The 57671-nt window shown below is 39.4% G+C and carries 38 protein-coding genes, 4 tRNA genes and 6 rRNA genes (2 of these 48 cut by a window edge); 21 read left to right on the forward strand and 27 right to left on the reverse strand.

Annotated features, from left to right (window positions below):
- Nucleotides 1-707 carry the 5' portion of an adenosylhomocysteinase gene (ahcY, locus tag MUB18_RS02385; RefSeq protein WP_045754071.1) on the reverse strand. Its footprint begins 610 nt before the window's first position, so only the first 707 of its 1317 coding nucleotides appear in the window; its start codon is at nt 705-707; its stop codon lies beyond the left edge, outside the window.
- Between the two features lie 171 nt (nt 708-878).
- Between ahcY and MUB18_RS02390 the strand changes: the two genes are divergently transcribed.
- Entirely contained in the window at nt 879-1289 is a 411-nt protein-coding gene (locus MUB18_RS02390) for a BrxA/BrxB family bacilliredoxin (protein WP_045754070.1), read from the forward strand.
- Nucleotides 1290-1424: 135 nt separating this feature from the next.
- On the opposite strand, the gene MUB18_RS02395 is transcribed toward MUB18_RS02390, so the two are convergent.
- The 7 genes from MUB18_RS02395 to lipA form a co-directional block, all read right to left on the reverse strand.
- Nucleotides 1425-2051 carry a hypothetical protein gene (locus MUB18_RS02395; RefSeq protein ID WP_248754868.1) on the reverse strand — a complete coding sequence of 209 codons (627 nt, stop codon included), beginning with the start codon at nt 2049-2051 and terminating at the stop codon, nt 1425-1427.
- A 168-nt stretch (nt 2052-2219) separates the two neighbouring features.
- The gene (locus tag MUB18_RS02400; protein ID WP_094771721.1) at nt 2220-2468 is read right to left on the reverse strand and encodes a hypothetical protein; all 249 of its coding nucleotides are present in this window, start codon (nt 2466-2468) and stop codon (nt 2220-2222) included.
- A gap of 236 nt (nt 2469-2704) precedes the next feature.
- Entirely contained in the window at nt 2705-3886 is a 1182-nt protein-coding gene (locus MUB18_RS02405) for an ABC transporter permease (RefSeq protein ID WP_248754869.1), read from the reverse strand.
- A 5-nt stretch (nt 3887-3891) separates the two neighbouring features.
- Nucleotides 3892-4863 (reverse strand): HlyD family secretion protein, encoded by a 972-nt coding sequence (locus MUB18_RS02410; RefSeq protein WP_248754870.1) that lies wholly within the window; start codon nt 4861-4863, stop codon nt 3892-3894.
- A gap of 2 nt (nt 4864-4865) precedes the next feature.
- Nucleotides 4866-6257: a TolC family protein gene (locus tag MUB18_RS02415; RefSeq protein WP_248754871.1), complete on the reverse strand. Its 1392-nt coding sequence runs from the start codon at nt 6255-6257 to the stop codon at nt 4866-4868.
- 100 nt (nt 6258-6357) lie between these two features.
- Complete coding sequence (locus MUB18_RS02420; RefSeq protein ID WP_045754065.1) at nt 6358-6921, reverse strand: Crp/Fnr family transcriptional regulator; 564 nt, start codon at nt 6919-6921, stop codon at nt 6358-6360.
- 91 nt (nt 6922-7012) lie between these two features.
- Complete coding sequence (gene lipA / locus MUB18_RS02425; protein ID WP_045754064.1) at nt 7013-7894, reverse strand: lipoyl synthase; 882 nt, start codon at nt 7892-7894, stop codon at nt 7013-7015.
- Between the two features lie 149 nt (nt 7895-8043).
- Between lipA and MUB18_RS02430 the strand changes: the two genes are divergently transcribed.
- Entirely contained in the window at nt 8044-10305 is a 2262-nt protein-coding gene (locus MUB18_RS02430; protein ID WP_248754872.1) for a family 20 glycosylhydrolase, read from the forward strand.
- A gap of 226 nt (nt 10306-10531) precedes the next feature.
- On the forward strand, nt 10532-13348 hold the full coding sequence (gene carB, locus MUB18_RS02435) for a carbamoyl-phosphate synthase large subunit (protein ID WP_045754063.1): 2817 nt from the start codon (nt 10532-10534) through the stop codon (nt 13346-13348).
- Nucleotides 13349-13424: 76 nt separating this feature from the next.
- On the opposite strand, the gene MUB18_RS02440 is transcribed toward carB, so the two are convergent.
- The 12 genes from MUB18_RS02440 to MUB18_RS02495 form a co-directional block, all read right to left on the reverse strand.
- Nucleotides 13425-14393 (reverse strand): formylglycine-generating enzyme family protein, encoded by a 969-nt coding sequence (locus tag MUB18_RS02440; RefSeq protein ID WP_248754873.1) that lies wholly within the window; start codon nt 14391-14393, stop codon nt 13425-13427.
- A gap of 245 nt (nt 14394-14638) precedes the next feature.
- Nucleotides 14639-16048 (reverse strand): Gfo/Idh/MocA family protein, encoded by a 1410-nt coding sequence (locus tag MUB18_RS02445; RefSeq protein WP_248754874.1) that lies wholly within the window; start codon nt 16046-16048, stop codon nt 14639-14641.
- A gap of 1043 nt (nt 16049-17091) precedes the next feature.
- Nucleotides 17092-17203, reverse strand: a 5S ribosomal RNA gene (gene rrf, locus MUB18_RS02450).
- A gap of 110 nt (nt 17204-17313) precedes the next feature.
- A 23S ribosomal RNA gene (locus MUB18_RS02455) occupies nt 17314-20202 on the reverse strand.
- Nucleotides 20203-20427: 225 nt separating this feature from the next.
- Nucleotides 20428-20501, reverse strand: a tRNA-Ala gene (locus tag MUB18_RS02460).
- A gap of 10 nt (nt 20502-20511) precedes the next feature.
- A tRNA-Ile gene (locus MUB18_RS02465) sits at nt 20512-20588 on the reverse strand.
- 130 nt (nt 20589-20718) lie between these two features.
- A 16S ribosomal RNA gene (locus MUB18_RS02470) occupies nt 20719-22248 on the reverse strand.
- Between the two features lie 1827 nt (nt 22249-24075).
- A 5S ribosomal RNA gene (gene rrf / locus MUB18_RS02475) occupies nt 24076-24187 on the reverse strand.
- Nucleotides 24188-24297: 110 nt separating this feature from the next.
- Nucleotides 24298-27186 (reverse strand): 23S ribosomal RNA (locus MUB18_RS02480).
- A 225-nt stretch (nt 27187-27411) separates the two neighbouring features.
- Nucleotides 27412-27485 (reverse strand) — tRNA-Ala (locus MUB18_RS02485).
- A 10-nt stretch (nt 27486-27495) separates the two neighbouring features.
- A tRNA-Ile gene (locus tag MUB18_RS02490) sits at nt 27496-27572 on the reverse strand.
- Nucleotides 27573-27702: 130 nt separating this feature from the next.
- Nucleotides 27703-29232: ribosomal RNA gene (locus tag MUB18_RS02495) — 16S ribosomal RNA — on the reverse strand.
- Together the 16S, 23S and 5S rRNA genes with 4 tRNA genes alongside form the textbook arrangement of a ribosomal RNA operon.
- Nucleotides 29233-30525: 1293 nt before the next feature.
- Here MUB18_RS02495 and MUB18_RS02500 point away from each other — a divergent pair.
- From MUB18_RS02500 to MUB18_RS02510, 3 genes are read left to right on the forward strand one after another with little or no spacing between them, the layout of a single operon-like run.
- Nucleotides 30526-31704, forward strand: a complete 1179-nt coding sequence (locus tag MUB18_RS02500; protein ID WP_248754875.1) for a glycosyltransferase family 4 protein — start codon at nt 30526-30528, stop codon at nt 31702-31704.
- On the forward strand, nt 31701-32684 hold the full coding sequence (locus MUB18_RS02505) for a lysylphosphatidylglycerol synthase transmembrane domain-containing protein (protein ID WP_248754876.1): 984 nt from the start codon (nt 31701-31703) through the stop codon (nt 32682-32684). Before MUB18_RS02500 ends, MUB18_RS02505 begins: the two co-directional genes overlap by 4 nt.
- 1 nt (nt 32685) lies before the next feature.
- Complete coding sequence (locus tag MUB18_RS02510) at nt 32686-33852, forward strand: glycosyltransferase family 4 protein (protein WP_248754877.1); 1167 nt, start codon at nt 32686-32688, stop codon at nt 33850-33852.
- A 79-nt stretch (nt 33853-33931) separates the two neighbouring features.
- On the opposite strand, the gene MUB18_RS02515 is transcribed toward MUB18_RS02510, so the two are convergent.
- On the reverse strand, nt 33932-35095 hold the full coding sequence (locus tag MUB18_RS02515; protein ID WP_248754878.1) for an acyl-CoA dehydrogenase family protein: 1164 nt from the start codon (nt 35093-35095) through the stop codon (nt 33932-33934).
- 87 nt (nt 35096-35182) lie between these two features.
- Here MUB18_RS02515 and MUB18_RS02520 point away from each other — a divergent pair, with 87 nt between their 5' ends.
- The 3 genes from MUB18_RS02520 to MUB18_RS02530 all read left to right on the forward strand — a co-directional run bounded on the left by MUB18_RS02520 (nt 35183) and on the right by MUB18_RS02530 (nt 38358).
- Nucleotides 35183-36712: an aldehyde dehydrogenase family protein gene (locus tag MUB18_RS02520; RefSeq protein ID WP_248754879.1), complete on the forward strand. Its 1530-nt coding sequence runs from the start codon at nt 35183-35185 to the stop codon at nt 36710-36712.
- Between the two features lie 25 nt (nt 36713-36737).
- Complete coding sequence (gene lat, locus MUB18_RS02525; protein WP_248754880.1) at nt 36738-38024, forward strand: L-lysine 6-transaminase; 1287 nt, start codon at nt 36738-36740, stop codon at nt 38022-38024.
- Between the two features lie 73 nt (nt 38025-38097).
- Entirely contained in the window at nt 38098-38358 is a 261-nt protein-coding gene (locus tag MUB18_RS02530; RefSeq protein WP_108159091.1) for a hypothetical protein, read from the forward strand.
- 20 nt (nt 38359-38378) lie between these two features.
- On the opposite strand, the gene MUB18_RS02535 is transcribed toward MUB18_RS02530, so the two are convergent.
- The 3 genes from MUB18_RS02535 to MUB18_RS02545 form a co-directional block, all read right to left on the reverse strand.
- Nucleotides 38379-39368, reverse strand: a complete 990-nt coding sequence (locus tag MUB18_RS02535) for a hypothetical protein (protein ID WP_248754881.1) — start codon at nt 39366-39368, stop codon at nt 38379-38381.
- A 90-nt stretch (nt 39369-39458) separates the two neighbouring features.
- Nucleotides 39459-41570: a type IA DNA topoisomerase gene (locus MUB18_RS02540; RefSeq protein WP_248754882.1), complete on the reverse strand. Its 2112-nt coding sequence runs from the start codon at nt 41568-41570 to the stop codon at nt 39459-39461.
- 83 nt (nt 41571-41653) lie between these two features.
- Complete coding sequence (locus MUB18_RS02545) at nt 41654-43018, reverse strand: deoxyguanosinetriphosphate triphosphohydrolase (RefSeq protein WP_045754927.1); 1365 nt, start codon at nt 43016-43018, stop codon at nt 41654-41656.
- A gap of 135 nt (nt 43019-43153) precedes the next feature.
- On the opposite strand from MUB18_RS02545, the gene MUB18_RS02550 reads away from it, so the two are divergent.
- Nucleotides 43154-44212, forward strand: a complete 1059-nt coding sequence (locus MUB18_RS02550) for an aldose epimerase family protein (RefSeq protein ID WP_248754883.1) — start codon at nt 43154-43156, stop codon at nt 44210-44212.
- 63 nt (nt 44213-44275) lie between these two features.
- On the opposite strand, the gene argH is transcribed toward MUB18_RS02550, so the two are convergent.
- On the reverse strand, nt 44276-45610 hold the full coding sequence (gene argH / locus MUB18_RS02555) for an argininosuccinate lyase (protein ID WP_248754884.1): 1335 nt from the start codon (nt 45608-45610) through the stop codon (nt 44276-44278).
- A 510-nt stretch (nt 45611-46120) separates the two neighbouring features.
- Between argH and rbfA the strand changes: the two genes are divergently transcribed.
- Genes rbfA through MUB18_RS02575 form a run of 4 tightly spaced genes read left to right on the forward strand, consistent with a single transcriptional unit; the run spans nt 46121 to nt 48903 of the window.
- On the forward strand, nt 46121-46492 hold the full coding sequence (gene rbfA / locus MUB18_RS02560) for a 30S ribosome-binding factor RbfA (protein WP_045754929.1): 372 nt from the start codon (nt 46121-46123) through the stop codon (nt 46490-46492).
- 30 nt (nt 46493-46522) lie between these two features.
- Nucleotides 46523-47179, forward strand: a complete 657-nt coding sequence (gene aat / locus MUB18_RS02565) for a leucyl/phenylalanyl-tRNA--protein transferase (RefSeq protein ID WP_248754885.1) — start codon at nt 46523-46525, stop codon at nt 47177-47179.
- The gene (locus MUB18_RS02570) at nt 47163-48254 is read left to right on the forward strand and encodes an aminotransferase class V-fold PLP-dependent enzyme (RefSeq protein WP_248754886.1); all 1092 of its coding nucleotides are present in this window, start codon (nt 47163-47165) and stop codon (nt 48252-48254) included. The genes aat and MUB18_RS02570 overlap by 17 nt, the downstream gene beginning before the upstream one ends.
- A gap of 1 nt (nt 48255) precedes the next feature.
- The gene (locus MUB18_RS02575) at nt 48256-48903 is read left to right on the forward strand and encodes a hypothetical protein (protein WP_248754887.1); all 648 of its coding nucleotides are present in this window, start codon (nt 48256-48258) and stop codon (nt 48901-48903) included.
- A gap of 27 nt (nt 48904-48930) precedes the next feature.
- Here the strand turns inward: MUB18_RS02575 and MUB18_RS02580 are convergent, their stop codons facing one another.
- Nucleotides 48931-49329 (reverse strand): hypothetical protein, encoded by a 399-nt coding sequence (locus tag MUB18_RS02580; protein WP_045755671.1) that lies wholly within the window; start codon nt 49327-49329, stop codon nt 48931-48933.
- Nucleotides 49330-49779: 450 nt separating this feature from the next.
- Here MUB18_RS02580 and hemA point away from each other — a divergent pair, with 450 nt between their 5' ends.
- The 7 genes from hemA to MUB18_RS02615 all read left to right on the forward strand — a co-directional run bounded on the left by hemA (nt 49780) and on the right by MUB18_RS02615 (nt 57570).
- Nucleotides 49780-51021: a glutamyl-tRNA reductase gene (gene hemA / locus MUB18_RS02585; RefSeq protein ID WP_045754933.1), complete on the forward strand. Its 1242-nt coding sequence runs from the start codon at nt 49780-49782 to the stop codon at nt 51019-51021.
- A gap of 131 nt (nt 51022-51152) precedes the next feature.
- Nucleotides 51153-52745 (forward strand): hydroxymethylbilane synthase, encoded by a 1593-nt coding sequence (hemC, locus tag MUB18_RS02590; protein WP_248754888.1) that lies wholly within the window; start codon nt 51153-51155, stop codon nt 52743-52745.
- A 51-nt stretch (nt 52746-52796) separates the two neighbouring features.
- Complete coding sequence (gene hemB, locus MUB18_RS02595; RefSeq protein ID WP_248754889.1) at nt 52797-53768, forward strand: porphobilinogen synthase; 972 nt, start codon at nt 52797-52799, stop codon at nt 53766-53768.
- Between the two features lie 176 nt (nt 53769-53944).
- The gene (gene hemL / locus MUB18_RS02600; protein ID WP_248754890.1) at nt 53945-55276 is read left to right on the forward strand and encodes a glutamate-1-semialdehyde 2,1-aminomutase; all 1332 of its coding nucleotides are present in this window, start codon (nt 53945-53947) and stop codon (nt 55274-55276) included.
- A gap of 60 nt (nt 55277-55336) precedes the next feature.
- Entirely contained in the window at nt 55337-56158 is an 822-nt protein-coding gene (locus tag MUB18_RS02605; protein ID WP_045754937.1) for a hypothetical protein, read from the forward strand.
- An 872-nt stretch (nt 56159-57030) separates the two neighbouring features.
- Entirely contained in the window at nt 57031-57243 is a 213-nt protein-coding gene (locus MUB18_RS02610) for a hypothetical protein (RefSeq protein ID WP_248754891.1), read from the forward strand.
- A gap of 12 nt (nt 57244-57255) precedes the next feature.
- On the forward strand, nt 57256-57570 hold the full coding sequence (locus MUB18_RS02615; RefSeq protein ID WP_248754892.1) for a hypothetical protein: 315 nt from the start codon (nt 57256-57258) through the stop codon (nt 57568-57570).
- A gap of 64 nt (nt 57571-57634) precedes the next feature.
- Here the strand turns inward: MUB18_RS02615 and MUB18_RS02620 are convergent, their stop codons facing one another.
- On the reverse strand, nt 57635-57671 hold the final stretch of the coding sequence (locus MUB18_RS02620) for a discoidin domain-containing protein (RefSeq protein WP_248754893.1). 1352 nt of this gene lie beyond the right edge of the window; the window shows 37 of its 1389 coding nt (coding positions 1353-1389); its start codon lies off the right edge, out of view; the stop codon is at nt 57635-57637.

Genomic DNA, 57671 nt, shown 5'->3' on the forward strand with positions numbered 1-57671 from the left:
TCAGCAGAACCTTTACCTACATCACCAAAACCAGCCACTACAGCTACTTTACCTGCTAACATCAAATCGGTCGCACGGCGGATCGCATCAACTAATGACTCGCGGCAACCATATTTATTATCAAATTTAGATTTCGTAACCGAATCATTGACATTGATCGCAGGTAAATGAAGTGTACCATTTTTCATACGCTCGTATAAACGGTGAACACCTGTTGTTGTTTCTTCCGATAAACCTTTGATTTCAGCAATCAATTCCGGGTATTTATCAAACACCATATTTGTCAAATCACCACCATCATCTAAGATCATGTTTAAGGGTTGACGATCTTCACCGAAGAATAACGTTTGCTCGATGCACCAGTTAAATTCCTCTTCATTCATACCTTTCCAAGCATAAACAGGAATACCTGCAGCGGCAATAGCAGCAGCAGCATGATCTTGAGTAGAAAAGATATTACAAGATGACCAAGTTACATCAGCACCCAATTCAACCAAAGTTTCTATAAGCACCGCAGTTTGGATAGTCATGTGAAGACAACCAGCAATACGCGCACCTTTTAATGGTTTTGCTGCACCAAACTCAGCACGAAGGCTCATTAAGCCAGGCATTTCAGCTTCCGCTAATTCTATTTCTTTACGACCCCATTCAGCAAGGCTGATATCCTTAACTTTGTATGGTACGTATGTACTTGCTACTGATGACATATATTCTTCTTTTTAAGTTTTAAATTTATTAGCAAAAATACCAATCAATACCTTTAAATCAAAACGTTGAATTTGAAAGCTTTCAAATTCTGACATTGTTTTGAGACTAATGTCTTGACTTAGCTCCTAACAACCCTTATATTTGTAGTATTAAATTTAAAAAAGAAGATTATGTATCCAGAATATTTAGTAGAACCAATGCGTAAGGAGCTTACAGATGTAGGTTTCGAAGAGTTAAAATCTGCAGAGCAAGTTGATGCAGCTATCGCTACTGAAGGTACAGTATTTGTCGTTGTAAACTCAGTATGTGGTTGTGCAGCAGCAAATGCCCGTCCTGCAGCTAAAGCGGCAGTAAAAAATGAAAAACGTCCTACTAAATTTGTAACGGTATTTGCAGGTATGGAAAAAGACGCCGTTGATAAAGCTAGAAACTATATGTTGCCTTATCCTCCATCTTCTCCTGCAATGGCTCTGTTCAAAGATGGTAAATTAGTTCATATGATAGAAAGACATATGATTGAGGGTCGCTCTGCACAAATGATTGCTGACAATTTAGTTGCAGCATTTGACGAGTACTGCTAATCATTTATTTTGATTTTTGAAAAAGAAAAAGGCTGTTCGAGTTATTCGAATAGCCTTTTTTGATGTGTTAAAAATCAACTTTTTCAGCTGTCAAAGAGACAAACACCTGGATCTGTCTCCTATAAAAAAACAATATTAATCTCTTGGTATATATGTTTTATTACCATTGCTATTGATATAATATTTGCCACCTTCTGGACCGATATATACAGCATGTCCATTATATTTCTCTGATGATAGCTTATCCGTACCCGATTTTTTAGTTGCTGAAACGCTATTTTTCATTTTAATAGTAGAAACCGAAGCATTACTTTTTGCTTTCTCTACAGCTTTATTAGCCTCTGCTTTTGAAATTTCATTTTCTTTTTTTACAGTTTGCTTTGTTAACTCCCTTGTTTTAGCGGCATCAGACTTGGCTTTTTCCGCTGACTTCACAGCTTTGTCAGCTTCTGTTTTTGCAGCAGCACTTTCTTTTTTAGCCGATTGTTTTGCTGTCACTTTTGTTTTAGCGGCATCAGATTTGGCTCTTTCTGCTGACTTCACAGCTTTGTCAGCCTCTGTTTTTGCAGCAGCACTTTCTTTTCTAGCAGATTGTTTTGCTGTTTCCTTGGTCACGGTTGTATTATCCTTAACCGTCTTCTCTGCTTTTTTAACTGCCTTATGATGTGGAGGTGTTTCTTGTGCACTGCTTGTTGCAATTCCAAACATAGAAACCAATGCAGCTACTGCTGCCCATTTTTTAAAATAATTTAAGGTATTCATAACCCAATATTTTTAAGTGTAAAACTAGTTACATAAATTCAAAACAAATGCCAATAACAACTAGACTTCAAGCAATTAACACACATTTAACACAACAGATAAATGATAAAAAAGGTTTGACATGTATCCATGCCAAACCTGCTCTTCTTTGTATCGTTTTACTTAAACCTATTTACCCGGAGGTTTAGGTTTAGGCATCATTTTGTTCATTTTTCTATCCATTACTTTTTTTTCCGAAGTAGAATCTTTTGCCACTTCTGGATTTTGTTTTACAGGAATGGCTGGAGCCATCTTTTGCTCTGTTTTTTTGACCATCTTTTCTGGCTGCTTTTGCTGAGCTGAGACGAATGTCAGACTGAACACTGTGAGTATAGCAACCCAAGTGGCTACCAATACCGAAAATTTCATTGTTTTCATAATCAAGATATTTAGTGTCGTTTGGTATGAAGTGCTCAAACCAAGTGCCACAAAGCATACTTTAAAACAATTAACAAACTTATTTACAATACATTAAGAGTCAATAAAATTAATTATTGACTCTTAATAATTTAATGTGCTAACGCTTCAATAGGACACCCATAAAATGAAACTTGGATAAAACTGTATACGCAAACACGCATACTAAAAGGACATTATCCATCTATTCCTACCCATTAGATATCACTTGTAGCAGGTGCTCTCCCCTCTTTCTTTGTTTTTTTCACTTTCAGATATAATAAAACAAATGAAAGAATAAAGCAAATCACAGTCGTCCATGCAAGTGCAGCAATAGATGACCGCACATTTTCCACTGTACCTTGTTCAATGACCAGAACCCTAAATATTTCCAAATAATGTGTCAGAGGTATCAATTTTGAAATATGGACGACCCAATCCGGCATTTGACTTAAAGGCCAAGTAAAACCGCTCAAGATAAAACTTGGTGTAGCGATCACCATCAGGATCTCAGTCGCTTTAAGCTGGCTAGGGATTATGATGCTGACCAATATGCCAATAAAGCTGACAGCAAGTAGAAATAGTATGGTCCCAAAGAGAAAAGGTGCCATAGGTATATGCAATGGCATCCGGTAAAAAATTGAAAAACCATAATAGAGGATATATATCCCAATAGACATCAATAAGAAAGGGGCTATCTTAACCAATATCAATAAGAGTACATTCGACGATTTTGAGACTAAATCTTTAAATGTTCCCTTTTCAAATTCAGAAGCAAAACTTAATGCTAAGGCAAGCATCATGACTTGTTGTAGTACAGTCAAAAGAACACCAGGTAGCATAAAATACAAATAATTGCCACTTTTAATATTCTGCCGTATGATAGTCGTTTTAAAAGGTTCATATTGCTGAGTTGCGACATATTCAGGAACACCTTTTTTCTGTTGCGCTTTTATTTGAATTCCTGCCTTTAGCGTTGCAGCGCAAACATTTGCAGCCATACTTGCATAGTTGGATGTCAAGGTATTGGCAGCATTGACAAAAAATGTTAATTCTGTGCTTCTATTATAGTTCACATCCGAATCAAAATTTTTAGGAATTTGAACCACTACCGTAGCTTCATGTTTCAGTGCCTCTTGTTTTGCATTAAACGCATCAGGCAAAATAGCAGCTACATAAATGACTTCACTTTCATTAAACATCGTGATCAGTTGTTTACTCAGCGGGCTTCGGTCTTGATCCACCACGATTATAGGCAAATGGGTTACTTTACCCTTTTGATAGACAGCACCAATTAAAACACCGTATAAAATAGGCGCTCCCACGAAAAGCATGAGCAACACTTTATTTTGGAAAAAGAGTTGAAATTCTCGCTTTAATAAGGATAGGAATGTACGCATAATACTTATTTTGTAGTATCGAGGTGAAGGATAAACGTCGCTTTTGTCAACAATTGCTGCGCATCATCTTTTTGAACCGGTTTCAATTTCACTTCAAATAATGATTCTTGCTGTTCAAAATCAGGATACGCAGTCGCAATATTAGCATATGAACTCAAAGCTTTAATCGAAACCACCTCTGCCGCTATTTTTTTATCCTTGAGATAAGGAAAAGATAGCGTCTGTTTACTGCCAACAGTCAGATTATGCAATTGTTTTTCAGGAATTGTTACCCTAAAGAATGTACCATCAATGAGATATCCCGAAACTAAACTATACCCTGCCAAAGCAAGTTCACCAATTTTCAAATTGATTGTTTCTACAGTCATATTTTGAGGTGCGATGATAAAACGCTCTTTAGTGGCAACATCGACCTCAGAAACAGCACCAATAGCGCGCTCCTTTTGTCCCAAAGCCATCTTCTGCTGTTCTATACGCGCACCGTTTTCCGCATCGGCCAACTCCGCTTGTACTGCTAAGTATTGATTCTTTGCCCCTTGAAATTTCATGTAAACTTCATCATACTGTTGCTGTGCCACCAAAGAATCTTTAATGAGGTTTTGCATTCTTGTCAATGATTTCTCTGCAAATTGATATTGCTCTCGCAGTCCATCCCGTTTAGCACGCAATTGCTTCAACTGGTTATCAGTTGCTCCTTTTACAGCCATATTATATTGCGCCTCAGCAGACTCAAGCGCACCCTTTGCTTGAATGGACTTAGCCTCCACTTCTGGAAATTCGAGAATCATCAAGGTGTCGCCAGCTTGTACAACATCTCCTTCACTCACCAATATTTGATGTACTTTTCCCGGAATCTTAGTTGTGACAGCAATTTGATCCCGCTCAATCTTTCCTTCAAAAGAATTTTTGAGAGGTGCATCATGACTACACCCCTGTATAAATGCTGCGATGACTAGGATATATATAAATTTTCTCATAATTATTTGACTAGTGATTGATAAAGACTTCCTTGTGATTTTAATAATTCTAAAACAGCGATACGCTGAACCAACAGTTGATTGTAAAAACTAAGCGATTGCTTATATAATTCGTTTTCCGCACTTAATCTTTCTGTCACATCGATTAAGCCAGCCTCAAATTGCTTTGATGCTAGAACAAGATTATTATTGGCAATTTTAATCTGCTGCTCATGGACAGCCATCTTTTTCATGGACAACTGATAATCCGAATTTGTTTTACGCTGTAAAAGCAATAGCTTATCTTTCGTATCATTCCATTTGTTCTGGTTCATAACCAGATCAAGGTTTGCTTTTTTGATATTATTGCGATGTTGATTACCATCAAATACATCCCATTTAACCCCTACACCTACAGCAAAACCTGGAGCCAGTTGAAAATGATTGGCACTCAGATTTACATCTCCCATAAGCGGTACATCTTTGAATTTAAATTTGGTATCAAATGCATTGAAGTAAAAAGCACTACCAAATGCAAAGATTTGGGGCAATCGTGCACCCTTTTCTTTTTTCAACACATATTCATAAGCGCGCTGAGAACTTGCCAAAGCTTGCATCTCTTTCCGGTTCTCCACAGCTGGCTGTACAGGATCTACTACAACCAACTCAAGCGGATAACTAACGAGCTTAAGACTATCGACTGGCATCTTGGTCAGTTCTTCTAATTTAAAATATAAAAGCTCACGGTTATTTTGGGATTCTGCTTTTTTACTTTCTAACTCCAACATCGCCAGTTTGATTTTATCACGATCATAGGGTATAGCTAAACCATTTTCAATTGCTTTTATAACCTTGAGATGTTCTTTATTCAATCTTCTTTCCGAATCAGCAATCAACGCATCCACTTCTTTTAATAACATGATCTGATCAAATGTCTGAACCACCTCCTGTGCCAATCCTTCATAACCTGCCTCTGTCATCAATTGCTGTGCTTTATATTTTTCATCTAAAGCTTTTTTGCCATTAGTGATCTGTAATCCGCTAAAAATTACTTGGGTAGCATTTACCCCTGCAAATCCTATCTGAGATGAGGCATTGAATTTCTGAGCACCTTCAAAAAGATTCAGACCGAGCAATGGTAAAGTTTTCGTTGGGAGATCCAATTCACCAGTGCCATGGAGATAACCATACATGCCCATAGCAGTCACATGGGGCAATAATTTTCCGCTAACAGTATTCTGATCTAAAAGCGTCTTCTGATTTTCTAAATAACTATTTTTAATATCGCTATTATTCTGAATTGCCTTTTGTATAGGTTCTTTCAACTGCGGACTTATACCTTGCTGCGCATAGGAAATCCCTTGATGAAAGAATGGCAATAACAATATTAAGCATGAAATTTTTTTAACTAACATATTCATAACTCTTTTAAAGGGTCGATTAGTATCACTATTAACAATACAAAGGTGCGTATGTTTTACGGTTTAATTTTTAAGATATCTTAAAAAGGAAAAATTATACCAATTGCCCTCTAATAACCGATAGCGTTTGTTGAGATATACCTAGATAAGAGGCAATATGGCCTAAAGAAGCATTTTGAAAAAGCTCAGGATTTTCTGTCAACAGCAGTTGATAACGCTCCAGTGCAGTCTGAAATTGCGTATTGTAAAATCGGTTAGAATAGCTGATCACTGAACCCAATAACACTTTTTGTATGATCTGACTTACAATAATATTTGTTTTTGACAACTCATATATCGTTTGAAAAGGTATAAGCGAAATTTTACAGTTGGTGAGTGCCTGAAAACCGAAGATAGATGGTTTTTGATAAAAAACACTTTCTATACCGGTACTAAATGTATTCGATCCAAAAAAAGAATGGGTGATATCTCTGTTATTTTTGAAATAGAATATACGACTAAAACCCGATTCTATAAAATAGATATACCTCAAATAGCTACCCGGTTCAAAGATTATATCTCCCTTATGAAATTCTTTGGTTTCAATAATTTGGGAAAACAATAACGTTAAGTCATCATCAATCGAATATAGGCTTTTGAAATGTTCCAATGCAGTCATATCTTTAAATATGCCAATTAAAAATCATTATTTCATAAAAAAGCCCTAAATATTCACATATTTAGGGCTTTTATAACGTATATATACACCACTATTGCATATCAAACAAATGTTTCTCTGCGTGGTATGAAGATCTTACTAGGGGACCTGACTCCACATATTTGAATCCCATTTTTAAACCAATTTCTTTGTATACATCAAATTGAGCTGGTGTTATCCACTCCACTACCGGATGATGCGCTTTGGTAGGTTGGAGGTACTGACCAATGGTTAAAATATCAACACCTACATTAAATAAGTCCTGCATAGTTTCGATAACATCTGCTTCAGTTTCTCCAAAACCAAGCATAATACCTGATTTTGTACGCAGACCTGCTTCAGAAATACGGCGGAGACATTCTAATGAGCGATCATATTTTGCCTGTATACGTACTTCACGAGTTAAACGTCTAACCGTTTCAATATTATGAGAGACAACCTCTGGACGAACAGCAAGTACACGATCAAGATTTTCCCATTGTCCCTTGAAATCAGGGATTAAAGTTTCTAATGTCGTTGTAGGACTTTCTTGGCGAATAGCGTTAATGGTTTCTGCCCAGATGATAGAACCACCATCCTTCAGGTCATCACGATCAACAGATGTAATGACGCAATGCTTCACTTGCATCAATTTTACAGAATTGGCAACACGCGCAGGTTCATCCAATTCAACTGCTTTAGGACGACCCGTCGCTACAGCACAAAATGAACAAGAACGCGTACAGATATTTCCTAAAATCATAAATGTAGCGGTTCCCGCACCCCAACATTCACCCATATTCGGGCAATTACCACTCTCACAAATCGTATGTAGCTTATGCTCATCTACAAGGCCTCTTACATGTCTGTATTCTTTACCAACTGGCAATTTTACACGCAACCAATCTGGCTTACGCTGTGTTTGTGTTGCAGGAATAACTGGAAGTTCAATCATAAGGCAAAGTTAATGATTATAAATGTAATTTTTAATTGCCAATTTGTTTGAATACTATCATAATATCCGTTTCTAGTTGTACGCATTAGTATTAAACATATTGTTTTTTTTATGATATTTGTGAAACATCACATTTAATCCCAATGCATATGCGATTTAGCCATTCAATAACTTTGGTACTATTAGCGGGGTTGTTGCCTCTGAATATATTTGCACAACAAAATTTCGACTTAATCCCTAAACCGGCAAGTCTGACCTTAGCGGTAGGAACCTATCACATACCGACTCATCCCAAAATCTTTGTTTCACAAGATTTTGTAAGTGCGAGTCAATTATTAGCCGAACACCCTGCAATTGCATCCTTAACCACTGAAATTGTAAAAAAGATCAAGAAAGCACCTAAGGAAGGTATTCGTATCTTAAAAGCTGAAGACTCCGATAAATTGGACAAATCAGCATATCGTATCGCCATCAGCGAAAAAGGAATCGTCGTACTGGCGCATGAAGTTGCTCCAGTTATCAATGCAATCTACACATTAGTCCAATTGGGTTATTTACAAGACGATCCAACACAAATTGCTGCACTAGATATAGAAGACAAGCCTACTTTTTCTTATCGCGGACTTCATTTAGACCCATCTCGACACTTTATTCCTTTCAATATCATGAAGAAATTTGTGGACATTATGGCGATCTACAAATTCAATAATTTACACTGGCACCTCACCGATGGTGCAGGATGGAGATTAGAAATCAAACAATATCCAGAACTGACCAAGAAAGCAGCGTGGCGTACACATGTCAAATGGAAAGATTGGTGGAATAATGGCCGTCAATATGTTGATGCAGGAACGCCAAATGCCAGCGGTGGATTTTACACACAAGAACAAGCGCGCGAGTTAGTAGAATATGCTGCTAAAAAAGGAATAAATATTATTCCGGAAATCGAGATGCCTGGACATTCAGAAGAAGTGTTGGCAATTTATCCCGAATTATCGTGTTCGGGCAAACCCTATACCCAATCAGAATTTTGTATAGGCAATGAAAAAACTTTTGAATTTTTAAAAAATGTACTGGATGAAGTCATTGCAATATTCCCTTCCCCTTATATTCACATTGGTGGCGATGAGGCCGATAAAAAACATTGGAAAACTTGTCCTAAATGTCAAGCATTAAAAACAAAAGAAGGCTTAAAATCTGAAGAAGAATTACAAAGTTATCTCATTAAACAAATTGATGAATATGTTCAATCCAAAGGTCGCAAGATCATTGGTTGGGACGAGATTTTAGAAGGCGGTTTGACAAAAGGTGCGACGGTCATGAGCTGGAGAGGTGAATCTGGCGGAATCAACTCAGCCAATGCAGGTCATGATGTGATCATGACTCCAGGATCTCACCTTTATTTTGACTCCTACCAGACAGATCCGAGAACACAACCCGAGACCATAGGTGGATATCTTCCGATCAGCAAAGTCTACGAATATAACCCGATCCCAAGTGGTATTCAAGAAGATAAAATAAAACATGTATTAGGAGCTCAAGGTAACTTATGGGCAGAATATATGCCTAACTATTTTCAACTCGAATACATGGCTTTTCCCAGAGCATTAGCTTTATCGGAAGTGGTATGGACAAAATCGGATCTTAAAAATTGGCCAAATTTTCATAAGCGACTGCAATCGCACTACAAAATCTTACAGCACTTTGATATCAACTACTATCGACCATCCTACAATGTTAAAGGAACTGTCGTATTTGACGAAAAGAAGGGATCTAATAACGTTACCTTAAGTACCGAGCAATTGCATGCCAGCAATATCCGCTACACGATAGATGGATCAAAACCGACCTACCAGGCGACTCCTTATAACAACTCGTTTGATCTATCTGTACCAGCAATTATAAAAGCGGCTTATTTCTTGGACTCTACTCAAGTCGGACCGATCGAAACGATTCAATTGGATGTGCATAAAGCGATCGGAAAAACGGTTACCTACAATAACACATGGAGTGATGGTTATCCTGCACAACAGGAATTGACGTTAACAAATGGAATCAAAGGCGGACTGACATACCAAGATGGTCAATGGCAGGGATTTTTGAAAGATCTCGATGTAGTTGTTGATTTTGAGCGCCGTGAAGAAATCAGTAGTGTGGCGATGAACTTCATGCAAATTACCGGTCCAGGAGTATATATGCCGGGAGAATTTAAAGTATTATTATCCGAAAATGGTCGTACATTTAGAGAAGTAGGTATCGTTCAAAATGATGTCTCAGACCAAGATCCGACATTAACATTTAAACGGTTTGAACTTAAATTGGCAAAGCCGCAGCATGCACGTTATGTTCGTGTTGTAGCGACAAATCCTAAAAAAGGATTTCTGTTTGCAGATGAACTGATTGTGTATTAAATACAGCATCAAAATGATGGAGAAGCGCGATTTCAAAACAAGTTGCTTCTCCATTTTTTGTTTCCCTATTTTGTTTAAATGATTTATCTGAAAATAAATTCCAAAAAATCAAATAAAATAATGTAATTTTGCACTCCGACAAAGCGGTCGGAATATACCCTTCTCGAAGCGCATTTTTGATTGTCTTTGTTCATACTTTGAAATTTTATTTTTTGAACTAGATATAATGCCAAGAAACACCTCCATTAAATCGGTTTTAATCATTGGATCAGGTCCAATTGTAATTGGTCAAGCCTGTGAATTTGATTATTCGGGATCTCAAGCAGCCCTTTCTTTAAAAGAAGAAGGCATTGAAGTTTCCATCATCAACTCAAACCCTGCAACGATCATGACTGATAAAGTCATTGCAGACCACGTTTATTTACTTCCTTTAACTGTAGAAAGTATTGAAGAAATTCTTAAAGAACAGCAGATTGACGCCGTACTCCCTACTATGGGTGGCCAAACAGCGTTAAACTTATGTATCGAAGCTTCAAACATCGGACTATGGGAAAAATACGATGTTAAAGTTATCGGTGTTGATGTTGCTGCAATTGAAAAAACAGAAAACCGTGAAGAGTTCCGTCAATTAATGATTGATATCGGTGTAGGTGTAGCACCTTCCAAAATCGCAAACTCTTTCTTAGAAGGTAAAGAAGCAGCACAAGAAATTGGTTTTCCATTAGTTATTCGTCCTTCTTACACATTAGCAGGTACTGGAGGTGGATTTGTACACTCGAAAGATGAGTTCGACGCTGCTTTAAGTAGAGGTTTAAGCGCTTCTCCTACACACGAGGTGTTAGTAGAGAAAGCAGTTTTAGGCTGGAAAGAATTCGAATTAGAGTTGCTACGTGATACAAATGATAATGTAATCATCATATGTACGATTGAAAACTTTGATCCAATGGGAATCCATACAGGTGACTCGATCACAGTTGCACCAGGTATGACTTTATCTGACAAATGCTACCAAAGCATGCGTAATCAAGCCATCTTAATGATGCGCTCGATTGGTAATTTCGCGGGAGGTTGTAACGTTCAGTTCTCCGTTAACCCAGAGAATGAAGATATCATCGCTATCGAAATCAACCCACGTGTATCGCGCTCTTCAGCTTTGGCATCTAAAGCAACGGGGTACCCAATTGCTAAAATCGCTGCAAAATTAGCAATCGGCTACAATTTGGATGAGTTACAGAACCAAATTACCAAAACAACTTCAGCTTATTTCGAACCTACTTTAGATTATGTAATCGTCAAAGTACCTCGTTTTAACTTTGATAAATTCAAAGGAGCAAACAAAGAATTAGGCTTACAAATGAAAGCAGTAGGTGAAGTAATGGCAATTGGCCGTACGTTCATCGAGGCATTACAAAAAGCATGTCAATCATTAGAGACAAACCGTGCTGGTTTAGGAGCTGATGGTCGTCAACTACGCAATTTAGAAGAGATCATGGATAGCCTTGAGCATCCAAGTGGTGATCGTCTTTTCCATATCAAAGATGCTTTCGAATTAGGTGTTCCTTTGGAATCTATCCGTAAAGCAACACGTATCGATAAATGGTACTTACTTCAAATTCAAGAATTAGTAGCATTAGAAACTGAACTTCGCCGTTACCAGTTGAATAATATTCCTAAAGACTTCTTTATGACCTTGAAACAAAAAGGTTATTCTGATATTCAAATCTCTTGGTTATTAGGCAACGTTACTGAAGATGAGGTTTATGATCGCCGTAAGGAACTAGGTATTAGCCGCGTGTATAAAATGGTTGATACATGTGCTGCAGAATTCCCTGCACAAACACCATACTACTACTCTACTTTTGAAGAGGAAAACGAATCCGTAGCTTCTGACAAGAAAAAAATCGTCGTATTAGGTTCAGGTCCTAACCGTATCGGTCAAGGTATTGAATTTGATTATTCTTGTGTACACGGTTTATTAGCAGCTAAAGAAGCTGGTTTCGAAGCCATCATGGTTAACTGTAACCCAGAGACTGTTTCCACAGATTTCAACATGGCTGATAAATTATACTTTGAGCCTGTATTCTGGGAGCATGTTCGCGAAATCATTGAATTAGAGAAACCAGTAGGTGTTATCGTTCAGTTAGGTGGTCAGACAGCTCTTAAAATGGCTGATCAGCTAGAAGCTCTTGGTGTTAAGATCATCGGAACAGATTTCCAAAACATGGATTTAGCTGAAGATCGCGGTCGCTTCTCTGATTTATTAAAATCATTAGATATTCCTTATCCAAGATACGGTGTTGCTGAATCTGCAGAAGAAGCAATCCAAGTTGCAAATGAAGTTGGATATCCAGTTCTTGTTCGTCCGTCTTACGTATTAGGTGGTCAAGGCATGAGCATCGTGATCAACGATGATGACTTAGAGAAAGCAGTAGTGAACTTACTGAAAAACCTTCCTGGAAACCGTGTCTTAATTGACCATTTCTTGGATCGTGCTGAAGAAGCAGAATCTGATTCCATCTGTGATGGTGAAGATGTACACATCATAGGTATGATGGAGCATATCGAGCCTGCAGGTATTCACTCGGGTGACTCTTATGCTGTATTACCTCCGTTCAGCTTAACACAAGCTGTACAAGATAAAATGGCGGAGTATTCGGTTAAACTAGCAAAAGCATTAAATGTAAGTGGTTTACTGAATATACAATTTGCTGTAAAAGGTGAAAATGTATATGTCATCGAAGCAAATCCACGTGCATCACGTACGGTTCCATTTATCGCTAAAGCATATGACGTGCCTTATATCAACATCGCAACAAAAATTATGTTAGGTGTAAACAAATTAAAAGATTTCAAAATCGAGCGCAAGTTGCAAGGCTGGGCAATCAAAGAACCAGTATTCTCGTTCTCTAAATTCCCTGAAGTTGATAAACAATTAGGTCCAGAAATGAAATCTACAGGTGAAGCTATCCGTTTCATCAAAGATTTAAATGATCCTTACTTTAGAGATTTAGTGGCTAAAAAATCGATGTTCTTATCGAAATAAGCTTAAAACTCTGATCCAATAAAAAAGCCTTCTTTCTTTTAAGAAGGCTTTTTTATTGGATCAAATTGTTCGAGATCTAAATATCTTTCACACATCTAAATCCGACATTATTCGTCGGACTATTCACTTCTCCCTTGCCCCTGCTTCCTGCTTTATAACGTTCACAATATTGATCATTACACAAAAATGAACCACCACGCTGTACACGTTTAACAGCCCCTGGCTCATCTGGATCGTAAGCATCAGCTGGCCCCTTAGGATTAGCGGAAGAACTTTTAGCATAATAATCAGGACGATAATAATCCGCACACCATTCCCAGACATTCCCCTCCATATCATAAAGACCGATTGAATTTGCTGGAAAAGCTTTAACTGGTGAAGTACCGACATAACCATCCAACCTCGTATTTAGAACAGGAAATTGGCCTTGAAAGATATTCGCGAGATAGCGGTCATTATCCAATAGTTCATTTCCCCAATAATAGGTCATTGGATTGGATGTTCGTGCACGTGCAGCAAATTCCCATTCTGCTTCTGTGGGTAACCGTTTCCCGGCCCATTTCGCATAGGCTTCGGCATCTTGATAAGCAATATGCACCACAGGATAGTTCTCTTTACCTTTAATACTGCTATTTGGACCATCAGGATGCCTCCAGCTTGCTCCGACGACATAAGACCACCATTGCAAATGGTTCGTTAAACCTTGAACTTCTTTAGGGGGTGAAAATATGGCAGATCCAGGTTTTAACATTGCAGGATCTACATCAGGAAATTCTTTGGGATCTAGGGGTCTTTCAGCCACAGTTACATACCCTGTTGCCTGGACAAATGTTTCAAATTGACCATTGGTCACTTCATGTTCATCGATTAAAAAATCATCGATCTTAACTTCATGAACAGGCTTAGCATCCGCAAATTGATCAGACCCCATTAAGAAATAACCACCAGCAACCTTGATCATATTGACCTGATCAATACCTGAGCCTTCCACAATGTGAAGCGTAGTATCCGCATTAGAAAACCGAGAGGGTATAGTTGTTGCCATATAGCAACGTGAAGAATCTGGAGAAACAAAAAGATCAGCAGTATGGCCTTTTGGTTCACTGTTACTAAAGCATGAAGTCAACAAGACAAAACATGGTATAAAAAGAAATGAATTCTTGCACATAGGTTGGGTCGATAACAAATAAAGATACAATTTAGATATTTTTCAACAAGAATTGAAAATATCGTTAAATAAAAAAAGAGAACAGTTAACTGTTCTCTTTTTTTATATCGCTTACAAAAAGATTATACGTCTAGTTGAACACCACTAACTTTTCCCTCTTTTGAGCGAATTTTTGTTGTACCACCACCGTTTAAAGTAATATCCACCGGTTTATTTGTCTTCCATGCTCCTTTTGTAAAGTCAGGAATGTCGACTGTTCTGGAGTCGCGTTTAACAGAATCAAAACTTAATGGAACGATGCAACTCCAAGAGGCACCATCATAAACATCCTGATCCAATGGAAGACCATTGCGCAAACAATCAATCAATCTCCAGTCCATCATGAAATCCATTCCACCGTGTCCACCAACTTGTTTTGCTTGTTCGCCAATAAATTTCACCAATTCAGGTGTATATTTGGTATATAATTCTTTTAATTTATCTTGTGTAATGAAGCTATGTCCAAAAGCTATGTTTTCAGTAGGATATTTCTGAGCAAAGCCTTTTGTTCCACTTAGCGTATGCAATCTCGAATAAGGTCTAGGCGAAGTAACATCATGTTGCAACATAATCGTTTTGCCCAGCTCTGTACGAATCAACGTCGTATTCATATTACCACGGAAACTCTTACCAACAAATTCTTGATAGAAAGAATCTTTAGCGGCCAATTCTTTTGCCTTAGCCCCCATTTGAAAGTCATTTGTAGACATCGCAACCAAGTGGTTCATTTTATCACCACGATTGATATTCATACACTGTGCCACAGGTCCCAGACCATGTGTTGGATACAAATTGCCATTCAACTTGATGTTTTCACGCAATCTCCACATATTATCATAACCATTTTTTGCAAAATTCAAGTCTAATAAATCGTGGATATAAGCGCCTTCACCATGCAAAATCTCACCAAATAAACCTTGGCGAGTCATGTTCAATGTCAACATTTCAAAGAAATCGTAACAGCAGTTTTCCAACATCATACAATGCTTTTTTGTTTCTTCTGAAACTCTTACGACTTCCCAACAATCTTTTAGTGTCAATGCAATCGGCACCTCACAGGCAACGTGAGCACCAGCTTTCATCGCACCAATACTCATTGGAGTATGATAATCCCAAGGCGAACAAATATATACTAAATCTAGCTTCTCATTTTTTAGCATATCTTTCCAACCGTCCTCACCAGAGTAAGATTTAGCATCTTTTAATGATTTTTTACGTAAGATACCTTGAGCACGTTCTACACGATCTGCATGTTTATCACATAAAGCCACAATTTCCACTCCATCAATGTAAGATAAACGATCCACAGCACCAGGGCCACGCATTCCTAAACCAATAACCGCTACACGCACTTTATCAATTTTAGGAGCGGCATAACCTGACATGTTGAATTTTGTCGCTGCCAATACATTGGAATTTAAAGTTGGTAATGTCACCGCTACAGATGATAAGATACCCGCTTTCTTCAAGAAATCTCTTCTATTAGAATTCATATTTGATAGATATAATTTACATACAAAATTAAAGGGGCTATAGAAAGCCCCTCTAAAATCACCTATTTTAAAACAAACTAAACAGTCTTTGTAATGATTATCAAAACTAATGATAGCAATAGTCCAATAATTAGTTATAGAATCGGTCGTATACCTTTTCTATAACAAGAATACACTACATATTTGATAATAAAAAATAAAAAAACAAAGCAATCGTTTGCTTAAAATAAACAACCGTTTGCAAAATGGCATCCCTTACTTATGACATCATGTAAATCTAGTAACCAATTAGTTACATAAAAGTAATTGCACGACACGATGAATATAAAACTTGAGCACATTATTGTGTTACATCATCATCTTGAGTTATAATTCTCTATTTGAGCTCATCATACCTGAACTAACCAAACAAGAGACAAAGATGCATATCTACTTTTAATAAGGATTGTTTCAACAATCTATTAGGCATTAAAATATATGATGCATGGCAAACCATCATCTCTCAATTCGATATCCAAAGATTATACGATTTTAGAAAACCTGTATAAAACGAATTTAATTTTTTCAAAGCCAAAAAGCTCCTATGGAGTATATCATTGAAGAATAGCAGGAGAGATCAGCTAGATGAATAGATAGCAGGATATCACCGATTCTACGGTAGTTCACTGGGTGAGCTATAAGCGTATTTCAAAAGCAGGAGTTGCCTACCGTGGATATGGAGGATGAGCTTGAAGTGGAACCGTGCCGCCAATAGCCATATCCGGAACCAGCTCGGACATGAAGGAGAAGAAATGTAAGTGTGCTGCGTCTGCAGTACTGCCGTAGCAAGTCGATATCTTTGGCTGTGAAATGGATTATCTGCGGCAGCAGGATTGTTAATTGCTGCATCGGCATCGTTCCGGAAGCAGCGCTATTGATTATACCTGCAGCAGCGGAATGGCTTGTTCTAAAGCAATGAGATTGGGCTATGCTGCATCCGAAAGACAGAAAAAAGTTTAACGCACAAAAAAGCCCCTGCTGCTTAGCAAGGGCTTCTGTATAAAAAAAGGCACCGACCTACTCTCCCACCTGTTACGGCAATACCATCGGCTCTGGCGGGCTTGACTGCTCTGTTCGGAATGGGAAGAGGTAGACACCGCCGATATAGGCACCTAAAATGTTTTTATTAGTCATAAGAATGAAATATACAATATCCCATCCAACATACTAATCTATAGACAATTGAAAGAAAAACTAAAAGAGGAAGACAACAGTGTCTGCGTTGCTTGAGAAAGCTTCGGGTGATTAGTATTGCTCAGCTATGATATCTCTACCTTTACACCTGCAACCTATCAACGTAGTAGTCTACTACGGCCCTATAAGGAAGTCTCATCTCGTGGCTAGTTTCGCACTTAGATGCTTTCAGCGCTTATCTATTCCCGACGTAGCTACCCAGCCGTACACCTGGCGGCATAACTGGTTTACCAGCGGTCAGTCCATCCCGGTCCTCTCGTACTAAGGACAGATCCACTCAAACTTCCAACGCCCACAACAGATAGGGACCGAACTGTCTCGCGACGTTCTGAACCCAGCTCGCGTGCCACTTTAATGGGCGAACAGCCCAACCCTTGGGACCTTCTCCAGCCCCAGGATGTGACGAGCCGACATCGAGGTGCCAAACCTCCCCGTCGATATGAGCTCTTGGGGGAGATCAGCCTGTTATCCCCAGCGTACCTTTTATCCTTTGAGCGATGGCCCTTCCATACAGAACCACCGGATCACTATGTCCGTCTTTCGACCCTGTTCGACTTGTTGGTCTCACAGTCAAGCAAGCTTATGCCATTGCACTCCGCGTACGGTTACCAAGCGTACTGAGCTTACCTTTGAAAGCCTCCGTTACCTTTTTGGAGGCGACCACCCCAGTCAAACTACCCACCAAACAATGTCCTCGGCATGACCGAGTTAGAAACCGAATACAGAAAGGGCGGTATTTCAAGGTTGATTCCATGACTCCTGGCGAAGCCACTTCAACATCTCCCGCCTATCCTACACATCCTGTACCCAATTCCAATGTTAAGCTATAGTGAAGGTGCATGGGGTCTTTCCGTCCCGTTGCGGGTAATCGGCGTCTTCACCGATACCACAATTTCACCGAGCTCATGGCTGAGACAGCGCCCAGATCGTTACACCATTCGTGCAGGTCGGAACTTACCCGACAAGGAATTTCGCTACCTTAGGACCGTTATAGTTACGGCCGCCGTTTACTGGGGCTTCGATTCAATGCTTCTCTTGCGATGACATCCCCTCTTAACCTTCCAGCACCGGGCAGGTGTCAGGCCTTATACCTCATCTTTCGATTTTGCAAAGCCATATGTTTTTGTTAAACAGTCGCCTGGGCCTTTTCACTGCGGCTTCTCCATTGCTGGAGGAAGCGCCCCTTCTCCCGAAGTTACAGGGCCATTTTGCCGAGTTCCTTAGCCATGATTCACTCGAGCACCTTAGGATTCTCTCCTCGACTACCTGTGTCGGTTTACGGTACGGGTTTTTATAACCTGAAGCTTAGCGGGTTTTCTTGGAAGTCTGTTTACCTGCTCTATCAGCGCCGCCGAAGCTTTGCTGTACTATTGGGTTTCAGCAGGGTCGGCGGATTTGCCTACCGTCCCTATACCTACGCCTTTTAACGAACTATTCCGTCAGTTCGCGGCAGTGTCACTACTCCGTCACCACATCGCAGTTATAAAAAGTACTGGAATATTAACCAGTTGTCCATCGGCTTACTCCCTTCGGATGCGCCTTAGGCCCCGACTAACCCTGATCCGATTAGCGTTGATCAGGAAACCTTAGTCTTTCGGTGGGCGGGTTTCTCACCCGCCTTATCGTTACTTATGCCTACATTTGCTTTTCTATCCACTCCACGGACCATTACCAGACCGCTTCGCCGTAAATAGAATGCTCCCCTACCAGACATACATATTTCAGTATGAATCCATAGCTTCGGTAATACACTTGATGCCCGTTTATTATCCACGCCCGATCGCTCGACTAGTGAGCTGTTACGCACTCTTTAAATGAATGGCTGCTTCCAAGCCAACATCCTAGCTGTCTAGGCAATCGGACCTCGTTAGTTCAACTTAGCGTATATTTAGGGACCTTAGCTGATGGTCTGGGTTCTTTCCCTCTCGGCCTTGGACCTTAGCACCCAAAGCCTCACTGCCGGCCATATCTTATAGCATTCGGAGTTCGTCTGGATTTGGTAGGATTTGACTCCCCCGCACCCAATCGGTAGCTCTACCTCTATAAGACTCCATGCCGACGCTGTTCCTAAAAACATTTCGGGGAGTACGAGCTATTTCCCAGTTTGATTAGCCTTTCACCCCTACCCTCAGGTCATCCGGAAACTTTTCAACGTTTATCGGTTCGGTCCTCCATTACATGTTACTGCAACTTCAACCTGCCCAAGGGTAGATCACAAGGTTTCGCGTCTACCTCATCTGACTATGCGCCCTATTAAGACTCGCTTTCGCTTCGGATACGTGGCTGAACCACTTAACCTTGCCAGACAAGAGTAACTCGTAGGCTCATTATGCAAAAGGCACGCCGTCACTGGACCTGCCAGCTCCGACCGCTTGTAAGCACACGGTTTCAGGTTCTTTTCACTCCTCTGTTCGAGGTTCTTTTCACCTTTCCCTCACGGTACTAGTTCACTATCGGTCTCTCAGGAGTATTTAGCCTTATCAGATGGTGCTGACAGATTCCCACAGGGCGTCTCCGACCCCGCGGTACTCAGGGTACTGCTAGGCTAGCATTCTATACGTGTACAGGGCTATCACCGTGTATCGCTGGGCTTCCCATCCCATTCCACTTCTGTTTGCTAATGCCACTTCGCAGCCCTACAACCCCAACCATGCCGTAACAAAGTTGGTTTGGGCTCTTTCCCGTTCGCTCGCCACTACTTGGGAAATCATTATTATTTTCTTCTCCTACGCCTACTTAGATGTTTCAGTTCAGCGCGTTCGCGTATTTTACAGCATACCTTCAGTATGCTAGGTTGCCCCATTCGGAAATCTTCGGATCAATCTCACATTTGCTAATCCCCGAAGCTTATCGCAGCTTATCACGTCCTTCATCGCCTCTGAGAGCCTAGGCATCCCCCGTGTGCCCTTATTTACTTTCTTCACCTCATAGCCCTTTTGCTACTATGGGTTGCTTTTTGATATATAACCATGGTGCTACGCATTAATCCGTTCGGCCTTGACCGAGGGTCTTCATAATACATCAGGCACACCACAGTATTGTCTCTACTGTTGTCTTCTCTTGTAATTTTTTTTCTTTCAATATGTCAAAGAACTCTTTGTTTCCGCTTTATCTGCCGTAAATATCTTATACGGCGCGGATACCTGTGGAGAATATCGGAGTCGAACCGATGACCCCCTGCGTGCAAGGCAGGTGCTCTAGCCAGCTGAGCTAATTCCCCGTGTTGTTAATGGTAGTCCCGAGCAGATTTGAACTGCTGACCCCTACATTATCAGTGTAGTGCTCTAACCAACTGAGCTACGGGACTAGCTTATCTTTCTATCTCTCTGGACCATCCAATCAGGGATGGGCACATTTCTTCAAATGTTTTTGTTTCTTATTTGTTTCTTATATAAATCATGTGTGTACGTAACGAGCTTCAATCCTGAATGCTCTAGAAAGGAGGTATTCCAGCCGCACCTTCCGGTACGGCTACCTTGTTACGACTTAGCCCCAATTATCGGTTTTACCCTAACACGCTCCTTGCGGTTACATGCTTTAGGTACCCCCAACTTTCATGGCTTGACGGGCGGTGTGTACAAGGCCCGGGAACGTATTCACCGCGTCATTGCTGATACGCGATTACTAGCGAATCCAACTTCATGAGGTCGAGTTGCAGACCTCAATCCGAACTGTGAATGGCTTTTAGAGATTAGCACCATATTGCTATGTAGCTGCCCGCTGTACCATCCATTGTAGCACGTGTGTAGCCCCGGACGTAAGGGCCATGATGACTTGACGTCGTCCCCACCTTCCTCACAGCTTACGCTGGCAGTCTGTTTAGAGTCCCCACCTTAATGTGCTGGCAACTAAACATAGGGGTTGCGCTCGTTGCGGGACTTAACCCAACACCTCACGGCACGAGCTGACGACAGCCATGCAGCACCTAGTTTCGTGTCCCGAAGGACTGATCCGTCTCTGGATCATTCACTAACTTTCAAGCCCGGGTAAGGTTCCTCGCGTATCATCGAATTAAACCACATGCTCCTCCGCTTGTGCGGGCCCCCGTCAATTCCTTTGAGTTTCAATCTTGCGACCGTACTCCCCAGGTGGATAACTTAACGCTTTCGCTTGGACGCTTACTGTGTATCGCAAACATCGAGTTATCATCGTTTAGGGCGTGGACTACCAGGGTATCTAATCCTGTTTGATCCCCACGCTTTCGTGCATCAGCGTCAATACTAACTTAGTGAGCTGCCTTCGCAATCGGAGTTCTAAGACATATCTATGCATTTCACCGCTACTTGTCTTATTCCGCCCACTTCAAATAGATTCAAGTCCTACAGTATCAAAGGCACTGCGACAGTTAAGCTGCCGTCTTTCACCACTGACTTATAGGACCGCCTACGCACCCTTTAAACCCAATAAATCCGGATAACGCTTGGATCCTCCGTATTACCGCGGCTGCTGGCACGGAGTTAGCCGATCCTTATTCTTCAGGTACATTCAGCTTCCCACACGTGGAAAGGTTTATTCCCTGACAAAAGCAGTTTACAACCCATAGGGCAGTCATCCTGCACGCGGCATGGCTGGTTCAGAGTTCCCTCCATTGACCAATATTCCTTACTGCTGCCTCCCGTAGGAGTCTGGTCCGTGTCTCAGTACCAGTGTGGGGGATTCTCCTCTCAGAGCCCCTAGACATCGTAGCCTTGGTGGGCCGTTACCCCTCCAACTAGCTAATGTCACGCGAGCCCATCCATATCCTATAAATATTTGATCATAATCCGATGCCGGTAAATGATGTTATGCGGTGTTAATCTCTCTTTCGAGAGGCTATCCCCCTGATATGGGTAGGTTGCTCACGCGTTACGCACCCGTGCGCCACTCTCATGAAATCAAAGCAAGCTTTAATTTCAATCCCGTCCGACTTGCATGTATTAGGCCTGCCGCTAGCGTTCATCCTGAGCCAGGATCAAACTCTCCATTGTAAAATGAAGTGTAAGATCAAGACTATTTATAATAAATAGAATTGTCTTGTATTTTATTTCTAATTCTAAAATTGAACAGGTTGATTTTTTTAACTTTCGTTGTTTCTCAACACTACTCGTTACGTTACATGATTATATTTTTAAAGAACTTTCTTCGCTCCCGCATCTCGCTTCGGCTCTATATGATGTCGGCATTGCGCCGGTATCGATCTTGTTTTGTTTCCCTTCGTTTCCGTTGGGACTGCAAAGGTAGAAATCTTTTTGGTATCTCCAAAATAAATGTGAAAATTTATTTTTTTATTTTCCTTTCGTTTCTGCGTTTAAACTAAATTAAACCCTTCTTTTTTCAGTGCTTCCCCTTTCGGATCAGCCGTTCCTCCCTTGCGGAGTGGTGCAAAGATAGGAACTTTTATCCTTCACTTCCTAATGTTTTCTGTCTTATTTGTTCATATTATCTTTAACTTGCTGTAACATTGTGTGATTGATTTGCAAGCAGCGTTCCGATAGTGTGGCCTATCCGGGAATATCGGGAGGTTAATAGCTGATCGGAGATGTTTTTGGCAACTGTTCTTTGGGGCTTATTTGTTGTGCAAATTTTTTGATTTTACTGTATCTGCCTATTTGGTACTGCAAAAAAAAGACTGTACCCGACAGAAATAATAAAGATATCGGACTTTTTTTCGAACTTTCCTGTGATCGGCGGAGTATAATCTTTTCAGGTTATCGGGCTGTTAAGCTGAAAAATGTTCCTATACGGCCTTGCTCCTACTTGTTCCTTTCAACGATATACCATCATGATTGGGAATAGCAGCAGAAGGAATCTACTCTTATTAAACAGATGTCCATATACAGGTTGAGCAAATACTGCTGATATTGGTCTTAGAGTGTTACGTCAAGAATCATTTTGCAGCAAAAACCAACAATAAGATCTGATACCACATAGATACCTATACAAGGCAATAGAGTTCAGATGCTTCTGGGATAAAAGATCTTTCCCGCACAACAATGGTAGTATTTCAGGTTTTTATAGTCCTGATTCAGATGGAAACTTCAGAATGGCATATGCATGCTCCCATACTTAGTAGATGATCCATGATAAGTAGATAATCAATCCTTATTGAAAAGACTAAACGGGATTATCAACCGGTAACATAAAAGTAAGCGTCCCTAATTAATGAGGAAAAGCTTCTTTCAGCAAAACAAGACCATTATATTCTTTTAAAATAAAAATGATCTTTCATCATCTGCAATTCCTTGATCATAATTGAAAATAATACAACGGTATTATTTAATGATGGGACAAAATCAAAAGTAATATTCTACCGCCTATCAGGAAAAGTTTTCTACTTGACGCATTACGGACTACTTAGATCCTTCTCCCTATTCTATCTTCAATAATTATTCGATTGTACAAAACTTATAAAAAGCGAATTCGTTTTTTCAAAAAGGTTAAAGCTACTATCAAGTGGTTAGTTGAAGATCAGATGTAAGAGGAATCAGCGAAATCAACTCCCCAAAAAGCGATAGGAAATCTATTCCTATATCCTATCCTTTAACAGCAAAATATCAACATCTGATACCAGATTGCCACCAAACTGAGAAGCTAAACCGATCCTATTACAAGTCAAGTTCATCGGAAACAGATTCACATACAGAATCATGGAGAGATAGGAAAAGGATATTGCGGTGCATGGCATCATTGCGGCAGCAGTGGGATGGATATCCGAAACCAGTGAGATGGGGGTATCTGCAGCCGAAAGACAGTACAGAAAAAAAAGTTTAGCGCACAAAAAAGCCCCTGCTGTTTAGCAAGGGCTTCTGTATAAAAAAAGGCACCGACCTACTCTCCCACCTGTTACGGCAATACCATCGGCTCTGGCGGGCTTGACTGCTCTGTTCGGAATGGGAAGAGGTAGACACCGCCGATATAGGCACCTAAAATGTTTTTATTAGTCATAAGAATGAAATATACAATATCCCATCCAACATACTAATCTATAGACAATTGAAAGAAAAACTAAAAGAGGAAGACAACAGTGTCTGCGTTGCTTGAGAAAGCTTCGGGTGATTAGTATTGCTCAGCTATGATATCTCTACCTTTACACCTGCAACCTATCAACGTAGTAGTCTACTACGGCCCTATAAGGAAGTCTCATCTCGTGGCTAGTTTCGCACTTAGATGCTTTCAGCGCTTATCTATTCCCGACGTAGCTACCCAGCCGTACACCTGGCGGCATAACTGGTTTACCAGCGGTCAGTCCATCCCGGTCCTCTCGTACTAAGGACAGATCCACTCAAACTTCCAACGCCCACAACAGATAGGGACCGAACTGTCTCGCGACGTTCTGAACCCAGCTCGCGTGCCACTTTAATGGGCGAACAGCCCAACCCTTGGGACCTTCTCCAGCCCCAGGATGTGACGAGCCGACATCGAGGTGCCAAACCTCCCCGTCGATATGAGCTCTTGGGGGAGATCAGCCTGTTATCCCCAGCGTACCTTTTATCCTTTGAGCGATGGCCCTTCCATACAGAACCACCGGATCACTATGTCCGTCTTTCGACCCTGTTCGACTTGTTGGTCTCACAGTCAAGCAAGCTTATGCCATTGCACTCCGCGTACGGTTACCAAGCGTACTGAGCTTACCTTTGAAAGCCTCCGTTACCTTTTTGGAGGCGACCACCCCAGTCAAACTACCCACCAAACAATGTCCTCGGCATGACCGAGTTAGAAACCGAATACAGAAAGGGCGGTATTTCAAGGTTGATTCCATGACTCCTGGCGAAGCCACTTCAACATCTCCCGCCTATCCTACACATCCTGTACCCAATTCCAATGTTAAGCTATAGTGAAGGTGCATGGGGTCTTTCCGTCCCGTTGCGGGTAATCGGCGTCTTCACCGATACCACAATTTCACCGAGCTCATGGCTGAGACAGCGCCCAGATCGTTACACCATTCGTGCAGGTCGGAACTTACCCGACAAGGAATTTCGCTACCTTAGGACCGTTATAGTTACGGCCGCCGTTTACTGGGGCTTCGATTCAATGCTTCTCTTGCGATGACATCCCCTCTTAACCTTCCAGCACCGGGCAGGTGTCAGGCCTTATACTTCATCTTTCGATTTTGCAAAGCCATATGTTTTTGTTAAACAGTCGCCTGGGCCTTTTCACTGCGGCTTCTCCATTGCTGGAGGAAGCGCCCCTTCTCCCGAAGTTACAGGGCCATTTTGCCGAGTTCCTTAGCCATGATTCACTCGAGCACCTTAGGATTCTCTCCTCGACTACCTGTGTCGGTTTACGGTACGGGTTTTTATAACCTGAAGCTTAGCGGGTTTTCTTGGAAGTCTGTTTACCTGCTCTATCAGCGCCGCCGAAGCTTTGCTGTACTATTGGGTTTCAGCAGGGTCGGCGGATTTGCCTACCGTCCCTATACCTACGCCTTTTAACGAACTATTCCGTCAGTTCGCGGCAGTGTCACTACTCCGTCACCACATCGCAGTTATAAAAAGTACTGGAATATTAACCAGTTGTCCATCGGCTTACTCCCTTCGGATGCGCCTTAGGCCCCGACTAACCCTGATCCGATTAGCGTTGATCAGGAAACCTTAGTCTTTCGGTGGGCGGGTTTCTCACCCGCCTTATCGTTACTTATGCCTACATTTGCTTTTCTATCCACTCCACGGACCATTACCAGACCGCTTCGCCGTAAATAGAATGCTCCCCTACCAGACATACATATTTCAGTATGAATCCATAGCTTCGGTAATACACTTGATGCCCGTTTATTATCCACGCCCGATCGCTCGACTAGTGAGCTGTTACGCACTCTTTAAATGAATGGCTGCTTCCAAGCCAACATCCTAGCTGTCTAGGCAATCGGACCTCGTTAGTTCAACTTAGCGTATATTTAGGGACCTTAGCTGATGGTCTGGGTTCTTTCCCTCTCGGCCTTGGACCTTAGCACCCAAAGCCTCACTGCCGGCCATATCTTATAGCATTCGGAGTTCGTCTGGATTTGGTAGGATTTGACTCCCCCGCACCCAATCGGTAGCTCTACCTCTATAAGACTCCATGCCGACGCTGTTCCTAAAAACATTTCGGGGAGTACGAGCTATTTCCCAGTTTGATTAGCCTTTCACCCCTACCCTCAGGTCATCCGGAAACTTTTCAACGTTTATCGGTTCGGTCCTCCATTACATGTTACTGCAACTTCAACCTGCCCAAGGGTAGATCACAAGGTTTCGCGTCTACCTCATCTGACTATGCGCCCTATTAAGACTCGCTTTCGCTTCGGATACGTGGCTGAACCACTTAACCTTGCCAGACAAGAGTAACTCGTAGGCTCATTATGCAAAAGGCACGCCGTCACTGGACCTGCCAGCTCCGACCGCTTGTAAGCACACGGTTTCAGGTTCTTTTCACTCCTCTGTTCGAGGTTCTTTTCACCTTTCCCTCACGGTACTAGTTCACTATCGGTCTCTCAGGAGTATTTAGCCTTATCAGATGGTGCTGACAGATTCCCACAGGGCGTCTCCGACCCCGCGGTACTCAGGGTACTGCTAGGCTAGCATTCTATACGTGTACAGGGCTATCACCGTGTATCGCTGGGCTTCCCATCCCATTCCACTTCTGTTTGCTAATGCCACTTCGCAGCCCTACAACCCCAACTATGCCGTAACAAAGTTGGTTTGGGCTCTTTCCCGTTCGCTCGCCACTACTTGGGAAATCATTATTATTTTCTTCTCCTACGCCTACTTAGATGTTTCAGTTCAGCGCGTTCGCGTATTTTACAGCATACCTTCAGTATGCTAGGTTGCCCCATTCGGAAATCTTCGGATCAATCTCACATTTGCTAATCCCCGAAGCTTATCGCAGCTTATCACGTCCTTCATCGCCTCTGAGAGCCTAGGCATCCCCCGTGTGCCCTTATTTACTTTCTTCACCTCATAGCCCTTTTGCTACTATGGGTTGCTTTTTGATATATAACCATGGTGCTACGCATTAATCCGTTCGGCCTTGACCGAGGGTCTTCATAATACATCAGGCACACCACAGTATTGTCTCTACTGTTGTCTTCTCTTGTAATTTTTTTTCTTTCAATATGTCAAAGAACTCTTTGTTTCCGCTTTATCTGCCGTAAATATCTTATACGGCGCGGATACCTGTGGAGAATATCGGAGTCGAACCGATGACCCCCTGCGTGCAAGGCAGGTGCTCTAGCCAGCTGAGCTAATTCCCCGTGTTGTTAATGGTAGTCCCGAGCAGATTTGAACTGCTGACCCCTACATTATCAGTGTAGTGCTCTAACCAACTGAGCTACGGGACTAGCTTATCTTTCTATCTCTCTGGACCATCCAATCAGGGATGGGCACATTTCTTCAAATGTTTTTGTTTCTTATTTGTTTCTTATATAAATCATGTGTGTACGTAACGAGCTTCAATCCTGAATGCTCTAGAAAGGAGGTATTCCAGCCGCACCTTCCGGTACGGCTACCTTGTTACGACTTAGCCCCAATTATCGGTTTTACCCTAACACGCTCCTTGCGGTTACATGCTTTAGGTACCCCCAACTTTCATGGCTTGACGGGCGGTGTGTACAAGGCCCGGGAACGTATTCACCGCGTCATTGCTGATACGCGATTACTAGCGAATCCAACTTCATGAGGTCGAGTTGCAGACCTCAATCCGAACTGTGAATGGCTTTTAGAGATTAGCACCATATTGCTATGTAGCTGCCCGCTGTACCATCCATTGTAGCACGTGTGTAGCCCCGGACGTAAGGGCCATGATGACTTGACGTCGTCCCCACCTTCCTCACAGCTTACGCTGGCAGTCTGTTTAGAGTCCCCACCTTAATGTGCTGGCAACTAAACATAGGGGTTGCGCTCGTTGCGGGACTTAACCCAACACCTCACGGCACGAGCTGACGACAGCCATGCAGCACCTAGTTTCGTGTCCCGAAGGACTGATCCGTCTCTGGATCATTCACTAACTTTCAAGCCCGGGTAAGGTTCCTCGCGTATCATCGAATTAAACCACATGCTCCTCCGCTTGTGCGGGCCCCCGTCAATTCCTTTGAGTTTCAATCTTGCGACCGTACTCCCCAGGTGGATAACTTAACGCTTTCGCTTGGACGCTTACTGTGTATCGCAAACATCGAGTTATCATCGTTTAGGGCGTGGACTACCAGGGTATCTAATCCTGTTTGATCCCCACGCTTTCGTGCATCAGCGTCAATACTAACTTAGTGAGCTGCCTTCGCAATCGGAGTTCTAAGACATATCTATGCATTTCACCGCTACTTGTCTTATTCCGCCCACTTCAAATAGATTCAAGTCCTACAGTATCAAAGGCACTGCGACAGTTAAGCTGCCGTCTTTCACCACTGACTTATAGGACCGCCTACGCACCCTTTAAACCCAATAAATCCGGATAACGCTTGGATCCTCCGTATTACCGCGGCTGCTGGCACGGAGTTAGCCGATCCTTATTCTTCAGGTACATTCAGCTTCCCACACGTGGAAAGGTTTATTCCCTGACAAAAGCAGTTTACAACCCATAGGGCAGTCATCCTGCACGCGGCATGGCTGGTTCAGAGTTCCCTCCATTGACCAATATTCCTTACTGCTGCCTCCCGTAGGAGTCTGGTCCGTGTCTCAGTACCAGTGTGGGGGATTCTCCTCTCAGAGCCCCTAGACATCGTAGCCTTGGTGGGCCGTTACCCCTCCAACTAGCTAATGTCACGCGAGCCCATCCATATCCTATAAATATTTGATCATAATCCGATGCCGGTAAATGATGTTATGCGGTGTTAATCTCTCTTTCGAGAGGCTATCCCCCTGATATGGGTAGGTTGCTCACGCGTTACGCACCCGTGCGCCACTCTCATGAAATCAAAGCAAGCTTTAATTTCAATCCCGTCCGACTTGCATGTATTAGGCCTGCCGCTAGCGTTCATCCTGAGCCAGGATCAAACTCTCCATTGTAAAATGAAGTGTAAGATCAAGACTATTTATAATAAATAGAATTGTCTTGTATTTTATTTCTAATTCTAAAATTGAACAGGTTGATTTTTTTTAACTTTCGTTGTTTCTCAACACTACTCGTTACGTTACATGATTATATTTTTAAAGAACTTTCTTCGCTCCCGCATCTCGCTTCGGCTCTATATGATGTCGGCATTGCGCCGGTATCGATCTTGTTTTGTTTCCCTTCGTTTCCGTTGGGACTGCAAAGGTAGAAATCTTTTTGGTATCTCCAAAATAAATGTGAAAATTTATTTTTTTATTTTCCTTTCGTTTCTGCGTTTAAACTAAATTAAACCCTTCTTTTTTCAGTGCTTCCCCTCTCGGATCAGCCGTTCCTCCCTTGCGGAGTGGTGCAAAGATAGGAACTTTTATCCTTCAATTCCTAATGTTTTCAGGAAATAGTTTGCCGCGATACGGTAAAGGGCTAGAAATGTGACCGATAATTTATCTGGATGCCGCCTGATGATCATGCTGGGTCGGATATGGATTAACTTTTGCTATGGATCACATTGTTAATTGGTATGGGGCCATCTGTGTGCGGACACGCCCGTCACCTGTCCATATAGGGGTTCTTCACACAAATACTGCGTTACTTGGTTACTATGTCACTTGATCACTCCGTCACTTGGTTGCTCGATCACTGCGTTACTATGTCACTCCGTTGATATGTTACTTAATTAATGTGTCACTTCGTTACTGGTTTAGCTTAGTCACTACATCACCCGATCCCTCCATTACTTTACAATATATACCAGATCTTAAAGACAAATTCTGACCAACTACTTACCAAATTCACTATTAAACGGGGAATACACCAGACATTACTTAGGGTTTATAGGGGGTTAGTAGGGGTCTACCCCTACTAACCCCCTATAAACCCCCTGTTATCCCCCTACTATACCGGTATTAAATACGAAGTTGGTCAGAATTTGGTATGCTTTTATACTGGAACACGACATAGGTACATTGATTCTTATATAACTTTTCATTGAAATATGATCGATATAAAATACATACTGTTAAACAACTCACACCTGGTTCTACAGGAATGACGTCACGGTGAATACAGCAAGATGCATCATCATATTGCTATTAAATGAAAATAAGGATGGAAAAAGATGAAATCGGTATGCAAATCAACATTCAACTCATCTTGTGATAATACCGGGATAATATAAAAACCATCATTTGTTCATCTAGGCTTATTCATAAGGAAACATAGAGCTCTTTACTTTGAATAAAAAATTCACCATGATAAGAGTTGCTTTTTTTGCCGAAATCATGATTCCAGATTTTGATGGAGCTGCACGTACAATTTTTCAGCTTGTCGACCGCATCGATAAAAATAGATTTGAGTTTTTGTTTATTTATGGCACAGGACCAGATCAAATACAAGATTTTGAATGTATGAAAATACCGTCTTTAAGTATTCCCATACAGCAAAACTATACTATGGCTATTCCAGCCTTGGTAGACCAACGTATTCGGAAAAGACTACAAGATTTCAATCCTGACATTATTCATATCGCCACACCTTCACTTTTAGGATTTTATGCACAGCGCTATGCTCTAAAAAACCAAAAACCGGTGATCAGTATTTACCACACACACTTCGTAAGCTATATTGATTATTATCTTAAACATTTTTCTTTCTTAGTCGGCCCAACAAAGAAAAGGATTATTCAAACACAGAATAAATTCTATAATAACTGTGACAAGGTCTATGTACCTACAACTAGTATTGTATCTGAACTCACAAAAATGGGTATCAACCCGACCTTGATGCAGATCTGGAAACGAGGAATTGACAACACCTTGTTTTCACCTAACAAAAAGGATGAAAATTGGATGGCAGAAATAACGGGGAACAATCATCCAACAATACTATTTGCCAGTCGTCTTGTCTGGGAAAAGAACTTAAAAACACTGATCGACATCTACAGTTTATTAAAGCAACAATCTATTCCCTTAAATTTTATTGTTGCAGGTGATGGTTCGGCGATGGATGCATGTCGTCAAAATATGCCCGATGCACTTTTTTTAGGTAAACTGAATCATAATGATCTCGCTAAGTTATATGCTTCCTCAACTTTGTTTGTTTTTCCTTCCCATTCGGAAACTTACGGGAATGTTGTGATTGAAGCTATGGCATCGGCTCTTCCTTGTGTTATTGCAGATGGCGGTGGTTCTGCAGATCTCGTAACAGAAGGTGTTAACGGTTTTAAGTGTAAACCTAAAGATGCCGCGATGTTTGTCGAACGCATAATACAATTATTAAGAGATAAACAACTTAGAAATGACATTGGAAATGCTGGATTGCAATTTAGTAAATCAATGGATTGGAATTCATTAGCAGCTGTATATTTTGAGGAACTCGAACAAATGAGTATGGATGCGGCAGATTCCATGATTAAATTTCAGGCAGGTTGATACGGATAAAAATTTTAAAATCAATACTTGTTCTGCTCCTTATTATTTCTTTATCTGTTTTCATCAGCCATATCGATCTGGGAGCAGTATTAAAAGAAGTTGCTCATATGGGTTGGAACCTGGTTTGGATTATCGTTATTACTGGTCTGGCTTATCTTTTTGGAACTGCTGGATGGCAAAACTGCTTTATTGAAAAACCAAAAAGATTATCTTTATGGCAGCTATTTTGTATTCGGCACATTGGTGAAACGATAGGCTTATTCAACCCAACCAGTATAATAGGTGGTGATTATATTAAAACCGTTCTCCTAAAACCTACGGGTACCTCTCCACAAGAGATTGTCAATTCTGTGCTCATATCCCGCTTTTTAGCCATTATAACACAATTTTCATTATTTGGTATTACCGGTTTTTGGTTCTTAACAAGCTCTTTTAATAAAAATATACCTGACCAAACGCTTACAATCTTATGGATATTGGTCATCACCCTCTTTTCAATTCCTCTGATTATCTTTTTTCTACTCAAAAGGTCTAAAAAACTACAGGTTGCATCGGCATTATCATGCAAATTTTTCAGAAGGCTCAGTATACGCCTTCAGCTCGTGCTCAATGCAGTTTTGGTATTTCATCAAAGTCAACCGTATAAATGTTATCGGGCTTATCTTTATTTTTTTCTGCACTGGGTTGTTGGAGCTTTTGAGCTTTTCCTTATTCTATATTTTTCTGGCATTACGATTCCGATTGTACTGAGTCAATTTATGGACATGGGTATTGTGATTATCAAAAGTTTTGGTGCTTTTATTCCAGCTCAGATCGGTATTGAGGAATTTGGCAATAGGTTACTATTGACTAGTGCTGGTATTTATACGATTCAAGTATGGTTGATCATCGCTTTAATCAGGCGTTCACGACAAGTTTTTTGGATCATTTTTGGTTTTTTTGCTTATCTCGGACTTAAAAAAAGGTTGTCGACATCCTAAAATGGAAATTCTCTTCATCAGTCACAAGTTTCCTCCAGCTATCGGAGGTATGGAAAAACAGAGCTTTGAGCTCATTAATGGGATGAGCTCTCTCACTCCAGTTCATCAAATCGTTTATCAAGGGAATGAATCTATTCTGCGATTCTTTTTTCTACTGAATAAACGAATTTTAGCAGTCTTGGATAGACATCCGAACGTCCGACTTATACACTTTAATGATGGCTTAGTTGCGAGCTTGTCTTTACGGCACCGAGGGTATGATCACTTAAAAAAAGTCGTGACGATTCATGGTCTTGATGTAGTGTTTCCTTTGAGGCATTTCCAGAAGAAAATTATTTCTCAGTTCAATCGTTTTGATAAAATTATTGCTGTCAGTCAAGCGACAAAACAAGCTGCTATTGATCGGGGAATTGACCCAAACAAAATTGATGTTATTGCAAATGGTGTGGACCATCATCTCGTTATGGATCCTCACGTTGCGATTGATGTTATTTTAAAGAAATATAAGATTGACAAGGATGCTAATAAATTGATCATTGCACTTGGAAGACCTGTAAAACGGAAAGGCATTTCTTGGTTTATAAAACATGTTCTTCCACAATTACCTGCCGGCTATAAACTTATTTTAATCGGTCCTTTTACTATGACCGCAACTTGGAAAGAGAAATTACTCTATGCCTTGCCACAGCCTGTGCGACATCTTGTATTTTTATTCCTGGGATTTCCGTCAGACCAGAAGGTCATACGTCAATATTTAAGAAATCCTGATTATGAAGATCGATTACAGCACATCGGAAAAATTCCCCTTGTAGATGTACAGTCTTTGCTTTGTCATTCTGGACTTTTTATCATGCCTAATATCAAAGTTGATGGCGATATGGAAGGTTTTGGTTTAGTATGTCTGGAGGCAAGTATCTGCGGGGCGACCGTATTTGCTTCGGATCTTGAAGGTATCTCTGATGCTATTGTTCATCAGAAAAATGGATTTCTAATTCCTACAGAGAAGGCTGACCGCTGGATTTCGGAAATCAAAGATGCCCTTGATGATCCTTTGCTTCTACAGAATAGAAGCAAAGAATTTCAAGCGTATTCATCACAGCATTATAGCTGGGAGAAAATGTCTAAAGCTTATTTCTCTTTGTTTCAAGATATCATTCAATGTGGATAGATCATCTATTATGAGGTGACATCTTATCATCGCTCATTAGGCGTGGTATTACAATCTTAATCCTATTATTAAATCCAACTTAAAAAGCACTTAATCCCGTGATATCATTGCCTGTGATCAATAGGTGGATATCGTGTGTTCCTTCATAAGTAATGACAGATTCTAAATTCATCATGTGCCGCATCATCGGAAAATCACCGACAATCCCCATCGCTCCTAGTATCTGTCTTGATTCTCTAGCGATTTCTAATGCCATATGTACATTATTCCGTTTTGCCATCGAGATCTGTGCCGGCGTAGCTTTTCCTTCATTTTTCAGTACGCCCAAGCGCCATGCTAATAATTGGGCTTTTGTTATTTCTGTCAGAAATTCTGCCAGTTTTTTTTGTTGCAATTGATAAGAGGCTATTGGCTTGCCAAACTGTTCTCTTTCCAAAGCATATTTTACTGCTGTTTGATAACAATCAATTGCCGCTCCAATGACTCCCCATGAAATGCCGTACCGTGCCGAGTTTAAACAAGAAAATGGACCACGGAGTGAATTTACTTCAGGTAAAATATTTTCTGAAGGTATTTCTACGTTTTGAAAAATCAACTCGCCTGTCTTCGATGCACGTAGCGACCATTTATTAGCTGTTTCAGGAGTCGTGAATCCTTCCATATTGCGCTCGACGATACATCCTCTTATTTTATCCTGTTCGTCTCTTGCCCATACGATCGCGATATCACATATTGGGGCATTTGTAATCCACATCTTGGCGCCATTGAGGATATATTTTCCATCCTTTTTGAGCAATCGCGTTTCCATCGCTGCAGGGTCTGATCCGTGATTGGGCTCAGTCAAGCCGAAGCTACCGATGTAGGTTCCGCTGGCTAGTTTTGGGAGATACTTTTGCTTTTGTGCTTCACTTCCAAATGTAAAGATAGGATACATGACTAATGATGATTGTACAGATGCTGCCGATCGGATGGCTGAATCACCTGCCTCCAATTCCTGCATGATGATCCCATAAGCTATCTGATCTAAACCTGCTCCACCGTATTGTTCTGGAATATATGGCCCTAATGCTCCAATGGCTCCAAGTTTCAACATCAAATTGGGAATATCATGATGGTGTTGAGCCGCATCGTTTATGACTGGTTTTATTTCCGTGCTGACGAAATCGCGAATGGACTGGCGAATGAGCTTGTTTTCGTCTGATAAGAGCTCATCTATATTGAAATAATCGCATGTTAAGTTCATACTAATCATAATTTAATATCTAAATATAGCCAATATTTCGAATATAATTCACTATATTTAAAATATTAACGAACAATATAAACCAATATGATAATACAAGAATTAAAAGAATTGGGCATCCTATCGACCAATTTGGGTTCGTCTACAGGACAAAATTGGTTTGCAACTGGAGAAGATATCACTTCCAACTCGCCTGTCGATGCGCAAGCAATTGCTACAGTGACTTGTTCTTCCCATGATGATTATAATCAAATATGTGCACAGGCACAGCAAGCATATGCAACTTGGCGATTAGTGCCTGCTCCACAAAGAGGGGAAGTGATCCGGTTATTTGGCGAAAAATTGAGAGCGTTAAAGCCTGCTCTTGGTAAACTTGTTTCTTATGAAATGGGTAAATCGCTGCAAGAAGGTATGGGTGAGGTACAGGAAATGATTGACATCTGTGATTTTGCTGTTGGTTTATCACGTCAGCTCTACGGTTCAACGATTCATTCGGAGCGCCCCTCTCATCGGATGTATGATCAATACCATCCTTTAGGGATTGTGGGTATTATTTCTGCTTTCAACTTTCCTGTTGCTGTTTGGGCATGGAATACGGCTCTAGCCTTAATTTGTGGGGATGTTGTGATTTGGAAACCCAGTGAAAAAACACCTTTATGTGCAATCGCGTGCCAACGGATTCTAGCGGATGTGCTCAAACATAAAAATTTACCAGAAGGTATTTCGAATTTAGTAATTGGTGATAAGGTCGTCGGAGAATGGATGGTCAATGATCGCCATATCCCCTTAATATCGGCTACTGGCTCTACGCGAATGGGTAAAATAGTTGCTCAACAGGTTGCTGGAAGGTTAGGAAAAACTATTTTAGAACTCGGCGGCAACAATGCCATTATCATTACGCCTGATGCGGATCTGAATATGACCACTATTGGAGCTGTGTTTGGTGCTGTTGGTACAGCAGGCCAGCGCTGTACTTCTACCCGTAGACTCATTATTCATGAACATGTCTATGAACAGGTGAAAGATTCATTGGTTAAGGCCTACGCTCAACTTAAGATTGGGGATCCGCTACTTCCCGAAAATCATGTCGGTCCACTGATTGATAAGATGGCGGTTGAACATTATTTAAATGCACTTTCGGAAATCGAGAAACAGGGCGGTAAACTTATTGTTGCAGGCGGAGTGTTAACAGGCAAAGGTTTTGAAAGTGGCTGTTATGTTAAACCTGCTATTGCAGAGGTCGAAAATCATTATGAAATCGTCCAAAAAGAAACTTTTGCTCCTATTCTTTATTTAATCAAATATAAAGGGCATGTTTTGGATGCTATCGCCATTCAAAATGATGTCAAACAAGGGCTATCCTCAGCCATTATGACCAACAATCTGCGAGAAGCTGAGCTGTTTTTAAGTGCGCAGGGTTCGGATTGCGGTATTGCGAATGTCAATATCGGAACTTCTGGAGCTGAGATTGGTGGTGCTTTTGGTGGTGAAAAAGACACTGGAGGTGGACGGGAGTCGGGTTCAGATGCTTGGAAAGCATATATGCGCAGACAGACCAACACCATTAATTATAGCACGGAGCTCCCCTTAGCACAAGGGATTACGTTTAATCTTTAATATTGACTTTTTAATTGATAACAGTATGAGTACAGTTCACGAAATATTATCCAAACATTTACTAGCCGATGGCTTTCCAATTGTCATGGATATGGAAAAATCACACGGCTCTTATTTAGTTGATCAAAAAGGAGATGAATATCTCGACTTATTTAGCATGTTTGCTTCGGTCGCCATTGGTTATAACCATCCTCATCTCTTAGCACAAAAGGAATTTTTAGGTAAAATGGCGATTAATAAACCTGCATTATCCGATATCTATCCTAAAGAGTTCGCTGATTTTATGGAAGTCTTCGAACGTGTGGCTATGCCCAAAGAATTACAGTATTGCTTTTTTATTGCTGGAGGAACTTTGGCTGTAGAAAACACGTTAAAAGCTGCATTTGATTGGAAAACAAGATTAAATTTGGCGCAAGGTATCGAAAAGGAGGCTTCTCAGGTTATTCACTTTAAAGAAGCATTTCATGGCAGATCGGGTTATACCCTTTCGTTGACCAATACGAAAGACCCAAGAAAATACATGTATTTTCCAAAATTTAACTGGCCAAGAATTACCAATCCAAAATTGACCTTTCCGGTTACGGAAACAGTATTACAAGGAGTCATTGAAAAAGAAAAAATGGCCATTCGAGAAATCAGAAATGCACTTGCTCAACATCCGAATGATATCGCCTGTATCATTATCGAACCAATTCAAGCGGAAGGTGGTGATAATCATTTTAGAAAAGAATTTTTTCAGTCCTTACGCGATATTTGTGATGAGCATGATATTCTATTGATTTTTGATGAAGTCCAAACAGGGATTGGTTTGACCGGTTCGATGTGGGCCTATCAGCATATTGGAGTTGTTCCCGATTTAGTTGCATTTGGCAAGAAAACTCAGGTCTGTGGATTACTTGCTAACAAGGACAAGTTTGATCGAGTAGAAAAACATGTTTTTCAAGAATCTTCGCGCATCAATTCAACATTTGGAGGGGACTTTACGGATATGATGCGTTTTAAACTGATATTAGAAGTCATAGAGCAGGAAAACTTAATTGAACTTATCACGCAGAAGGGAGCCTATTTTATGCAACAGCTCGAAACATTAGCGATTCATCATCCGCAGATCAGTAATATTAGGGGACAAGGTTTATTTATTGCTTTCGATTTTGAAAATGAACAGGTAAGAGATCAATTTATTAAAGATGCATTTGCAGAAAAACTGATCTTATTGGGGTGTGGAAAGCTTTCTATTCGTTTTAGACCACATCTCAATATCCTTATGGAGGAAATTGATGCGGCCATTGCGATTATGAATCGCATCTTATAACAGGTTCTTCTGTATAAAGCTTCGCCATATTCAATGAATCTCTTTACATTTGCGTTTATTATCAATATAACATATGGATGCAGGTAGATTAGCTTTGGTTCAATTGGTGACTATTATTCATTTTGCTTTAATGGCCATTGCATTATTCCGATTATTTAGACTCAAGGATGTAACTGGAGGATTTGTTATCTTATCTATATTGGGATTATGTGTTCCCATACTTGGCCCTTTTGGCCTGATCTTAATGGTCAATAAGAAGAAAAAAGAAGCAGATCTGGAAGAAGCTAAAAAAAGAAGCTTTCCAGTACAAAAAAAGAAAAAAGCCCGTAAATAATCTTTAAGGGCTTTTTCTTTTTATCCTAATGGGAGTTCAATTGCTTCACGTGGAACGAAATTTCGATTTTCATCCGTAATAAAACTCATGGGTTCATCTGGGTTCTTAATGATTTCAAATAAAAGAAATCCCCAGGGTTTCCAAAAATTTTCTAATACTTGTCCATAGACCTTTACCTGCCAATGATCAAAGATTGGTTTCATCGACATATCGGCCAAGGGCATCGGTTCGACATAAATCATCTTTGGTGTATTCAAATAGGTGTATTCGGGAAGGCGATTAAACAAATAAACAGAATAAAAATAGCGCGCTGCCAGTTCTTCAAATTGAATGGGATGCAATGTTTGATTATCGACCAATCTTAATACATCTTCGTGATAGATATTATTGGTCGCATTGTCTTGCAAACATGCCACAATTCCAAAATCCTTCATTCTCAACGAGAATATCAAGGTGTTGATTTCATCGCGATAATTGAAGGTCTCTGGGGGATTGTCCACTTGGCTGATGAAGATCGAAAATGGATATGTTCCTTCAAATTCCATGGGTTGCAATAGCGATTGCAACATGGCATGTAGGTTTTTGAATTTTTGAGCTAGAACTTGTGAAAAATTCATTTCCTCTCCCGTCAAGGTTTGTTGACGAATACCGGTTTGAATTTCATTGAAAACTACGCCGTACAATATTTTCGACATCCACTGAAATAAGGTGATTTGAGGTAATGCACGCACGGCATCGTAGCCTGCTGCAAAAGCACGTTCTACTTCAGATTCCATTTTTTCAATGGCTAATGCGGCATCTACTGAACAAGGAAGCTTTAAACTTTTATAAGTAACGATGGATTCGTCCAACATCTTAAAAGGTTTTTCCTCGAGATCAAAAGCACGCATCATCCATACGGGGAAAACCTGAATTTGTTCGTCTAAAGAGGAAAGCTCCTGCCCTGTCAAAAAACAGGTTTTATTATCAAACTTAAATGTTTTAAATGGATTGTATAGTGATGTTGACATATAGTGGACAAAGGTACAGGTTTTATAAAAAGTTAAGTCATCACAAAATAAAAATTCAAATTATGAAAAAATGATTTGATATAAATTGACCTACTGTACTCCTACTTTGAAATTTTCAAAGATTAAGGTTCCTTCAATAGTATTTCCTTCTTTGGTCTTAATCCCTTTTAAGGTTGATGTTCTCCCTTTTTCTAATAGATTTTTCATCTCCTTTTCTTCCAATAAAACACCATTTAACGTACGCCATATTTTAAAATCACAGCCTCTAGCATAATGGTCACATTGCGCAACTTTGTCAAATAATTGAATTTGTCCTGCTGCACATTTTGGACATTTTATCTTTCCTTTTTGCAGGGGCTTGATTTCTTCATGTGCGATAGAGATGCGCAGTTGGAGTAATTCTTTTGTGATGCGTTCGGTATAGTCTTTTATATGCTTCATAAAGACTTCGTATGAAACCTTATTAGCACGCATTTCTTCTAATTTCTGTTCCCATTTACCTGTTAAGGTTACTTTGGCAATGGAACGATCTTTGACCAAATTGTAAACGGTCAATCCCTTATCTGTGGGGATGAGTTTCTTTTTATCGCGTTTAATGTAGTCTCTTTGAAATAAGGTTTCGATTGTTGCTGCACGTGTAGCTGGTGTACCCAATCCACAATCTTTCATGGCTTGACGCATCTCATCGTCATCAATTTCTTTACCTGAAGTTTCCATTGCTTTTAGCAACGATGCTTCCGTATGTATGGGTTTTGCTTTGGTAAATCTTTCGGATAATTCCAGCGATAAGATTTCCAATAGCTCATTGGCTATCAATTTGGGCAATTGCGCGTTTTCATTATCTTGATCTTCGGTGTTTTTATCTTCGTCCGGCAATTCAACCTGATCTGCGGAGAGTCTCCATCCGTACTGCTTGATTACAGTTCCTTTTGCAATCAATTCGACCCCTGCTGCGTTGATCACAACTGTGGTAATATCTTTTAAGCATACATCAGAAAAACTTTCAACCATACGCTTAGCGATCATATTGTAGATATTCCGCTGTTCTTGTACTAAAGCCCCTGGTTTTTCGTCTGTTACCAAAAGGGCATGGTGATCGGTTACTTTCTTTTCATCTACGGATCTTTTATTCAACTTTGCTCCAATGAGATTTCGCGAAATCGTTGCGATACCCTCTTCCGCTGTATCGGCTAAATGCTGGAATAATTCTTCAATCTGTTCGAACACATCTTCTCCTATATAACGTGATCCAGTACGTGGATAAGTAATTACTTTTTTCTCATAAAGTGCCTGTGCTATATTCAAAGTTTGATCTGCAGAATATCCATACTTTTTATTGGCGTCCTGCTGTAAGGATGTTAAATCAAATAGTAACGGTGGTTGTTCTTTGGTTTCTTTTGCTTCAACTTTAGTTACTAAGGCTTCTGAGCCAACTGTAATTTTAGCAATCGATTCTTCTGCTAGCTCTTTTTTATCTATTTTTTCGGAAGTGGCTTTGAACTTGATATTCTCTTTTTCAAAGCCAGCTTGAATTTTATAAAATGTTTGAGGTTTAAAATCTTTATTTTCTAGATAGCGGGAACAGATCATGGCCAATGTCGGCGTCTGCACTCGACCTAGAGAAAGTAAGCCGCGATTTCCGGCAGCAAGCGTGATAGCCTGAGTGGCATTGATACCAATAAGCCAATCTGATTCTGAACGGGAACGCGCCGACATATACAAACTATCATATTCTGTTCCTTCCTTCAGATTTGCGAACCCTTCTTTAATTGCTTTGTCCGTCTGCGAGGAAATCCATAAGCGCTTAAAGGGAACTGTTGCTCCGAGGTAATAGTAAATATTCCGGAAAATCAATTCTCCTTCTCGTCCAGCATCGGTTGCTACGATCACTTCTTCTGCTTTATCTAACAAATATTTAATGGTATTCAGCTGTTTTAATGCACCGGCATCATCGATTTGCTTACCATCGCGTTTTAGCTTTTTAGATTCCAATTTAAATTCTGTTGGAATAATAGGCAAGTTAGCGATTGACCAATTATGAAATCCATAGGCTTGTGGTGTGCATAATTGCACCAGATGTCCAAAAGCATAGGTGAAAGCATAACCATTTCCTGAAATATAACCATCATTGGTTTCTTTTGCTCCCATAACTCGGGCCAAATCTCGTGCAACGGATGGTTTTTCGGCAATAACGACTTTCATATTTTATGTTTAGATAAAAAACAAGATTGCAAAAACAGATGTTTTTACAATCCTGCTATTTTTAATATTGTATTGTACTAAGCTTAGTCTATGGAAGGAATAATGATTCCTGTTATCTTACGATATAAATCTATCGCATAGACATCTGTCATTCCTGACACAAAATCCAAAACGGATCTAATTTTAGAATAAGAATCCTCTTGGTCTGTATAAAATTGATGAGGGATTAGTGCAACTAATTTTTCATCATAACTGTTTTTATTTTTTTTGAGATAAGCTGGAACAAATTCAGACAACAAAGCATTCATGACTTTATAACCTGCGACCTCAATCTGTACCACTGTAGGCGCATTGTAAATCTTCGCTACTGATATTTTATTAATCTTTTTAAGATGTGCTACAACTTCTGCATCTAACGCATCCATCAAGGCACTAGGAAAAGTTCCTTTTAATAATTGATCTTGCTCATTATAAAATACTTCAACACATGCTCTGGTTAAAGTATTGATTGCTTTTGCTCTCAAAAGCGCTACTCGGCTAGCGGTGTCGTAAAGCGAATCCAAACGAGCTCGTAGATCTTCTCCTCCACAAAGGGGGAGTAATAAATCTTCGACCTCGGGATATGATAATATTTTCAAATGATGTGCATCTTCCAGATCAATGATATTATAGCAAATATCATCTGCAGCCTCTACCAAATAGACTAAAGGATGGCGTAAGTAGCCTTTGGTATTGGTAGGATCTTCCAATAGTCCTAACTCAGCTGCTATTGTTTCAAATGTTTCCCGCTCGGATGCAAAGTAGCCATATTTTTTACGATGATGATTTTTTTTAATGTGTCCATCAATCGCGGCGCATGGATATTTCACAATAGATGCTAATGAGGTATATGTTAAAGCGAATCCTTTATCATCTTTGCCATTAAAAGGATGGGTCAATATCCGCAATGCATTGGCATTACCTTCGAAGTGTGTCAAATCTGCCCACTCTTCTTTGGTTACTTGCTCTTGGTACTTGCGACCGTCCCCCTCTGTAAAATAAGTTGAAATAGCCGCTTCTCCCGAGTGTCCAAATGCGGGGTTGCCCAAATCATGTGAGAGACATGCTGCAGAGACCATATTTCCGACTTCTTGAAGGTAGGGATAGTGTTCATCGATTTCAGGATCTGCATCTTTCATCTTGGTATAGAACAGACGCCCCAGAGATCGACCGACACTGGCTACTTCTAAACTATGGGTCAATCTATTGTGTACAAATACAGCGCCTGGTAAAGGAAAAACTTGTGTTTTATTCTGCAATCTTCTAAATGGTGAAGAAAAAATCAATCTATCGTAATCACGTTGAAATTCTGACCGTGCTATTAAATGACTATCGCTAACACGATGCTCATAACCCCAACGTTTTGCGGATAGTAATTGTTTCCAATTCATACTTGTATTTACAGACATATTGCAAATATACATTTTTTGATTTTCTAACTGCTGTGGGTTTTTGCAAATTGATTTTTTATAAATATCCAGAATCGTTTTTTAAAAAGTTAATAATCTTTATCTTTAACAAGGAATCAAAAAACAATCACCATCATGAGTCATTATCATTTGCCTTCAATCCATAATTTCACCAGTACTTTAAACGAAAAAAACACCCATCTCATTATTTTGAAAAATACAAGGGGCATGCAAGTTGCTTTGAGCGATTATGGTGCTCGAATTGTCAGTATTCTTGTTCCTGATAACACAGGCAAACTTAGAGATGTTGCTTTGGGATTTAGCAATATAGGACTTTATTATCGGGCTGACGAGCAATTTCACGGCGTGACAGCTGGTCGATTTGCGAATCGGATCGCTCATGGAAAGTTTGAATTAAATGGACAGGTTTATCATCTTCCTATAAATAATGGAATCAACTGTTTACATGGTGGTCCGAATGGATTTCACACCAAAATATGGGACCGTCGTGTGGGTTATGAATCTGAGGCCGAATTTTACCTGGTCTCGAAAGACGGTGAAGAGGGATTTCCTGGCAACCTGAACGTATCTGTCACGTATACCTTAACAAATGATAATGAAATCATCATAAAATACCGAGCGGATAGTGATCAGGATACGGTAATCAACCTCACGAATCATACTTATTTTAATTTAAATGGTGAAGGTTCGGGTGACATATTGAGTCATCAGTTAAAAATAGATGCTGATGCTTACCTTGCTGTCGATGAAAATCAAATTCCGATTGCGACTATTCCTGTAGAGGGAACACCATTCGATTTTAAAGAATTTAAATCAATAGCTCAGGATATCATTGCCGATGATGAACAACTGATTGGAGCGAAGGGTTATGACCATTGTTTTATCAACAATAACCCCATCTCTATGGCTTGTGCAACTGCCTATTCACCGAAATCGGGTATTCGTTTAGATGTTTTTACGACAGAACCGGGTGTACAGTTGTATACTGGAAATTGGATGACTGGAAATGATATTGGAAAATCGGGAACAGCTTATCTTCCTTATGCTGGTTTTTGTTTGGAAACACAGCATTTTCCGGATAGTCCAAATCAGCCTGAGTTCCCATCCACCTTGCTAAAAGCGGGATCAGAATTTACATCGGAGACACATTTCAAATTTTCTATCGAAAAATAGTATTAATTTGGTTAGAAAGTTAGATCACTTGTTTGCTTACTAACTTTCTAACCGATTAACTATCTACGATTTCACCAACTGGCTTAAAGCATTTTCTACTTTTTCAAATCCAAATGCAGATTTTACTTCTTCAAACATGCGCTGGATCTGGTCATTACCCAAGTTGCCGATACTTCCTTCGTGGGTATGGTTTACTTCTTTGGATGGTTGAAATTCGCCAGCGTCAATAGCAATTCCAATATTTTTATAGGCTTCACGGAAAGGGACACCTTTTAGCACTTCATTATTGACAACTTCTACGGAGAATAAATAATCGTATTTAGGGTCGTCTAAAACATCTTTTTTTACTGATATATGCTCGAGCATAAAAGTTGCTATTTCTAAGCAATCGTTTAATGACTTGAATGCTGGAAAAAGATTCTCTTTGAGCAGTTGCAAATCACGATGATACCCTGATGGAAGATTTGTTGTCATCAATGCAATTTCATTGGGCAATGCCTGAATTTTATTACAACGAGAACGGATCAATTCGAAAACATCAGGATTCTTTTTATGAGGCATAATACTTGATCCTGTTGTCAAATGTGCAGGAAATGAGATAAAACCAAAATTTTGATTGATATATAGCGTTACATCCATCGCAAACTTTGCCAATGTTGCCGCGATAGAACTCATCGCTTGTGCTAAAATACGTTCGGTCTTCCCTCTCCCCATTTGTGCATAAACGACATTGTAATTTAAGTCATCAAATCCTAAAAGGTTGGTAGTCATGGTCCGATTTAGTGGAAAAGAAGAACCATAGCCTGCTGCGGAACCTAATGGATTTTTATTGCACACCTTCCATGCTGCCTTCATCAATTCTAAATCATCTACTAAGCTTTCGGCATATGCTCCAAACCATAATCCAAATGAGGAAGGCATCGCAATCTGCAAATGGGTATATCCGGGAATAAGAACATCTTTATATTGCTCGCTTAGGGAGATCAATTGTTGAAAAAACACCTCTGTGTTGCCAACCATATTTTGAATTTCGGTTCTGAAATACAATTTTAAATCGACCAGTACTTGATCATTTCTAGAACGTCCTGAATGAATTTTCTTTCCTGCTTCTCCAATGCGTTGGGTCAACAGCATTTCTACTTGAGAATGGACATCTTCTACAGAATCTTCGATCTCAAATTTTCCAGCACTTATTTCTTGATAGATGTTTTTCAATTCTTTTTGTACAACAGCAAGATCTTCATCGGTCATCAGTGCGATACTATTTAACATACGAGTATGGGCCAAAGAACCTAAAACGTCTGCGGCTGCTAATTGTAAATCCATCACGCGATCATTACCTACAGTAAAAGATTCGACAAATGAATCAACATCTATATTTTTTTGCCAGATTTTCATTTTTTCAATACGCTATTTATGTGCATGACAAAAATACCATTTGAAAACAAATAAAACAATTGATCTTCAGATCATCGTATAGATGGCAATACTTGACGTCTATATTTGTGCATTCGATTTTCAGGATCAGTATATCAAAACGTGTAAATAAAAAATAATTTTATGTTAAATGTTTGTTAAAACTCAGCAAACAGCGATAGTGAGTAAGTAATTACTTTGTTTTTTGTTTATCCATTGTAGCAACAATTTAATTTTTATATGTTTGTATCATAAGGGAGAGTGAAAGATAAAAATATACGTTTTAAAGTTAGCAAACACTTACTTTTAAAACCGGACAAAAACCAAACTATGATAGACCATAAAAGTCTTTAAACTTTAAGAAATTTAACCTTAACTAATTATAAACCAAAATTATATAGGCATATCCATCCAAGGTATGCCTTTATTCTTTTTTATATTTATCTTTGTACCATAATAGTGTGAATTTTCACTAAACAAAAAACTAATACGATGGGAACAGAAAGTAAAAGACAACAACGTTTTGCTGGAGTATTGCAACAGGACTTGGCCGAATTACTCCAACGTGAAGGCAACAGTTGGGCTCCTGGTGCATTTATAACGGTAACACGTGTACGCGTAACACCAGACTTAGCTATAGCGCGAGTATATTTAAGTTTTTTCAATACCAAAACGGCTCCTGAAGATTTAAAAGCCATTCGCACTAAAACAACAGAGATTCGATACAAATTGGGTTCTAAAATTAAAAATCAGGTTCGTATCGTACCACAATTAGATTTCTTCTTGGATGACACCAATGAGTATGTAGAGCATATGGACAAAATATTTGATGAAATCAGCAAAGAAACAAGACAACCAGATTAAACAATCTGGTTTTTTTGTCTATTTTTAAAAATGGTTTTCAATTTAGATTTTGACAGTAGCCGTGTTAGCTTTCCTCATCCAGAACTAGCTGATGATGATGGATTGCTTGCGATTGGGGGAGACTTAAGTGTGGATCGCTTAATCTTGGCTTATGAAAATGGCATATTCCCTTGGTTTAGTGATGATAGTCCAATTATGTGGTATGCGCCACATGAACGATTTGTCATCTTCCCTGAAAACCTAAAGATCAGTAAGAGTATGCGTAAAACCTTGAGAAGTAATAAATTTAAGATTACTGTTGACCAAGCTTTTAAAGAGGTCATCGAGAATTGCGCTAAAATAAACCGCAAAGATCAAGATGGAACCTGGATCACAGCAGATATGATTCATGCCTATAGTGAACTGAATAAAGTCAATTATGCCCACTCTATAGAAGTCTGGTACAACAATGAATTAGTAGGTGGACTTTATGGCATCTATATCAATCAAGTTTTCTGTGGCGAAAGTATGTTTTCGACGGTATCTGATGCTTCAAAAGCAGCTCTTATTTATTTAATCACTCATTTTAAATTGAAATTTGTAGATTGTCAATTCCATACGCCGCATTTAGCTTCTATGGGAGGGACAAGCATTTCTCAACACGAATATTTGTCTATTTTAACCGAACAGCATGCAAGTAAATTATAAATCTTATTTTGATATTCCTGATGATGTGTGCTATTTAACAACACCAGGATCAGGTCTATTACCTACGGCATCCAAAAATTGGCGGAAAGAGCGAGATGCTGACTTTTTCGATACAACGACCGATTTACGTGAAAAACAGGGTGAATTTAATCAAGCTGTAAAAAAGAGCATTGGCGATTTTTTCACCATTGCGCCTGACCATGTTTATAACACGTCTAACTTCTCTACAGGTTTTAATGCTTTACTGGGAAGACTCCCGCAACAGGCAAAAGTGCTGCTACTGGAAGGTGATTATCCTTCGGTCAATTTCTCCGTCATCTTGAGAGGTTTTGAATATGTTACTGCTCAAATTGACGAACAATTGGAGGATAATATCATTGCAGCAATAAAAAAACATCAACCTAGCATATTTATCTTCAGCATCGTACAATATATTTCAGGTATTAAAATCAATCTTGAATTTATTAAACAGTTGAAAAGCCAATTTCCTGAATTGCTTATTATTGGTGATGGCACGCAATATTTTGGCACTGAAGTGTTTGACTTTTCCCAATCTGGATTTGATATAGTGGGGGCTAGTGGCTATAAATGGCTACTAGGGGGATATGGAAATGGTTTTATTCTTGCTAGTGACTACGCAAAACATATGCTTTTTCCGGAGCTATCAACAGAGAACATTCAAATCGACAGCATGTGGGTGGGTAAAAATATCGATCAGCTGTATTTTGAGCCTGGACATATCGATACACTTGCACAGGGAACCTTACAGAAGGGATTGCAATTTCTTACTGAACTAGGCCTGGAAAATACAACTGCTTATACGCATCGATTGGTACAGCTGGCGAAGGACGAATTGAGCAAAAGAGGGATACTGAGCCAAACTGTCATAAACAGAGCTGAGACGAGCACCATCTTTAATTTACAGATCGATCAGGGACATTTTAATATGTTAATGGAACATCAAATCAAATGTTTCCCACGAGGCAATGGCATTAGAATCGGTTTTCATCTCTACAATGATGAGTCTGATTTAGAAAAATTATTAAAAATTATTGACACTAAAATTTTAAAATAACATGGGTTTCAAAATAGGAGATTTAGTCCGGTTTGTAGATGAACCAATTGAAGGTCATATTACATCCTTTCAATCCAATGACCTGATTGGTGTAACAGATGATACGGGGTTTGAAATACCTGTACTGGCAAGTAAATTGACATTGGTACATGGCAACATGCGTCGTGATGATGACGAACTTGCTGAGCATGCAGAGGAAGTTCCCTCAAAATTTATTGAAAAGGGTATACTATTGGCTATCTCCGGTGATCACAAAGATGGTTTAGCGAAACTGCACATCATCAATGAAACATCTTACGAACTGTTGGTGAGTATTACCGATACGAATATCAATAAAGCTAAGGGCATATTTGCCGAGAAGGTTAGCAAACATGATTCTGTCCAATTTTATTCTGGAAATTTTGCTACTGTTGGTAAATGGCCTACATTTCGTTTTCAAATCATCAGGCACAGCAATACGTTACAATCCATACAGAATCCTATTGTGAAAGAACAACGTGTTCGCCCGGTTGATCTGACCAACCCCAAGGAGGTCAACAATATTCTGGGTGAAAAAGTATGGATCTACGAACTTGATAAAGAAGAGGAGGATCTAGGTCTAGATAAATTAAAATCTCATTTTATTTCGCATCGTCCGAATAAAAAATAAGCTTGGAAAATTTCCAAGCTTATTTTTTTATTCCTCCATTTGCTTGAGCTTCTTAATACTAAGCAATAAGAGGATAATGCCGACTAAATAAACAATCCATCCCCAACGCATGTGCAAAGATTTGGATAGTAAACGATCTGCAAATCCCCATCCGAAGTAATTATTGATTTTAAAATATACTGCGGATATACTGATCAAGTACCAAATGCCTAAGACACGTGTCATCCAACTGTACGCTACTAACTGCCTTACAAAAAAAAGCAAACCCGTCACTCCTATCAGCATATAGGTAATAAAAAACAAGGCGGCATCGGTCTGATAGAGATTCCAATTTCCTTTAATAGGGACTTTCAGCATGGGTAGCATTCCTGCTAAAAGACACAATATCAAACCTGATAATGCTAGGTTTTTCCTTATGATAATCATAATATACAAATTAATATCAGCAAAAATAATCATCTGCTCGTTCAGTTTTAATATTTATTTGCTAAAAATTAATGTGTTAAAGACATCATCACATTGCCTATCCCTGCTATCATGTCAAGCCTAAGATCAACTTCTCATTTATTCCATTGTATTTTCATCCTACTTAGATAATTTCGACTGAAAAAAGCGAAGATACCTTACACAGACCTCTAATCTGATGCTGCCTATACCGTTTTTATTGTGTGATCTTGCGCATATATGCAGAGGTTAAATATGATATTCATCACATAATTTTTGAGCTATCCTTATAAGTGAATAAAAATCAGATATTTAACATTAATTTAACACTATTTGTAATCGTTCTAAATTCAGCTGTTTGACAGATTTTTGACATATAGCAAAAGCTTTTAAACTACATTTGCAGAGTTAAAATTAATCGAGGGTATTGCTTTGAAGAATCTTAAGGTATTAGCATTCACACACAAACACGTAGAACTTAAAGACTTAGGTAATCTAGTTATTTGTAATGAGGAATTAGAGAGTAGACTAATGAATCTAAAACATAACTTAGATATTCCTGAGGTTTTTTATATTGGTACTTGTAATCGTGTTGAATTTGTGTTTTATGGTGCTCATGACCTGACAAATGAATTCATTGCACAGTTTATGGAAAAACTCAATTTCTGTGTACCCCAAGAGAGATTGCAATGCTATTTAGGTCAAGTTAACAAATATGAGGGCATGGATGCTTTAAACCATCTTCTTCGTATGTCTTGTTCACTAGAAAGCCTAGTCGTTGGTGAAAAAGAAATTCTAGCGCAAGTACGTCGCGCTTATGAACGTTGTAAAGAAGCTGGTTTTACAGGTGATTTTCTTCGTTTATTGATGGATCGCCTCGTGAAAACTGCGAAAGAAGTTTATACGCATACAAAAATTTCAAGAAACCCTATTTCTGTTGTTTCTTTGGCGTACCGCAAATTAAAGGAAATAAAATCTGTTGAAAATCCAAGGATCTTGATTATTGGTTCTGGCGAAACAAATCAAAATTTAGCGAAGTATTTTCAAAAGAAACAGTCCAGCAATTTTGTAATTTTCAATCGCACGGTTGAAAATGCTGAAAAATTAGCTACTGAATTAAATGCGCAAGCTTACCCATTATCAGAACTGATCAACTATAAAGGTGGATTTGATATCTTGATTACTTGTACTGGCGCTACAACAGCCATTATTGACAATACCTTGTATCAATCCTTATTAAATGGAGAAGTCGATAAGAAGATCATTATAGATCTCGCTATTCCAAATGATATCGATGCTGAAGTTTTGGCTAAAAATGCTGTTCATTATATTGAAGTAAGTTCACTGCAAGCTATTGCAAATAAAAATATTGAGGATCGTTATAGTGAATTGTCCAATGCTGAAAAAATCATAGCGGATAATATTCAAGAATTTTTACCGATCATCAAACAAAGACGTGTTGAAGTCGCCATGCGTCAAGTTCCACAAAAAATTAAAGAAATCAAATCTGTTGCATTAAATGAAGTTTTTGCTTCTGAGGTTCAGGCCTTAGATCCAGAGGCACGTGATGTACTTGAAAAGATTATTAATTACATGGAAAAAAAATACATCAAGGTTCCCATGGTCATGGCTAAAGAGATATTAGTCAAGGTCAATGAGAATGGTGTAAATTAACTTCTCTTTACTCTTAAGGCTCTTTTTTCATTACTTTCGGATTTATTCTGACAGTTACGTGTCATCTAATCGATACTATTTATTTATTTTTGCTTATCTTAATTAATAAAATAAGGTAAAGTATATAGATTGTGAATAGAAAACTTATCATTGGTACTCGTGGAAGTGCACTTGCGTTATGGCAAGCAAACTTCATCAAAGATCGTCTCGCTGAAATTGGCATAGAATCTGAATTAAAAATCATCAAAACTCAAGGTGATATCATTCAACATCTTCGTTTAGATAAACTGGAAGGTAAAGGTTTTTTTACTAAAGAATTAGAAGAGGAATTACTTCAGGGAACTATTGATTTAGCTGTTCACTCTCATAAAGATTTACCTACAGTCAATCCTCCAGGATTGATTATTGCAGCCGTTTCTGATCGCGAAAATCCTGCTGAATTATTAATCATTCATAAAGATTGTGTTGACATTAAGAAACGTCTCTCATTAAAACATAATGCTACGGTTGGCACTTCTTCTAACAGACGTAAAGCACAACTTTCTGCTATAAGACCTGACCTTGAATTTGCTGATCTACGTGGAAACTTACAGACGCGGATGCAGAAATTGAGAGATGAGCAATATGATGCTATCATGTTAGCAAAAGCTGGTATTTCTCGTATTGATATGGATATTTCAGATTTTCATATTGAAGAGATACCTCCTGTAGAATTGGTCCCTGCTCCTGCTCAAGGTGTATTGGCTGTTCAAATTCGTGAACTAGATGTGGAATTATTTCAGGCATTGCAACCTATCAATAATGAAGAAGTTCAAAGAACAATTGCGGTTGAACGTAAAGTTTTAAATCTCTTTGATGCAGGTTGTCACGCTCCATTGGGGGCTTATTGTCGTAAGGTTGGTGATACATACGAAGCTTGGACTTCCATCGCTGATACGAGTGATGATTTTCCTGATCGTTTTTACGTGAAAGGAAATGACCCTGCACTATTGCCTGAAATTATATTTTCTAAGTACGCTAAAGACAGAAAGCTTCCAAGTTCGGTTTTCATTAGTCGCGATTTGGATGAAAACTCTTATCTATCTCGTTTCTTTGCTAAACATAATATTCAGGCAGATGCACGTTCTTTAATTAAAATATTCCCCATTATCAATAAATTGGATCCATATATCCTAAAGCATGTAGATTGGATCTTTTTCGGAAGTAAAAATGGTATCGAGCATTTTTTTAGCTTAGAACCTCGCTTAAGTAAAAAGACAAAAATTGCTGTTGTTGGTCGTGGTTCGGAAGAAACATTGCGCAAATTTGATCGTGTAGCTGATTTTTCGGGTGAACAGTTCGGGATTAATATGGAGGAAATCGGTGCTAATTTTGCTGCAGTGGCAAATGGTGGTACCGTTTTAATTCCTCGTGCTAAAGGATCTTTAGAAACAATTCAGAAAGCGCTTAGTCCAGAAACTAAGGTGATCAATATGCCTGTGTATGAAACTGTACTTGAGGACAATGTCAATGCTACAAGCGCTGAGGTCTTAATATTTACAAGTCCGAGCAATGCTGAGGCCTATTTTGTCGACAATTTAATTGAACCTGAACAACAAGTCATTTGTATCGGCCGCTCTACTGCTGCGATATTTGATGAAATGGGACTTTCCTATACACTTCCTTACTCACCCGATGAGATCGGATTGGCGGAGGCTATATTTGGATTAGATTATTCTTCATAATACGATTGGAAGAACTTGATGTTCTTCCAATCTTCTTTAAATACATATATCATGTTACAACGTCCGAGAAGAAATCGTAAATCTGCTGTGATTCGCGATATGATTCAAGAAAACCGTCTAAGTACGGGTAATTTAATCTTTCCACTCTTTATTGTAGAAGGGCAAAATCAAAAAACAGCAATTTCATCTATGCCTGGTATCTATCGCTATTCGATTGATAACTTATTGCGTGAAATTGAAAGTTGCATGAAACTGGGATTAAATTCATTTGATCTGTTTCCTGCTGTTGAGGAGTCTTTGAAAGATAAGTTCGCCACTGAAAGTTATAGAAAGGGTACTTTATATCTTCAAGCCATTGAAGAGGTTAAGAAAAACTTTCCTGAAGCTTGTGTGATTACTGATGTTGCGATGGATCCTTACAGTTCGGACGGTCACGATGGTATCGTCGAAAATGGTGAAATCTTAAATGACGAAACATTAGTTGTTTTAGGAAAAATGGCTTTGGCTCATGCACACGCTGGTGCAGATATTATTGCTCCCTCTGACATGATGGATGGCCGCATTGGCTATATCCGTAATATCTTGGATGAAAATGGATTTACAAATGTGTCCTTGATGTCCTATACGGCAAAATATGCTTCATCATTTTATGGTCCATTTCGTGATGCCTTGGGTTCTGCTCCTAAAAAGGGAGACAAAAAGAGCTATCAAATGAACTATGCTAACAGTAGAGAGGCATTGATCGAAGCTCAACTTGATATCGAAGAAGGTGCGGACTTCTTAATGGTAAAACCTGGTTTGCCTTATCTGGATATCATTAAATCACTGCATGATAACTTTGATCTACCCATTGCCGCTTATAATGTTTCTGGCGAATATGCGATGATCAAAGCCGCTATCGGTAACGGCTGGCTGCAAGAGACGGCTATACTGGAAACGTTAATGAGTTTCCGCCGTGCAGGTGCTACAGCAATTTTAACCTACCATGCCAAAGAAGCAATAGAAAAAGGTTGGATTAAATAAGCAACTTTAGATATAACAAATAAAGCCCAAGTGCAATGCTCTTGGGCTTTATTTGTTATATAAGCATAGCGGATTATAATGACCTATATCGTGTTTATTATTATGCTATTCCTTACACTGAAATGAGAGATTTTAGTAAATAATTGGATACTTTTGTAGTGTAAAAATGAATCAATATGACACAACAAAATAGCGCTCACACGAAAACTGCTGATATTTCTAGAGAAAAGTCTGCTCAACTTTTTGAAAAAGCGAAACAATATTTTCCTGGTGGAGTAAATTCTCCTGTCCGTGCTTTCAAATCTGTATATGGTACTCCTTTATTTATTGAAAGAGGAGATAAAGCTCATATCTGGGATGCGGATGAAAATGAGTTTATCGATTTTTGTTGTTCTTGGGGTCCTCTTATTCTAGGCCACAACAATGATCAAATTCGTGAGGCTGTAACGGCACAGTTGAGCAAAGGCTTAAGTTTTGGAGCGCCTACTGCTTTGGAAAATGAATTGGCAGAATTGATTATTTCCAATAATAGATTTATCGAGAAAATTCGTTTTGTAAGTTCGGGAACGGAAGCTGTCATGTCGGCAATACGTTTGGCCAGAGGTTATACTAAACGTGATAAAATTGTAAAATTTGAAGGTTGCTATCATGGTCACTCGGATTCCCTTTTGGTAAAGGCTGGATCTGGATTGGTTACTTTTGGTGAGACTTCTTCTGCTGGTGTACCTAAAGCATTTGCGGATGAAACTATTGTGATAGCATTAAATGATGAGGAGGCTTTGGCAGCTGTTTTTGAACAATTTAAAGATCAGATTGCTGCTGTTATTATTGAGGGAGTCCCTGCCAATAATGGTCTTTTACTTCAAACAAAAGAATATATTCATTATTTAAGGGATATCACCAAACAAAATGGGGCTTTACTCATCTTTGATGAGGTTATCACGGGTTTTCGTTTGGGTTTTGAGGGCGCCGCAGCTTATTATGAGGTGAAACCTGACATCATCACTTATGGTAAAATTATCGGTGGTGGTATGCCGGTAGGTGCCTATGGTGCCTCTCAGGAACTGATGAGTTGTATATCTCCAGATGGTGCCGTATATCAAGCGGGTACTCTTTCTGGCAATCCTGTTGCTATGGCTGCTGGAATAGCAACATGCAAAATCTTAACACAGCCTGATTTTTATAAAAACCTGAATGCAACAACTGCTTCTTTCGTTTCGGATATTCGTAACTACATCGAGGAGAAAAAATATGAAGTAAAAATCTTTACGATAGCTTCTATTTTTTGGTTTGCTTTTACGGATCAAGATGCCATCCTAAAGGCGAGTGAAATCGACCCTAATTCGATGGATTTTTACAAAAAAATGCACCGAGAATTATTAAACCGTGGTATCTATTTTGGTCCTTCAGGTTATGAGGTTGGCTTTATTTCTCATGCGCATACGGATGCTGATTTAGCTACTGCTAAGGAACATATTTTCGCTGCTTTGGATTTAGTTTTTGGATAATTGTAAACTTTTTCATGATTTAACTGTTTATATTTATTGTAAGATCAATACATAATAATTATGAAAAAAAATATCTTAAAGTCTGCTGTAGCTGTTTTAGCTATCACGGGAACACTAGCTTCATGTCAAAATACCGCAACTAAAACAACTACGGGACAAGATTCTATTGTATCGCATGATACTACTGCTCATACAGAAATTACAGTTACACCTGTCGCGGACTCAAAAGCATTCCCTGGAGCAGATCTAAAAGTTGCATCAATTACTTCTGAAAAAGTGGGAACAGATTCGGCAAAAGTAATGGTAAAATACACGGTTAGTAATTTTAAACTAACGGAGCAAACGGCTCATGATCATCATATGGCTAATTCACATGATGGTCAGCATATTCACTTTATTTTGGACAATAAGCCATATGCTGCTCTATATAAACCTGAACATACGGTGACTGTAGCATTGAATTCTGAGCACTATCTGATGTCATTCTTATCTCGCTCTTATCATGAGTCGATTAAAACAACTGAGGCATCTAAGTTGGTCAAATTTAAGGTTGATAAAGATGGTAAAGTGGTGCAGGACGCTGCAGTTACGGCTCCTTCGCTATTCTACAGCCGTCCAAAAGGTGAATATAAAGGTGAGGATACAAAAGTATTATTGCTAGATTTTTTCTTAGTTAATACGACTTTAGCTGCTGATGGAAACAAGGTACTAGCGGATGTAAATGGAAAACAATTTACATTGGATAAATGGGGTCCTTACGAAATCAAAGGTTTGCCTCTTGGCGATGCGAAAATAAAATTGTCTTTAGTTGATAAAGATGGTAATGCCATCACGGGAGATAATGTTTCAATAGAAAGAGATATCAAATTGTTAGCGCAATAGACTCTATCCAATAAAATTAAAAAGCTTCGAAATATTTCGAAGCTTTTTTTGTTTTTAAGCTGTTTTTTATAATCTAATTTTAAAATAGTTAGTTGAAAAAAATTAAAATTTTAACGGTAATTATTTTTTAAAATATGAGGTTATTTTATCTCGTTTTCTCGATAAATTGACGCCAAATTCAGTATATTTAAGAAACCTTTATAAACTTAAATATCAACTGCAATATGCGTCGTCGTATACTTCTATTTTTTCTATTTTTATTCCTTTTAAAAACAACTACAGCTCAACAGAATCCTGCGATTTATATACACACCGATCGAGATTTTTATTTCCCAGGTGATACTATCTAGTTTAAGGGTTATGTCATTGACAATGGATTTCTCTCGTCAACTACACTCAATTTATATATTAAAATTGCAGAAGCAAATGGTCAAACCTATCAACAATCTGTTGCTTTAGTTTCGAAAGGTATTACTGCTAGTCATTTTGTTGTTCCTGCTACTTACCAAGGGCAAGAATTATTTATAAATGCTTATACGCGAATGATGAACTGTCCTCTTCAAACTTCCTATTTTAAAAGGATCGGAGTTCTTCAAAGTGACAGCCTTAATGCATCTCTAACCACAACCTCCCAATCTTCTTCTGATCAAGATTACCAAATCAGGATCTACCCTGAAGGCGGTGTCCTATTATCCGAAATGGAAAATCAACTTATTATCTAATCTCATGATGGGCATGGTTATCCTGCTGTTGCAAGAGGAAAGCTGACTCAAGAAGATGGAAAATCGCTCACTTCCTTTGAAACGGACAGCGCTGGATATGCCCAGATCTAATTTACTCCTGTTAGTGGAGCTAAATATATAATCTCATGGGTGGATGAAGATCAGCAGGAACGAAAAAATAAGATTCGGGAATCTCAAATGGGAGCTAAAGCGATTATACAGTCTACGGTAGATAAAACAACGATTCAGCTCATGGGTAATTTACCTGATCAACAGGTGGTGTTGTATGCAAAATTAGGGAAACGAACATTATTTGAACAAGAATTTACATTAACAAAAGATAAAAAAATAAGTATTCCTTAAGGTAGACCTGCGGTGCTTATTTATCAGTCTGCTCCCAGTGAAGTGAATAAGGAAATTGGTAAAGCTATAGACGAACAAACTATAATGGGTTACCTACCTGTCAAACAATATACAGTCACTACGTACGAGACAGTGGCTAAGAAGTTTTCATCTGGATATGACGAGCGTAGTACACTATATTGGAATCCCTTTGTTACGATTTCTGCTGGTGAAAGCACGCCTGAATACACCTTTTTCAATAATAGCAAAGCAAATAGTTATTGCCTGACCATACAGGGCATCAGCAATAGCGGAAAGGTTATTTACTATAGAAAGGTATTTAGGTAATGGTATTTTTAAACAAAAAAAGGGATTGAATAAATTCAATCCCTTTTTTTGTTTGTCATTTTAATTAATGTCCCAAAGCTCTAAACTCTCCCAGATGCGTA

Source organism: Sphingobacterium sp. PCS056, from assembly GCF_023273895.1.
GTDB lineage: Bacteria > Bacteroidota > Bacteroidia > Sphingobacteriales > Sphingobacteriaceae > Sphingobacterium.

Coding starts and splice junctions, on each gene's coding strand:
- MUB18_RS02430 (WP_248754872.1), top strand. CDS start 8,044: ATGCGATTTAGCCATTCAATAACTTTGGTACTATTAGCGGGGTTGTTG.
- hemL (WP_248754890.1), top strand. CDS start 53,945: ATGACACAACAAAATAGCGCTCACACGAAAACTGCTGATATTTCTAGA.
- MUB18_RS02395 (WP_248754868.1), bottom strand. CDS start 2,051: ATGAATACCTTAAATTATTTTAAAAAATGGGCAGCAGTAGCTGCATTG.
- MUB18_RS02575 (WP_248754887.1), top strand. CDS start 48,256: ATGGGTTTCAAAATAGGAGATTTAGTCCGGTTTGTAGATGAACCAATT.
- rbfA (WP_045754929.1), top strand. CDS start 46,121: ATGGGAACAGAAAGTAAAAGACAACAACGTTTTGCTGGAGTATTGCAA.
- MUB18_RS02550 (WP_248754883.1), top strand. CDS start 43,154: ATGAGTCATTATCATTTGCCTTCAATCCATAATTTCACCAGTACTTTA.
- MUB18_RS02500 (WP_248754875.1), top strand. CDS start 30,526: ATGATAAGAGTTGCTTTTTTTGCCGAAATCATGATTCCAGATTTTGAT.
- lat (WP_248754880.1), top strand. CDS start 36,738: ATGAGTACAGTTCACGAAATATTATCCAAACATTTACTAGCCGATGGC.
- MUB18_RS02410 (WP_248754870.1), bottom strand. CDS start 4,863: ATGAGAAAATTTATATATATCCTAGTCATCGCAGCATTTATACAGGGG.
- hemB (WP_248754889.1), top strand. CDS start 52,797: ATGTTACAACGTCCGAGAAGAAATCGTAAATCTGCTGTGATTCGCGAT.
- MUB18_RS02445 (WP_248754874.1), bottom strand. CDS start 16,048: ATGAATTCTAATAGAAGAGATTTCTTGAAGAAAGCGGGTATCTTATCA.
- MUB18_RS02570 (WP_248754886.1), top strand. CDS start 47,163: ATGCAAGTAAATTATAAATCTTATTTTGATATTCCTGATGATGTGTGC.
- argH (WP_248754884.1), bottom strand. CDS start 45,610: ATGAAAATCTGGCAAAAAAATATAGATGTTGATTCATTTGTCGAATCT.
- MUB18_RS02520 (WP_248754879.1), top strand. CDS start 35,183: ATGATAATACAAGAATTAAAAGAATTGGGCATCCTATCGACCAATTTG.
- MUB18_RS02545 (WP_045754927.1), bottom strand. CDS start 43,018: ATGTCTGTAAATACAAGTATGAATTGGAAACAATTACTATCCGCAAAA.
- aat (WP_248754885.1), top strand. CDS start 46,523: ATGGTTTTCAATTTAGATTTTGACAGTAGCCGTGTTAGCTTTCCTCAT.
- MUB18_RS02400 (WP_094771721.1), bottom strand. CDS start 2,468: ATGAAAACAATGAAATTTTCGGTATTGGTAGCCACTTGGGTTGCTATA.
- MUB18_RS02415 (WP_248754871.1), bottom strand. CDS start 6,257: ATGTTAGTTAAAAAAATTTCATGCTTAATATTGTTATTGCCATTCTTT.
- MUB18_RS02515 (WP_248754878.1), bottom strand. CDS start 35,095: ATGAACTTAACATGCGATTATTTCAATATAGATGAGCTCTTATCAGAC.
- MUB18_RS02540 (WP_248754882.1), bottom strand. CDS start 41,570: ATGAAAGTCGTTATTGCCGAAAAACCATCCGTTGCACGAGATTTGGCC.
- MUB18_RS02510 (WP_248754877.1), top strand. CDS start 32,686: ATGGAAATTCTCTTCATCAGTCACAAGTTTCCTCCAGCTATCGGAGGT.
- MUB18_RS02405 (WP_248754869.1), bottom strand. CDS start 3,886: ATGCGTACATTCCTATCCTTATTAAAGCGAGAATTTCAACTCTTTTTC.
- MUB18_RS02530 (WP_108159091.1), top strand. CDS start 38,098: ATGGATGCAGGTAGATTAGCTTTGGTTCAATTGGTGACTATTATTCAT.
- MUB18_RS02420 (WP_045754065.1), bottom strand. CDS start 6,921: ATGACTGCATTGGAACATTTCAAAAGCCTATATTCGATTGATGATGAC.
- MUB18_RS02580 (WP_045755671.1), bottom strand. CDS start 49,329: ATGATTATCATAAGGAAAAACCTAGCATTATCAGGTTTGATATTGTGT.
- lipA (WP_045754064.1), bottom strand. CDS start 7,894: ATGATTGAACTTCCAGTTATTCCTGCAACACAAACACAGCGTAAGCCA.
- MUB18_RS02535 (WP_248754881.1), bottom strand. CDS start 39,368: ATGTCAACATCACTATACAATCCATTTAAAACATTTAAGTTTGATAAT.
- MUB18_RS02440 (WP_248754873.1), bottom strand. CDS start 14,393: ATGGCAACAACTATACCCTCTCGGTTTTCTAATGCGGATACTACGCTT.
- carB (WP_045754063.1), top strand. CDS start 10,532: ATGCCAAGAAACACCTCCATTAAATCGGTTTTAATCATTGGATCAGGT.
- MUB18_RS02390 (WP_045754070.1), top strand. CDS start 879: ATGTATCCAGAATATTTAGTAGAACCAATGCGTAAGGAGCTTACAGAT.
- MUB18_RS02605 (WP_045754937.1), top strand. CDS start 55,337: ATGAAAAAAAATATCTTAAAGTCTGCTGTAGCTGTTTTAGCTATCACG.